Source organism: Streptomyces spinosisporus (assembly GCF_022698145.1).
GTDB lineage: Bacteria > Actinomycetota > Actinomycetes > Streptomycetales > Streptomycetaceae > Streptomyces > Streptomyces spinosisporus.
Window position 1 is genome coordinate 1 of record NZ_JALDAX010000027.1, and the last position, 57,671, is coordinate 57,671.

At 70.3% G+C, this 57,671-nt stretch carries 42 protein-coding genes, 9 tRNA genes and 1 riboswitch (1 of these 52 running past the window's edge); of the genes, 28 read left to right on the plus strand and 23 right to left on the minus strand.

The window, feature by feature from the left end:
* Nucleotides 1-260 precede the first annotated feature (260 nt).
* Nucleotides 261-809 (minus strand): MarR family winged helix-turn-helix transcriptional regulator, encoded by a 549-nt coding sequence (locus MQN93_RS40330; RefSeq protein WP_016436850.1) that lies wholly within the window; start codon nt 807-809, stop codon nt 261-263.
* A 110-nt stretch (nt 810-919) separates the two neighbouring features.
* Between MQN93_RS40330 and MQN93_RS40335 the strand changes: the two genes are divergently transcribed.
* Complete coding sequence (locus MQN93_RS40335) at nt 920-2,203, plus strand: MFS transporter (RefSeq protein WP_242713408.1); 1,284 nt, start codon at nt 920-922, stop codon at nt 2,201-2,203.
* 7 nt (nt 2,204-2,210) lie between these two features.
* Here the strand turns inward: MQN93_RS40335 and MQN93_RS40340 are convergent, their stop codons facing one another.
* The gene (locus MQN93_RS40340; RefSeq protein ID WP_242713409.1) at nt 2,211-3,863 is read right to left on the minus strand and encodes an ATP-binding SpoIIE family protein phosphatase; all 1,653 of its coding nucleotides are present in this window, start codon (nt 3,861-3,863) and stop codon (nt 2,211-2,213) included.
* Nucleotides 3,864-4,086: 223 nt separating this feature from the next.
* Complete coding sequence (locus tag MQN93_RS40345; protein WP_242713410.1) at nt 4,087-5,466, minus strand: NAD(P)/FAD-dependent oxidoreductase; 1,380 nt, start codon at nt 5,464-5,466, stop codon at nt 4,087-4,089.
* 382 nt (nt 5,467-5,848) lie between these two features.
* On the opposite strand from MQN93_RS40345, the gene MQN93_RS40350 reads away from it, so the two are divergent.
* Nucleotides 5,849-6,625, plus strand: a complete 777-nt coding sequence (locus MQN93_RS40350) for a TetR/AcrR family transcriptional regulator (RefSeq protein ID WP_242713411.1) — start codon at nt 5,849-5,851, stop codon at nt 6,623-6,625.
* A gap of 274 nt (nt 6,626-6,899) precedes the next feature.
* Nucleotides 6,900-8,894, plus strand: a complete 1,995-nt coding sequence (locus MQN93_RS40355; protein ID WP_242713412.1) for a sigma-70 family RNA polymerase sigma factor — start codon at nt 6,900-6,902, stop codon at nt 8,892-8,894.
* Between the two features lie 51 nt (nt 8,895-8,945).
* Here MQN93_RS40355 and MQN93_RS40360 read toward each other — a convergent pair whose 3' ends face one another.
* Together MQN93_RS40360 and MQN93_RS40365 are read right to left on the minus strand one after the other, a co-directional pair.
* Nucleotides 8,946-12,533, minus strand: coding sequence for an AfsR/SARP family transcriptional regulator (locus tag MQN93_RS40360; protein WP_242713413.1), 3,588 nt, complete (start codon nt 12,531-12,533; stop codon nt 8,946-8,948).
* A 118-nt stretch (nt 12,534-12,651) separates the two neighbouring features.
* A complete protein-coding gene (locus MQN93_RS40365; RefSeq protein WP_016436857.1) occupies nt 12,652-14,751 on the minus strand; it encodes an asparagine synthase-related protein in 2,100 nt (699 codons plus the stop codon).
* 683 nt (nt 14,752-15,434) lie between these two features.
* Between MQN93_RS40365 and MQN93_RS40370 the strand changes: the two genes are divergently transcribed.
* From MQN93_RS40370 to MQN93_RS40385, 4 genes are all read left to right on the plus strand, one after another.
* On the plus strand, nt 15,435-16,859 hold the full coding sequence (locus tag MQN93_RS40370) for an NsdA family TPR-like regulatory protein (RefSeq protein ID WP_016436858.1): 1,425 nt from the start codon (nt 15,435-15,437) through the stop codon (nt 16,857-16,859).
* A 97-nt stretch (nt 16,860-16,956) separates the two neighbouring features.
* The gene (gene lhgD, locus MQN93_RS40375) at nt 16,957-18,168 is read left to right on the plus strand and encodes an L-2-hydroxyglutarate dehydrogenase (RefSeq protein ID WP_372504531.1); all 1,212 of its coding nucleotides are present in this window, start codon (nt 16,957-16,959) and stop codon (nt 18,166-18,168) included.
* An 88-nt stretch (nt 18,169-18,256) separates the two neighbouring features.
* Complete coding sequence (gene trmB / locus MQN93_RS40380) at nt 18,257-19,129, plus strand: tRNA (guanosine(46)-N7)-methyltransferase TrmB (protein ID WP_372504532.1); 873 nt, start codon at nt 18,257-18,259, stop codon at nt 19,127-19,129.
* A gap of 68 nt (nt 19,130-19,197) precedes the next feature.
* Entirely contained in the window at nt 19,198-20,517 is a 1,320-nt protein-coding gene (locus MQN93_RS40385) for a PrsW family intramembrane metalloprotease (protein WP_242713415.1), read from the plus strand.
* A 44-nt stretch (nt 20,518-20,561) separates the two neighbouring features.
* Here MQN93_RS40385 and MQN93_RS40390 read toward each other — a convergent pair whose 3' ends face one another.
* The 3 genes from MQN93_RS40390 to MQN93_RS40400 form a co-directional block, all read right to left on the minus strand.
* Complete coding sequence (locus tag MQN93_RS40390) at nt 20,562-21,587, minus strand: M23 family metallopeptidase (RefSeq protein WP_016436862.1); 1,026 nt, start codon at nt 21,585-21,587, stop codon at nt 20,562-20,564.
* 11 nt (nt 21,588-21,598) lie between these two features.
* Nucleotides 21,599-21,756, minus strand: a riboswitch (cyclic di-AMP (ydaO/yuaA leader).
* A gap of 299 nt (nt 21,757-22,055) precedes the next feature.
* Nucleotides 22,056-22,129: transfer RNA gene (locus MQN93_RS40395), tRNA-Met, on the minus strand.
* A 49-nt stretch (nt 22,130-22,178) separates the two neighbouring features.
* Nucleotides 22,179-23,312, minus strand: coding sequence for a dihydrofolate reductase family protein (locus tag MQN93_RS40400; RefSeq protein WP_242713416.1), 1,134 nt, complete (start codon nt 23,310-23,312; stop codon nt 22,179-22,181).
* A 133-nt stretch (nt 23,313-23,445) separates the two neighbouring features.
* Between MQN93_RS40400 and MQN93_RS40405 the strand changes: the two genes are divergently transcribed.
* From MQN93_RS40405 to MQN93_RS40415, 3 genes are all read left to right on the plus strand, one after another.
* On the plus strand, nt 23,446-23,961 hold the full coding sequence (locus MQN93_RS40405; protein WP_242713417.1) for a MarR family winged helix-turn-helix transcriptional regulator: 516 nt from the start codon (nt 23,446-23,448) through the stop codon (nt 23,959-23,961).
* Nucleotides 23,962-24,085: 124 nt separating this feature from the next.
* Nucleotides 24,086-24,718 carry a GTP cyclohydrolase II gene (locus MQN93_RS40410; RefSeq protein ID WP_016436865.1) on the plus strand — a complete coding sequence of 211 codons (633 nt, stop codon included), beginning with the start codon at nt 24,086-24,088 and terminating at the stop codon, nt 24,716-24,718.
* Nucleotides 24,719-24,921: 203 nt separating this feature from the next.
* Nucleotides 24,922-25,440: a TSCPD domain-containing protein gene (locus MQN93_RS40415; RefSeq protein ID WP_242713418.1), complete on the plus strand. Its 519-nt coding sequence runs from the start codon at nt 24,922-24,924 to the stop codon at nt 25,438-25,440.
* Nucleotides 25,441-25,456: 16 nt separating this feature from the next.
* Here MQN93_RS40415 and MQN93_RS40420 read toward each other — a convergent pair.
* The 4 genes from MQN93_RS40420 to MQN93_RS40440 all read right to left on the minus strand — a co-directional run bounded on the left by MQN93_RS40420 (nt 25,457) and on the right by MQN93_RS40440 (nt 30,649).
* Nucleotides 25,457-25,529 (minus strand) — tRNA-Lys (locus MQN93_RS40420).
* Nucleotides 25,530-25,628: 99 nt separating this feature from the next.
* A complete protein-coding gene (locus tag MQN93_RS40425; RefSeq protein ID WP_242713419.1) occupies nt 25,629-27,164 on the minus strand; it encodes an amino acid permease in 1,536 nt (511 codons plus the stop codon).
* A 180-nt stretch (nt 27,165-27,344) separates the two neighbouring features.
* Complete coding sequence (locus tag MQN93_RS40430; protein ID WP_242713420.1) at nt 27,345-29,423, minus strand: DEAD/DEAH box helicase; 2,079 nt, start codon at nt 29,421-29,423, stop codon at nt 27,345-27,347.
* Nucleotides 29,424-30,298: 875 nt separating this feature from the next.
* A complete protein-coding gene (locus MQN93_RS40440) occupies nt 30,299-30,649 on the minus strand; it encodes a metallopeptidase family protein (RefSeq protein WP_037783196.1) in 351 nt (116 codons plus the stop codon).
* Between the two features lie 85 nt (nt 30,650-30,734).
* Here MQN93_RS40440 and MQN93_RS40445 point away from each other — a divergent pair, with 85 nt between their 5' ends.
* The 4 genes from MQN93_RS40445 to MQN93_RS40460 all read left to right on the plus strand — a co-directional run bounded on the left by MQN93_RS40445 (nt 30,735) and on the right by MQN93_RS40460 (nt 32,658).
* Complete coding sequence (locus tag MQN93_RS40445) at nt 30,735-32,294, plus strand: metallophosphoesterase family protein (protein ID WP_242713422.1); 1,560 nt, start codon at nt 30,735-30,737, stop codon at nt 32,292-32,294.
* Nucleotides 32,295-32,374: 80 nt separating this feature from the next.
* Nucleotides 32,375-32,447: transfer RNA gene (locus tag MQN93_RS40450), tRNA-Glu, on the plus strand.
* 38 nt (nt 32,448-32,485) lie between these two features.
* Nucleotides 32,486-32,560, plus strand: a tRNA-Asp gene (locus MQN93_RS40455).
* 24 nt (nt 32,561-32,584) lie between these two features.
* A tRNA-Phe gene (locus MQN93_RS40460) sits at nt 32,585-32,658 on the plus strand.
* A gap of 51 nt (nt 32,659-32,709) precedes the next feature.
* Here the strand turns inward: MQN93_RS40460 and MQN93_RS40465 are convergent.
* The gene (locus MQN93_RS40465; protein ID WP_242713423.1) at nt 32,710-33,996 is read right to left on the minus strand and encodes an RNA-guided endonuclease InsQ/TnpB family protein; all 1,287 of its coding nucleotides are present in this window, start codon (nt 33,994-33,996) and stop codon (nt 32,710-32,712) included.
* Between the two features lie 178 nt (nt 33,997-34,174).
* On the opposite strand from MQN93_RS40465, the gene hrpA reads away from it, so the two are divergent.
* The 3 genes from hrpA (at nt 34,175) to MQN93_RS40480 (ending at nt 39,014) form a co-directional block, all read left to right on the plus strand.
* Nucleotides 34,175-38,128, plus strand: a complete 3,954-nt coding sequence (hrpA, locus tag MQN93_RS40470) for an ATP-dependent RNA helicase HrpA (protein WP_242713424.1) — start codon at nt 34,175-34,177, stop codon at nt 38,126-38,128.
* 93 nt (nt 38,129-38,221) lie between these two features.
* Nucleotides 38,222-38,296: transfer RNA gene (locus MQN93_RS40475), tRNA-Asp, on the plus strand.
* Nucleotides 38,297-38,810: 514 nt separating this feature from the next.
* Entirely contained in the window at nt 38,811-39,014 is a 204-nt protein-coding gene (locus MQN93_RS40480) for a DUF6274 family protein (protein ID WP_078516715.1), read from the plus strand.
* 504 nt (nt 39,015-39,518) lie between these two features.
* On the opposite strand, the gene bldC is transcribed toward MQN93_RS40480, so the two are convergent.
* Together bldC and MQN93_RS40490 are read right to left on the minus strand one after the other, a co-directional pair.
* Nucleotides 39,519-39,725, minus strand: a complete 207-nt coding sequence (gene bldC / locus MQN93_RS40485; RefSeq protein WP_003949541.1) for a developmental transcriptional regulator BldC — start codon at nt 39,723-39,725, stop codon at nt 39,519-39,521.
* Between the two features lie 519 nt (nt 39,726-40,244).
* On the minus strand, nt 40,245-41,087 hold the full coding sequence (locus tag MQN93_RS40490) for a DUF8083 family protein (protein ID WP_016436879.1): 843 nt from the start codon (nt 41,085-41,087) through the stop codon (nt 40,245-40,247).
* A gap of 223 nt (nt 41,088-41,310) precedes the next feature.
* Between MQN93_RS40490 and MQN93_RS40495 the strand changes: the two genes are divergently transcribed.
* The gene (locus MQN93_RS40495) at nt 41,311-42,414 is read left to right on the plus strand and encodes a Leu/Phe/Val dehydrogenase (protein ID WP_242713425.1); all 1,104 of its coding nucleotides are present in this window, start codon (nt 41,311-41,313) and stop codon (nt 42,412-42,414) included.
* A gap of 290 nt (nt 42,415-42,704) precedes the next feature.
* Entirely contained in the window at nt 42,705-42,953 is a 249-nt protein-coding gene (locus MQN93_RS40500) for a DUF3073 domain-containing protein (RefSeq protein WP_016436881.1), read from the plus strand.
* Nucleotides 42,954-43,040: 87 nt separating this feature from the next.
* On the opposite strand, the gene purM is transcribed toward MQN93_RS40500, so the two are convergent.
* The 5 genes from purM to MQN93_RS40525 form a co-directional block, all read right to left on the minus strand.
* Nucleotides 43,041-44,111, minus strand: coding sequence for a phosphoribosylformylglycinamidine cyclo-ligase (purM, locus tag MQN93_RS40505; RefSeq protein ID WP_242713426.1), 1,071 nt, complete (start codon nt 44,109-44,111; stop codon nt 43,041-43,043).
* A gap of 43 nt (nt 44,112-44,154) precedes the next feature.
* The gene (purF, locus tag MQN93_RS40510) at nt 44,155-45,684 is read right to left on the minus strand and encodes an amidophosphoribosyltransferase (protein WP_016436883.1); all 1,530 of its coding nucleotides are present in this window, start codon (nt 45,682-45,684) and stop codon (nt 44,155-44,157) included.
* A gap of 61 nt (nt 45,685-45,745) precedes the next feature.
* Nucleotides 45,746-46,549: an META domain-containing protein gene (locus MQN93_RS40515; protein WP_242713427.1), complete on the minus strand. Its 804-nt coding sequence runs from the start codon at nt 46,547-46,549 to the stop codon at nt 45,746-45,748.
* A gap of 40 nt (nt 46,550-46,589) precedes the next feature.
* On the minus strand, nt 46,590-47,387 hold the full coding sequence (locus tag MQN93_RS40520) for a maleylpyruvate isomerase family mycothiol-dependent enzyme (protein WP_242713428.1): 798 nt from the start codon (nt 47,385-47,387) through the stop codon (nt 46,590-46,592).
* Between the two features lie 59 nt (nt 47,388-47,446).
* Complete coding sequence (locus tag MQN93_RS40525) at nt 47,447-48,088, minus strand: TetR/AcrR family transcriptional regulator (RefSeq protein ID WP_242713429.1); 642 nt, start codon at nt 48,086-48,088, stop codon at nt 47,447-47,449.
* A gap of 78 nt (nt 48,089-48,166) precedes the next feature.
* On the opposite strand from MQN93_RS40525, the gene MQN93_RS40530 reads away from it, so the two are divergent.
* Nucleotides 48,167-49,645: an MFS transporter gene (locus MQN93_RS40530; RefSeq protein ID WP_242713430.1), complete on the plus strand. Its 1,479-nt coding sequence runs from the start codon at nt 48,167-48,169 to the stop codon at nt 49,643-49,645.
* Between the two features lie 81 nt (nt 49,646-49,726).
* Here the strand turns inward: MQN93_RS40530 and purL are convergent, their stop codons facing one another.
* Genes purL through purS form a run of 3 tightly spaced genes read right to left on the minus strand, consistent with a single transcriptional unit; the run spans nt 49,727 to nt 52,922 of the window.
* Nucleotides 49,727-51,985 carry a phosphoribosylformylglycinamidine synthase subunit PurL gene (gene purL / locus MQN93_RS40535; protein WP_242713431.1) on the minus strand — a complete coding sequence of 753 codons (2,259 nt, stop codon included), beginning with the start codon at nt 51,983-51,985 and terminating at the stop codon, nt 49,727-49,729.
* Nucleotides 51,982-52,662, minus strand: a complete 681-nt coding sequence (gene purQ / locus MQN93_RS40540; protein ID WP_016436889.1) for a phosphoribosylformylglycinamidine synthase subunit PurQ — start codon at nt 52,660-52,662, stop codon at nt 51,982-51,984. Before purQ ends, purL begins: the two co-directional genes overlap by 4 nt.
* A complete protein-coding gene (gene purS / locus MQN93_RS40545; RefSeq protein ID WP_015659417.1) occupies nt 52,659-52,922 on the minus strand; it encodes a phosphoribosylformylglycinamidine synthase subunit PurS in 264 nt (87 codons plus the stop codon). The genes purQ and purS overlap by 4 nt, the downstream gene beginning before the upstream one ends.
* Before the next feature lie 278 nt (nt 52,923-53,200).
* Between purS and MQN93_RS40550 the strand changes: the two genes are divergently transcribed.
* The 8 genes from MQN93_RS40550 to MQN93_RS40585 form a co-directional block, all read left to right on the plus strand.
* Complete coding sequence (locus MQN93_RS40550; RefSeq protein ID WP_016436890.1) at nt 53,201-53,518, plus strand: histone-like nucleoid-structuring protein Lsr2; 318 nt, start codon at nt 53,201-53,203, stop codon at nt 53,516-53,518.
* A gap of 125 nt (nt 53,519-53,643) precedes the next feature.
* Nucleotides 53,644-53,715: transfer RNA gene (locus MQN93_RS40555), tRNA-Gly, on the plus strand.
* A gap of 81 nt (nt 53,716-53,796) precedes the next feature.
* Nucleotides 53,797-53,869 (plus strand) — tRNA-Gly (locus MQN93_RS40560).
* Between the two features lie 138 nt (nt 53,870-54,007).
* Nucleotides 54,008-54,946: an ABC transporter ATP-binding protein gene (locus MQN93_RS40565; RefSeq protein WP_242713432.1), complete on the plus strand. Its 939-nt coding sequence runs from the start codon at nt 54,008-54,010 to the stop codon at nt 54,944-54,946.
* Nucleotides 54,943-55,722 (plus strand): ABC transporter permease, encoded by a 780-nt coding sequence (locus tag MQN93_RS40570; protein WP_242713433.1) that lies wholly within the window; start codon nt 54,943-54,945, stop codon nt 55,720-55,722. The genes MQN93_RS40565 and MQN93_RS40570 overlap by 4 nt, the downstream gene beginning before the upstream one ends.
* Nucleotides 55,704-56,975: a sensor histidine kinase gene (locus MQN93_RS40575; RefSeq protein WP_242713434.1), complete on the plus strand. Its 1,272-nt coding sequence runs from the start codon at nt 55,704-55,706 to the stop codon at nt 56,973-56,975. Before MQN93_RS40570 ends, MQN93_RS40575 begins: the two co-directional genes overlap by 19 nt.
* A complete protein-coding gene (locus MQN93_RS40580) occupies nt 56,972-57,586 on the plus strand; it encodes a response regulator transcription factor (RefSeq protein ID WP_016436894.1) in 615 nt (204 codons plus the stop codon). The genes MQN93_RS40575 and MQN93_RS40580 overlap by 4 nt, the downstream gene beginning before the upstream one ends.
* A gap of 23 nt (nt 57,587-57,609) precedes the next feature.
* Nucleotides 57,610-57,671: transfer RNA gene (locus MQN93_RS40585), tRNA-Gly, on the plus strand (it continues 14 nt past the right edge of the window).

Consider the following 57,671-nt stretch of genomic DNA (forward strand, 5'->3'; position numbering starts at 1 on the left):
ACCGTTGGGCCGTTCCGACGTCTCAAACCTTAGCGGATTCGCTTGGCGATTCCCAATCGGGCCGCCCAGTCCCAAAGCGAATTGAATTCGGGCATGCCGAAATCGACCCGTTCGGGAGATCGTGCTGATGGTTTGGGTTGCCGCTGATGCGGCGAAGGTGCTGTCGCAGAACCGTTACGGCCCCGTGGCAACCCGAAGAACCTTACGGATCCGACGAAGGGCTGTCAAGCACCTCATGTCAAGATCTTTTCTTCTCCGCCTCAGTCCAGGTCGGTGAGGCGTCCTCCCGCGTCCGGCTGGGCGTGCTCCACCCTACGCAGGAGGCGGGTGAGGACGTCGCCCAGGGCGGTGCGTTCGGCCGCGGACAGGTCCTGGAGGAGGTCCTCCTCGAAGACCGTGGCCATGCGCATCGCCTCGAGCCACTTCTCGCGGCCCTCGGCGGTCAGCTCCACGATGACGCGCACGCGGTTGCTCTCGTCGCGCTCCCGGGTGACCAGACCCTCGGTGACCATGCGGTCGATCCGGTGGGTCATAGCGGCCGGCGTGAGGCCGAGGCGCTTGGCCAGGTCGCTCGGGCCCAGGCGGTAGGGGGCGCCGGAGAGGACCAGGGCCTTCAGTACTTCCCACTCGGCGCTGCTGATGCCGAGGGCGGAGGTCTGGCGTCCGTAGGCCACGTTCATACGGCGGTTCAGCCGGGAGAGTGCCGAGACGATCTGCTCGACCTGGGGATCCAGGTCGCGGAACTCTCGCTGGTACGCGGCGATCTGCTCTTCGAGCGTCGGCTCGGTGACGCCGGGGGTCTCGGCCATGGCCGCAGTATCGCACGCAGGTCCTTTGCCTTGAAGTCCTTCGCTGTGTACTCTTTAGCTTCGAACTTTAGCTTTGAAGTCTTCACTCCTAACTAGTGAGAGAGGTGAACGTGACCAGGGCGATGGGCGCAGCGATGCGCCGGATCCACGTGGGCAACGCACTCAGCGCGTTCGGGCTCGGTTTCACCGTCCCCTACCTGTACGTCTATGTGGCGCAGGTGCGGGGGCTCGGAGCCATGACGGCGGGGCTCGTCCTTGCCGTCTTCGCCGTGGCGGCACTGGTCGTGCTGCCCTTCGCCGGGCGGGCCATCGTCCGGCGCGGTCCGCTTCCGGTGCTGCTCGCCGCCCTGGTCACTGCCGCTGTCGGGGCGCTGAGCCTGGGGCTGGCGGGCAGCGCGACGACCGTGCTCCTCGCGGCGGCGGCGCTCGGCGCCGGCCAGGCCGTGATGCAGCCCGCGCTCGCGACGATGATCGTGGACTGCTCGACGACCGACACGCGCTCGCGTGCCTTTGCCATGCAGTTCTTCCTGCAGAACCTCGGGCTCGGCGTCGGTGGTCTCATCGGCGGCCATCTCGTCGACACTACGCGCGTAGACTCCTTCACTCTGCTCTTCGCGATCGAGGCGGCGATGTTCCTGCTGCTGGTGGGCGTGATGGCGACGGTGCGGATGCCGCGCTCGCCGCGCATCGACCAGGCTCCGGCGGGATCGGCGAAGGGGAGCTGGAAGCAGCTGCTCGGCAATCGGGCCATGGTGCAGCTGTGCGTGCTGGGCTTCGTGCTGTTCTTCGCCTGCTACGGCCAGTTCGAGTCGGGCTTGAGCGCCTACGGCGTCGAGGCCGCCGGGATCTCCACGTCCGCGCTGGGTACGGCGCTGGCCGCCAACACGTTGATGATCGTCGTCGCGCAGTTCGCCGTGCTGAAGTTCGTCGAGCGGCGCCGGCGGTCCCGGGTGATCGCCGCTGTCGGGCTGATCTGGGCCGTGGCATGGGTCGCGGCCGGGTACGCCGGGCTCGGGCACGGCAGCCGGGAGATGGCTACGGCGGCGTTCGTGTCGACGTACGCGCTCTTCGGGCTCGGTGAGGCGATGCTGTCGCCGACCGTCGCCCCGCTGGTCGCCGATCTCGCGCCGAGCGGTCTCGCCGGGCAGTACAACTCCGTCTTCGCCCTGGTGAAGCAGCTGGCGCTGGCCGTCGGGCCGGCGGTCGGCGGGCCGCTGGGGGCCTCGCTGCACGCGCCGTACATCGTGACCTTCCTGCTGTTCTCGCTCGCGATCAGCGTCCTTGCCGTACGGCTGGGGCGGCAGCTGACCGCCGTACAGGATCAGCCGTGGCTGGGGCGGAGCCGGGTGGTCGCTCGTGGTGGGGCTGCCGAGCCGGTGGGCGCGGAGGCGTAGCCGCCGGTCAGCCGGTGGTTTTCGGCAGGACGAACTCGCACCAGACCGACTTTCCCCCGCCGGGTGTTCGCCGTGATCCCCAGTTCGAGGCGATGGTCGCGACGATGGCGATGCCGCGGCCGGATTCGTCGGCGGGTTCCGCTCGGCGCCGGCGGGGGAGGTGGTCGTCGCCGTCGGTGACCTCGATGATCAGGCGGCGGTCGGTGCGCCGCAGGCGCAGCCGCATGGGCGGGGTGCCGTGCTGCAGGGAGTTGGCGACGAGTTCGCTGGCCGCCAGCACGCCCAGGTCGTGCAGGTCCGGCGGGAACCGCCAGCTGGTCAGGACACCGGAGGCGAAGGCACGCGCGCGTGGAGCCGCTTCGACGCCGCCGAGGAGTTCGAGGGCGGCGTTGCGGAAGAGATCGCTGTCGGGGCCGGTGCGGGCCGGGTGCTGGAGGACGAGGACGGCCACGTCGTCGTCGTGGTCGGCGGTGACGCCCGCCGAGCGGACCAGCCGGTCGCAGACGACCTGGGGCGTGCCGGTCGCACCGGACAGGGCGCGCTCCAGGGCGGCGATGCCCTCGTCCAGGTCCTCGTTCCTGCGTTCCACCAGGCCGTCCGTGTAGAGGACGGCCGTGGCGCCGGGGCCCAGCGGGACCGTGCCCGAGGCGTGCATCCAGCCGCCCGTGCCGAGCGGTGGCCCGGTGGGCTCGTCGGCGCGCAGGACGGTGCCGCTCTCGTCGCGCACCAGGATCGGCAGGTGGCCCGCGGAGGCGTACACCAGGCGGCCCTCGTTCGGGTCGTGGATGGCGTAGACGCAGGTGGCGATCTGGTTGGCGTCGATCTCGGCGGCGAGGCCGTCGAGGAGCTGCAGGACCTCGTGCGGCGGGAGGTCGAGGCGGGCGTAGGCGCGGACCGCGGTGCGGAGCTGGCCCATGACGGCCGCGGCGCGCACGCCTCTGCCCATCACGTCGCCGATGACCAGGGCGGTGCGGCCGCCGCCGAGGGTGATGACGTCGTACCAGTCGCCTCCTACGGCCGCCTCGGTGCCGCCGGGCTGGTAGGTGGCCGCGATGCGCAGGTCGTCCGGCTCCTCCAACTCCTGCGGGAGCAGCGAGCGCTGGAGCGTGACCGCCGTCTCGCGCTGGCGGCGCTCGCTGGCGCGCAGGCGTTCGGCGGCTTCGGCGTGGTCGGTGACGTCGGTGGCGAAGACCAGCACACCGGCATCGTCCCCTTCGGTGACCGGGGTGCAGGTGAAGGTGTAGTAGCGGCTGTCGGGGGCTCTGCGGGACTTCAGGGTGCGGGGCCGGCCGCTGCGCAGGACCTGGTCGAGGAGGGGCAGCAGGCCCAGTTCGTCGAGTTCCGGGAGGGCTTCGCGGACCGGCTCGCCCAGGGGGCGTACGCCGAAGGCCGCCACATAGGCGTCGTTGACGTACCCGACGCGGTGGTCGGGGCCGTGGACCAGGGCGACGAGGGCGGGGACGCGGTCGAGGACCGCCCGGACGGGGAGTTCGTCGACGGCCGGCACGGGCGCGTGCGCGTCGGTGAGCCGTTCGGCGCGGGCCGCGGGGACGGGGCTCGCGCTCTCGGCCGGCCGGTCGGGGGCGGCCGCGTGGTCGGTCCGCCCTGCGGCGCGGCGCTGCGTTCCGGGGAGCCGGGCGCTCCAGCGCGTGAAGTTCACGAATCCTTGCCTCGTGTCGTCGTCTTCGGCGTCTTGGGCCGGCTCCGGACCCGGCCGGAGGGCTGGGGGGTGACGCCCCCGGGATGCAGCACGGTGACAGAAGCCTCTTGGGTGCGGGGACGAGCGGCTGCTCGCCCTGGGAGCGGGGATCAGTCTGGCAGTGTGGCCTACCGGGGCGACATCCGTGAGACGCCCACGAGGCCGGTGGAGTTCCTGGGTCCGGTCAGGACGACCCCTTCGGGTCGCTAAAGGGGTCGGTAGGAGGCTTTCCACCGGCCGCGAGTTCGAACTCCGCACGGGGATGTTCGAGTGAACCGAGGGAGACGATCTCCCGCTTGAAGAGGCCCGACAGCGTCCATTCGGCCAGGACGCGGGCCTTGCGGTTGTAGGTGGGCACCCTGCTGAGGTGGTAGACGCGGTGCATGAACCACGCAGGGTAGCCCTTCAGCTTGCGCCCGTAGACGTGGGCGACGCCCTTGTGCAGGCCCAGGGAGGCGACCGAGCCGACGTACTTGTGGGCGTACGTCTCCAGGGGTTCGCCGCGCAGCGCGTGCGCGATGTTGTCGCCGAGGACCTTGGCCTGGCGGACCGCGTGCTGGGCGTTGGGGGCCGTCGTCGCATCGGGTTCGTCGGCGGTGACGTCGGGGACGGCGGCCGCGTCCCCTGCCGCCCACGCGTGCGTGGCGCCGTCGACGGTCAGTTGCGGGGTGCACTTCAGCCGCCCTCGGCCGTTGAGGGGGAGGTCGGTCGCGGCGACGAGCGGGTGGGGCTTCACGCCGGCCGTCCAGACGACGGTGCGGGTCGGGAAGCGGGAGCCGTCGCTGAGCTGGGCGACCCGGTCCGTGCAGGAGTCCAGGCGGGTGTGCAGCCGTACGTCGATGTTGCGCCGCCGCAGCTCGGTGACCGTGTAGCGGCCCATCTCCTCGCCGACCTCCGGCAGGATGCGGTCCGAGGCCTCCACGAGGATCCACTTCATGTCCTCGGGCTGGATGTTGTGGTAGTAGCGGGCGGCGTAGCGGGCCATGTCCTCGAGTTCGCCGAGCGCCTCGACCCCGGCGAATCCGCCGCCGACGAAGACGAAGGTGAGCGCCGCGTCGCGGATCGCGGGGTCGCGGGTGGAGGAGGCGATGTCCATCTGCTCGATGACGTGGTTGCGCAGGCCGATGGCCTCCTCGACCGACTTGAAGCCGATGCCGTGGTCGGCGAGGCCGGGGATCGGGAGGGTGCGCGAGATCGAGCCGGGCGCCAGGACGAGTTCGTCGTACGTCAGCGGTTCCGGGCCCGCTCCCTCCTCCTCGGTGGCGAGGGTGCTGAGGGTGGCGGTGCGCTTGGCGTGGTCGATCGAGCGGACCTCGCCGATGACGATCTGGCACCCGTCCAGGACCCGGCGCAGCGGCACGACGACATGGCGCGGGGAAATGGCACCGGCGGCCGCTTCGGGAAGGAATGGCTGATACGTCATGTACGGGTCGGGAGTGACGACCGTGATCTCGGCTTCGCCCCGCTTCAGTTCCTGTTTCAGCTTCCGCTGCAGGCGCAGGGCCGTGTACATCCCGACGTAGCCGCCGCCGACAACGAGAATGCGCGCACGTTCCTTCACCATCCCATGACGCACCCGGCGCTTGAGTTTGTCCACAGCCTCGACAATTTGTGTGACCGCAGGCCCAGGACGCCCAGGGTTGGCCGAATTGCCCGAGTGCTTGGAAGGACTGCAGGTCAGCGGGTGTGCGCCCGGTGACCTTGAGGGGCGCAATCGGGACGTATGCGGCCCGTGGTCCGATCGGGGGGCGCTCCGTGCGGAACCTGCCCCTTCTGAATTGACCCCCGCTCAACTATGTTCGTGTGTCGACGGGGTGTAGGGGGATGCGCCCAGTGCTCATCGGGCCCGCGACGGGCGGACCGGTGAACCGGGCCAGTTTCCGCGCTCCGGCTACCGATGGCGGGGAGAGTCTCCGGGGGGAGACGTCATTACCGGGGGATCACTTATGCATGTTCAGGACTCTCATTGGTCGTCCGCGTCCGCGCTGACAACGGGCGGCATGGTGAACGCGGCGGCGAGCAACGGACGCGGGGACGGCCCGCGTACGACGCCGCTGCGTGTGGACGCACAGCGCAATCTGGAGCACGTCCTGCGCGCGGCGCGGGAGGTCTTCGGCGAGCTGGGGTACGGCGCGCCGATGGAGGACGTGGCGCGGCGGGCACGCGTGGGCGTGGGGACCGTGTACCGCCGGTTCCCGAGCAAGGACGTCCTGGTGCGGCGGATAGCCGAGGAGGAGACCTCCCGGCTGACCGACCAGGCCCGGGCGGCACTCGGCCAGGAGGACGAGCCGTGGTCGGCGCTGTCGCGCTTCCTGCGGACGTCGGTGGCCTCCGGCGCGGGGCGGCTGCTGCCGCCGCAGGTGCTGAGGGTCTCGGTCACCGACGACGGCGCCGAGCGGTCCGACGGCGCGGTGTTCGACGAGGCGCGGGTGCCGCAGCAGCGCACCCAGCCGGGCTCCGGGGAACTGCGGCTGGTGTCCGAGGGCGCCGCGGCGGTCGCGGCGGACGACGACACGGGCGCCGCGGCGCTGCTCGACGTCGTGGGCCAGCTCGTGGAGCGGGCACGCGCGGCCGGTGAACTGCGGGCCGACGTGTCGGTGTCGGACGTACTCCTGGTCATCGCCACGGCAGCACCCTCGCTGCCCGACGCGGCCCAGCAGGCGGCGGCTTCCGCGCGGCTGCTGGACATCCTGCTGGAGGGGTTGCGCTCTCGGCCGGTGTGAGGCGGTGAGGGAGTCGGATTCGGCGTGGGGTGAGGGTGACGCGGCGGCGGGGTGGGCGTGACGCGGCGGCGGTATTTCTGATTTGTCGCGCAACTCCCGTCACGTGAGCGTCAATCGAGCCTTCCCCGAATGGGGGACGCCCAGTACTACGGCACGACAAGTCCCCACGGACGAGTGGATGGTCCGCCCCAAGGGGTCCTGAACAAAAGCCAATATGGCACTCTGACCCGGTGTTCGGGACTGGTTGGTCAAGCGGCGGCAGGGGCTTTCCGCGATGAGCTTCGACGGGCGGGACGGGTCGCTGGGCGACGGTGACGCGGAGGCCGGCGGTCCGCCGCAGGTGCCGAGTCAGGGCGGCAGGGCAGGCGCACCGCGGGGCGGCGACCCCGCGGAGACCGTCATTCCCCCGCAGGGCGGCGAACCCGTCGGGCCCGTCGAATCCGCGGGGTCTGCCGACTCCGCGAGGCCCGTCGAATCCGCGGGACCCGTCGACCCCGCCGAAGGCGTCGTCCCGGCGCAGCGCGACCGGCACGAGGACGGTGTGCTGCCCCCGCCGAGGGACATGCCGCCGTCCGACGCCGATCTGATCGTGCGGATGCGCTCGGGCGACGACACCGCGTACGAGGAGCTGTACCGGCGCCATGCGGACGCCGTGCGCCGGTACGCCCGCACCTGCTGCCGTGACGCCCACACCGCGGACGACCTCACGGCCGAGGTCTTCGCCCGCATGCTTCAGGCGGTGCGCGGCGGGCACGGCCCCGAGCACGCGGTGCGCGCCTATCTGCTCACCAGCATCCGGCGGGTGGCCGCGAGCTGGACGAAGTCCGCCCGGCGGGAGCAGCTGGTCGACGACTTCGCGCTGTTCGCCGCGCAGTCCGCACGCTCCTCCGAGATCGCCGACGACGACACCCTCGACCTCGGCGCCGATGTGCGCGCGATGCACGAGGCCGAGCAGTCCATGGCCATGCAGGCCTTCCGGTCGCTGCCGGAACGCTGGCAGGCCGTGCTGTGGCACACCGAGGTCGAGGACGAGTCGCCGAGCGAGGTCGCCACGCTCTTCGGGCTCGACGCCAACGGCACGCGCGTGCTCGCCAGCCGCGCCCGCGAGGGCCTCAAGCAGGCCTATCTGCAGGCCCATGTCAGCGCCTCGCTCGCCAACGACGAGGAGTGCGCCCGCTATGCCGACCGGCTCGGCGCCTACGCCCGCGGCGGCCTGCGCACACGGGCCGAGCGGGGGCTGCGCAAGCACCTGGAGGAGTGCGCCAAGTGCCGGCTGGCCGCGGGCCAGATCAAGGAAGTCGCCGGCGGTATCCCCGCGGTCGTGCCGGTCGCGGTCATCGGCTGGTTCGGCGCCGCCGGGTACGCCAAGGTCGCCGCGCTCGTCGCGGGCGGCACCGGAGCCGGTGCGGCGGGCGCCGCGGGAGCGGCCGCGGCGGCGAGCGGCGGCTCGTCCGGCAGTGCGGGCGCCGGCGGCGCGGTGGCCTCCGAGGGGCTCGGTGCGCCCGTCAAGGTCGGCCTCGCCGCCACCGCTGTCGCCGTCGCGGCGGGTGTGGCCCTGGCCCTAGCACTGTCCGGCGGTGACGCCCCCGCCAAGAAGGAGGACGCCAAGCCGCCCGCTGCCGTGCCGTCCGTGCAGCCCGAGCCGCCGAAGCCGGCGCCCGAGAAGAGCAGGCCCGAGCCGAAGCCGCCCGTCGTACCGGCGAAGGCGCCCACACCGACCCCGCCCCCCACGCCGACTCCCAGGCCCAAGCCCACCCCCACTGCGACGCCCGCTCCCGAGCCGAAGCCGACCCCGAAGCCCACCCCCACGCCGACCCCGACTCCCCCGCCGCCTCCGGCCGTCTACCAGTGGAGCGAGCTGGCGTACGACGTCAGCGGCGACGGCACCCGGCCCGAGATGCGGCTCGGTGAGAGCAGTTGGGTGTGGCAGCGGTACGGCATGTCGATCGGCGGCAGGCAGTACGCGCACGGCGTGACCGTGCACGGCCAGTCCTCCGTGACCATCGACCTCAACCGCACCTGCACCGCCTACGACGCCGTGGTCGGTGTCGACGACATGACGCTCGGGCTCGGCAAGGTCTCCTTCGCCGTCTACGCCGACGGCGTCCCGCTGTGGCAGTCCGGGCCGGTCCGCGGTGGCGGGCAGGCAGTCCCGGTGCACGTCAACCTGGCCGGCCACGACACCGTACGGCTGGTCGTCCGGCCGGACACCGGCTTCGACACTCTGACGCTCGCGGACTGGGCCGAGTCGAAGTTCACCTGCTCGTAGGCTGGTTCACCGGTTCACCTGAACACGAATCAGGGTGTGGCCGGTGTCCGTTCACGGAAGCTGCCCGGCCGGGTGTCTGCGCATGGCCTCGTCGAGTTCGGTGAGGACGTCCGCGACGGTGAAGAGGGCGCCCCGGGCGGACTCGGCGGCGCACTCGTCGGTGCTCAGAGCGGCGCGGGCCGCGCTCTTGGCGCGCTCGGCCTCGGCCCCCTCCGGCATGGGGCGTGGTGCGCCGCCGCGCAGTTGTTCCGCGGCGGCGAGCATGCGGAGCGCGCGCGGATGCTCCCCGAGGTCGGAGAGCAGGACCGCGGCGCCGTCCACGAGGGCCGCCGTGATGACGTCGGCGCACCGGCGGTCCACCGCCTCGCGGATGGTGCGCACCAGCTTCGGCAGGCCGTGCTCCGGGCCGGTCTCGGCGACCGTCACCATGGCGTCGATGGCGTTCAGCATCACCGTGAACTGGGGTGGCGGCGTGCCGCGCCCGGTCTCCGCGCGGGCCGCGTCGAACATCTCCCGCGCGCGGGGGATGTCCTTCACGTCCAGTGCCATCTGGGCGCGCATCAGCAGGAGGAACGCCCTGGTGTCCGGCACCCCGTAGCGATCGGCGGCCGTGGCGGCGTCGTCGAGCCCGCGCAGGGCGGTCGCACGGTCGCCCGCGCGGTAGGCGATCTCGCCCAGGCGGGCCAGCAGGAACGGCGTCTCCGCGTACGCCCCCACCTCGTAGGCCAGCCGCAGCGCCTCCTCGTACTCGCCCTTGGCCTCGTCCAGGCGGCTGCGGGCCATCGCCGCCTCGCCGGCCGCGCTGCACACCTGGGCGCGCATCCAGCGGTCGCCGACGCGACGGCTCAGCACCCTGAGCTCCGCCAGGTCCTCGTCGATGCCCTTCATGCCGCCCGCCGAGTCGACGGCCATGTGCGTGCGGAACATCAGGGCCACGCCGATCGTCCACTCGTCGCCGTACTCACGGCAGTTGACGACGGTCGCGTCCAGGGCGGCACGGGCGTCCGCCGGGCTGCCCAGTACGAACGTGGCCAGCGGCCAGGCGATGCCCGGGAGTTGGGCCGCCTGCGGACCGCCCTGCCCGAAGTGGTCCCGCAGCCGGGTGACGTACTCCCGCGGCCGGTCCGTCAGCGTCCCGTCCATGCGCTCGGTGTCCGATCGCAGGAAGAGGTGCAGCATCCGGAGGTTCATCCGGAGGGTGTGCTGAGGGTGATCCATCTCGCCGTTCGGGGCGGCCAGGAAGGCCTCCATGGGATCAATGAGAGCCATGCGTTCCGCGGGATCCGCAGAGTGTGCGGGTTCTACGGGTTCTACGGCGCCCTCGGCGTCCAGGGCTGCGCCCAGGCGCAGGACCCGGACCAGCCAGTCGATGGCCTCCTGGCGGTAGTTGCGCAGCCAGCAGAACCAGCCCATGTCCAGGGCGAGAGCGCCGGCCTCCTCCTCGGCACCGTCGGCGAGGGCACGGTGGAGGGCCGCGCGGATGTTGTCCAGCTCGGTCTCCAGGCGGGAGATCCAGGGGAGTTGGTCCGCGGAACGCAGCAGCGGCTCGGCCTTCTCCACCAGGGCGCGCACCCACGCGCGGTGGCGCCGCTCGGCCTCGGCGCGCAGTTCGGGGACCTCTGCGGCGCGCTCCGTGGCGTACTCGTGGATGGTCTCCAGCATGCGGTACCGCATGCCGCCGCCGGAGTGTTCGTCCGGGGTGGCCACGATCAGGGACTTGTCCACGAGCGCACCGATGAGGTCGGCCGCGGGAGCCGTGCACACGGCTTCCGCCGCCGTGAGGTCCCAGCCGCCGGCGAAGACGGAGACCTCGCGCAGCACGGTGCGCTCGCGCTCGTCGAGCAGGTCCCAGGACCAGTCGACGACCGCACGCAGGGTCTGCTGGCGGGGCAGGACCGTACGGCTGCCGGAGGTGAGCAGCCGGAAGCGGTCGTCGAGCCGGTCGGCGATCTGACGGGGGGTGAGCAGCCTCAGCCGGGCCGCGGCCAGCTCGATGGCGAGCGGCAGCCCGTCCAGGCGGCGGCAGATCTCGTCCACCGCCTCCCTGTCGCGGAGCACCGCGGCCGCGTCGGGACGGACGGTCGAGGCACGCTCCTCGAAGAGGCGGTGCGCCTGGTCGGGGACGAGGGGCTCGACCGGGCGCACCGATTCGCCGGGGACGCCCAGGGGTTCACGGCTGGTGGCGAGGATCGTGAGTCCCGGGCAATGGGTGAGCAGCGTCTCGGCGAGGGTGGCCGCTGCTTCGATGACATGTTCGCAGTTGTCAAGGATCAGGAGCTCGCTGCGCGCGGCGCAGTGCTCGACGAGCAGGGCGACCGGGTCGTCCTGCGGGGTCGTCAGCTCGGTGGTCATCAGCACGGTCTCGCGCAGACCGAGCGCACTGACCACCGCGCCGGGCACCGCTTCCGGCCGGTCGAGCGGCGCCAGCTCGACCAGCCACGCCTGCGGAAGCCCGGCGGCGGCTTCCTCGGCGAGGCGGGTCTTTCCGGAGCCGCCGGGGCCGGTGAGAGTGACGAGTCGTGCCCTGTGCAATTCGGAACGGATGGCGTCGAGCTCGGGTTCCCGGCCCACGAAAGAAGTAAGACGCGGACGGAGGTTGCCGGTGCGGGTGGGGGGTTCGTGAGGCGGGGTGGGGGATTCGGCGGGCGAGGAGGGGTTCTCGGGCTGCGCGGAGGGGGATGCGGGCCGCGCGGAGAGCTTCTCGGGTCGCGCGGAGAGGGACTCGGGCCGCGCGGAGGGAGATTCGGGAAGCGCGGAGGGAGATTGGCCCCGCGCGGAAAGGAACTCGGGCCGCGCGTAAGGAGATTCGGCCCGCGCGGCGGGGGATTCGGCCCGCGCGGCGGGCCATTCGCCCCGTCCGGCGAGGCGGGAGTGATCAGCGGGTCGGGAGTGGCTGAGCTGCCGATCGACGGCTGAGGCGTCCGGTGGTGCGAGCAGTTCCGTGTGCAGGGCGCGCAGTTGGGGGCCCGGGTCGGCGCCCAGGCCGTCGGCGAGGGCGCGGCGGGCCGTCTCGTACGCGGCGAGGGCGTCGGCCGTGCGGCCCGTGTCGCGCAGGGCACGGATGAGGAGGGCGTGCAGCGGTTCGTCGTAGGGGTGCGCCTCGGTGAGTTCCTTAAGGTGCGGTACGACGGCCTGGGCGCGGCCGAGACGCAGGTCCGCGTCGATGCGGGCGCGGGTCGCCTCCAGGTGCAGGGCGGCCGGGCGGGTGGCGGCGGCGGGGTCGGGCAGGTCCGCGAGGGCGGGGCCGCGGTACAGGGCGAGCGCCTCGGACAGGGTGCGGGCGGCGGTGTGCGCGTCGCCCTGGTCCAGCGCGGTCGTGCCCTGCCGGACCAGTCGCTCGAAGACGAACAGGTCCACGTCGTCCTCGGCCGCTTCGAGGCGGTAGCCGCCGGGGGCGGAGGTGATCGTGTCCTTGCCCAGGGTGCGGCGCAGCCGGCCGATCAGGGCCTGGAGGGCGGCGGGGGCGTCGTGCGGCGGGGTGTCCGACCAGACCTCGTCGATGAGGGTGTCGGGAGTGGTGACGCGGCCGGGGCGCAGGGCCAGGGCGGTCAGGAGGGTGCGGAGCCGGGGGCCGGTGACGGGTACGGCTGTGCCGTGGTCGTCCTCGGCCTGGGTGACGCCCAGGATTTTGTACCGCACCGGGTCATTGTCGCCGGGGCGTCTGTGCGGGGCACGGGGTTTTGGTGCGGTGGGCGTTTCCGTCCCTGCCGTACCCCGAACTGACCGGGGCTGTCACGACCAGGCGACCTCCCCGCGGCTAGGCCACCCCCGCTCCCCCTCCGGAAGCCAGCGCCCCCCTCTGGGGATTGATCCCGGCTGGTACGGCCCGCTGGCGGGCCGGGGTGCCGGTCCAGCAGGTTCCGCGGCGGGCCAGGAGGCGCCGTAGCCATACTTCCAGGGAGACCAGGTCGGCGAGGCCGTCCAGGGGGAGGGGTTCGCCCGCTGCGGCGGCACGGAGCGCCTTGCGGACGACGCGGGCCTCCACCAGGCCCGCCTCCGCGAGCAGCGGGGTGCCGAACAGGTTCATCAGGGAGTCGGCGGCCACGCGCAGTCCGGTGCGGGCCGCCACTGCCGCCGATGCGTGGGAGGGGGCGCCCCAGCCGGGCGGGAGGTCGCTGACGCCGGCGCCCTCCAGGACGGTGCGCAGGATGGTGGCGCGGGCGCCGGGCTGGACCCGCAGGGCCTCGGGAAGGGCCCGGCACGCGCGTACCACCTGGTTGTCGAGGAAGGGGGCGTGCAGGCGCTGGGAGCGGACCTCGGCCGCCTGCTCCAGGATGCGCAGCTCCGCCGCCTGGCGGGTCAGGGCCGCACGCGCGCGGTGGTCACCGGGACGCTGGCCGGGGCCCACGCCCGAACGGCCCGTCGACGCCTGCAGGCGAACCGATACTTCAGCAAGCGCCTCGCCGGTCAGCCAGCGTGCCGCCGGGCCGGGTCTGGCCCAGGCGAGGGCGGCGAGGGACGCCCCCACGGCGCCTCCGGGCTCGTCGAAGCGGCGCTGCAGCAGCCGGTCGGCGAGCGCCTCCAGGCCCGCGCGGTACGGGGTGCGGGACAGCCGCCGCGCCGCGCCGTACACGCGCGCGGGGACCATCACCGAGCCGTCCGCCCTGGCGAGTGCGGCCACGGGGCGGACGAGATGGCGGCGTTTGCGGTCCATGAGGAGGTCGGCGAGCCGCGCCGGATGCGCGTCCAGCACCTGGCGGGCGCCGTAGCCGGTGAAGTGGTCGGCGCTGCCCGACGCCAGCCGTGCCCGGTGTCTGGCGGCCGTCACCAGGCACTGGCCCGGCTCGTCCGTCAGCGGGCCCTCCAGCTCGGCGTACGGCAGTGCCTCCTCGCCGCCGGTGACCACCACGTGGTGCAGGCGCGGGTTGGCCGCCAGGGTTCCCGCCCGCTGCAGTTCTGCTTCCCTGCCGCCGACCGCCAGGTCGTTGAAGGTGACCGCCAGCAGGCGCTCCCCCGCGCCCGTGCCGTGGCCCAGGACCGTGCCCGGCATGCCCGGCAGACCGGCGGCGAGCAGGGCGAGGGTGCCGGAGGCCGGGCCGCCGGAGAGGTCCGCGCCGATGCCCGCGACCGGCATCCCGCGCGCGGCGCGCCGCTCGGCGGGGCCCATGCCGGGTACGGGACCGGGGTCTATGTCGGTGCCGGGGACGTGCCGGGGCGCCGACAGACGCGCGCGTACCGCCTCCACCAGGGCGTCGCGCACCGCGTCGACCGCACTGTCCGGGTCGGCGGTGGGCGCCGCCACCGCGAGGGAGGCGACCGGCTCGTAGCCGGCGATCTCGCGCGCTCCGGCGCGCAGGATCAGTGCATGCCCGGGCGGGATGCGCCGCACGCCGTCGTACGGGGTGGAGTCGTGCAGCGCGGCCGGCACATCGGGGGCGGCCAGAAGCGCGGCGAGGTGACCGAAGTCGAGGTTGGCCTCGATGAGGTCGGCGAGAGGGAGGGCGGCGGTCGCGTACGCGGTGCCGCCGGCCCAGGGGGTGTAGAAGACGGGGCGTGCGCCCGCGAGGTCGCCGCAGACGGTGACCCTGCGGCCGACCTGGACGACGGCCGTGTAGCTGCCGGGCCACGCCGTCAGATGCCGAAGTGCCCCTCCGCGCGCGGCGAACAGTCCGACCCGCAGCTGCTCGTCGGAGGCCGCGCAGGTGCCCAGGACGGCGATCCGGGTCTGGGCGTCGGCCTTGACGACCCGCACCTCGTCGGGACGCCAGTCGCCGACGGCCCAGAGCGGATCGGGGTCGCCCCACAGGAGTTGGGAGCCCACCGGGTGCACTGTCTCGCCGTCCTGTCCGGTGGCCCCTGCGGACCCGAACCCGGACGCCCCCACTGCGGTGCTGCTCCACCCCACCAACCACCGCATCGACGCCTCCACAGGCTGTGGACAACCAGTGCACCGTACGAACTGGTTCCCCATGCTGCCATGAAGGGCGCACGCCGGAGGGGCTGTGGGTCTGCTTGCGATTCCTCGAATGCGCCGTGGCGCTCACCCGTGCGGGGAGACGAACACCCGTACTCGACAAGGATGCTGCGACGCGAATGCGCCCCCGAAACGCTCCCCGAAAACGCCTTACGCGCCCTCAAGTGCAAAGGTAGGAGCCGTATTTGCGCGCAGAATGCGGGGTCGATTTTCGGCCAAATCCCTGACGGAAGGACAGGCGTGACCACGCTCCGTACAGGCTCTGCGCAGCGCATCGTGCGCGCGCAGCCCGGGAGACAGAGTTCGCCCCCCGGGCCCGTCCGCCGCCCGCGGGGATTGTGGCGGCGGTGTCCCCCAGCCCACTGGATCCAGTACAGCGGGCCGACCCACGCACCATCCATGGAAGCGCTCCCGGGGTGGCCGGAGAAGAGCGCACGGACGGGCGCACGGCCACACAACAGGAGCACGCTGCAACTGCGCGTATCGGCCCCGTACTTCCGTACGGAATACAATCCCGCCATCCGGAAGTATGCCCCTTAACGCTTGGGATGCGGCGAACTACGCTGGGTTTACGAATGCCGCGTGGTTATGCCAGCGCGGCAGCCGTCTGTGTCGAGGGGTGGCGCATGTCCAGGGAGCAACGCGGGCCGAACGAAAAGCTCGGCGCCGTTCTCGCCCTCGCGGGAATCAGCAACGCAGGCCTCGCGCGACGCGTCAACGATCTTGGCGCTCAACGCGGGTTGACACTTCGCTACGACAAGACCTCAGTGGCGCGCTGGGTGTCGAAGGGCATGGTGCCCCAGGGCGCCGCGCCGCACCTCATCGCCGCCGCGATAGGGCAGAAGCTCGGCCGCCCGGTGCCGCTCCACGAGATCGGCCTGGCGGACGCGGATCCCGCACCCGAAGTCGGCCTCGCCTTCCCCAGGGACGTGGGACAGGCGGTCCGGTCGGCGACGGAGTTGTACCGCCTCGACCTCGCCGGGCGCCGGGCCGGCTCCGGCGGCATCTGGCAGTCACTGGCCGGATCGTTCGCAGTAAGCGCATACGCAACGCCCGCCTCACGGTGGCTGATAACACCGGCCGACAGCTCGGTGGCGCGCGAGGCGAACCACGCCGAGGGCTCGGGCTCACCGCTCAAAGTCGGCCACAGCGATGTGCAGAAGCTGCGGGAGGCCGCCGAGGACGCCAGGCGCTGGGACTCCAAGTACGGAGGCGGCGACTGGCGTTCGTCGATGGTGCCCGAGTGCTTACGGGTGGAGGCGGCACCGCTGCTGCTGGGCTCGTACTCCGACGAGGTCGGCCGCGCCCTGTTCGGGGCGAGCGCCGAACTGACCCGGCTGGCCGGCTGGATGGCCTTCGACACCGGGCAGCAGGAGGCCGCGCAGCGGTACTACATCCAGGCGCTCCGCCTCGCGCGCGCGGCAGCCGACGTGCCCCTCGGGGGGTACGTGCTGGCGTCCATGTCGCTGCAGGCGACCTACCGCGGCTTCGGCGACGAGGGCGTCGACCTCGCGCAGGCCGCCCTGGAGCGCAACCGGGGCCTTGCGACCGCCCGCACCATGAGCTTCTTCCGCCTCGTCGAGGCACGCGCCCACGCGCGCGCGAGCGACGCGCAGGCGGCGGGCGCCGCTTTGAAGGCGGCGGAGGGCTGGCTGGAGCGCTCCCGGGAGGGCGACAACGACCCCTCCTGGCTCGGCTTCTACTCCTACGACCGGTTCGCCGCGGACGCGGCCGAGTGCTACCGCGACCTCAAGGCGCCGCGCCAGGTGCGGCGCTTCACCGAACAGGCCCTGTCGAGGCCGACGGAGGAGTTCGTGCGCTCGCACGGGCTGCGGCTGGTCGTCTCGGCGGTCGCGGAGCTGGAGTCCGGCAATCTCGATGCCGCCTGTGAGCAGGGTGTGCGGGCGGTGGAGGTCGCGGGGCGCATCTCCTCGGCGCGCACCACCGAATACGTGAAGGATCTTCTGCACCGCCTTGAGCCGTACGGCGACGAGCCCCGGGTCGTGGAGCTGCGGGAGCGGGCCCGCCCGCTGCTGATGGCGCCGGCGTGACCGGGCGAGGACGTGACGGGGCGAAGGCCGCCGTTTTCCCGCGTTTGAAGTGACTGTCAGTGGCGCAGTGCACTATCGGTGGCGGGAGGTGGTGCAGGTGCGGCCGGAGATCGCGTACGACTGCGACGTGCTGGTGATCGGGGGCGGGATCGTCGGGCTGTCGACGGCGTATGCGATCACGCGCGCCGCGCCGGGCACGCGGGTCACGGTGCTGGAGAAGGAGCCGGGCCCGGCCCGGCACCAGACGGGGCGCAACAGCGGCGTGATCCACAGCGGGATCTACTACCGCCCCGGCTCGCTCAAGGCGCGGTTCGCGGTGCGGGGCGCCGCCGAGATGGTGAAGTTCTGCGCGGAGTACGGCATCGCGCACGCCGTCACCGGCAAGCTCATCGTCGCCACCGAGCGCGAGGAGCTGCCCCGGCTGCACGCCCTGGTCCAGCGCGGCCGGGAGAACGGCATTCCGGTGCGCGAGCTCGGCATTCCCCAGATCCAGGAGTACGAGCCGCAGGTGCGGGGGCTCGCGGCGATACACGTCGGCACGACGGGCGTGTGCGACTTCGTGGGCGTGGCTCGGCAGCTGGCGCATGCCTCGGGCGCCGACATCCGCTACGGCGCCCAGGTCGAGCGCATCGACCGTCGACCCGACCTCGGGGTCGCCGTGCGGACGCGTGCGGGGGAGGTCGTACGGGCGCGCGTGCTGGTGAACTGCGCCGGGCTGTACTGCGACGAGGTGGCCCGTCTGACGGGCGACGACCCGGAGATGCGGATCGTGCCGTTCCGCGGTGAGTACTACGAACTGGCGCGGCCCGATCTGGTGCGGGGGCTGGTGTATCCGGTGCCGGATCCGGCGTTCCCCTTCCTCGGGGTGCACCTCACGCGCGGGATCGACGGCGGCGTCCACATCGGCCCCAACGCGGTGCCGGCGCTGGCCCGCGAGGGCTACGGCTGGGGGGTCGTCCGACCGCGGGAGGTCGCCGGGACGCTGGCATGGCCCGGCTCCTGGCAGATGGCCCGGCAGCACTGGCGCTACGGCGCGGGAGAGCTGCGGCGCTCGGTGTCCAAGCGCGCCTTCACGACAGCGGTGCGCAGACTGCTGCCGGCGGTGACACAGGACGACCTGGTGCCCACATCCGCCGGCGTACGGGCGCAGGCCGTCCTACGAGACGGTTCACTGGTCGACGACTTCCTGATCAAGGAGGGCCCACGCACCGTCCACGTACTGAACGCCCCCTCCCCCGCCGCAACCGCCTCACTCCCGATCGGACGGGAGGTGGCGAAGAGGGCGCTGGGGATGCTGGGGACGGCGTGAGGAGCGGGGAGCGGCACAGGTCACCGCACCCGCCGCCGTAACCCATCGCACCCTCGGCACCCCCCGTCCCCGTAAAATCAACCGCACTGTGTCTGATTCGCTCAACGCCTCCGAAGTCCCCCAGCCCGCCGACCACCCCCAGGGTCAGCCGGGGGGTCGCCCCTCGCACGTGCCCGGTGTGTCTGTCAGGCATACCCGGGCGAAGGGGGAGCCGCGGTTTCCCGATGGGCCGAAGGCGGATCCGGCGGGGGCGCATTTCGAGCGGCGGATCCGTAGTTTTCAGCCGCGGCGCAGCCGGGTGACCGCGGGGCAGGCGGATGCGCTGCAGCGGCTGTGGTCGAAGTGGGGGCTGGACATCGACGGGCGCGAGACGATCGACCTCGCGGCGATGTTCGGCAACACCCACCCGGTCGTGCTCGAGATCGGCTTCGGGATGGGCGAGGCGACCGTACAGATGGCCGCGGCGGACCCGGGGACGAACATCCTGGCCGTGGACGTGCACACCCCCGGGCAGGGGAACCTGCTGAACCTCGCCGACCAGGAAGGGCTGTCCAACGTCCGCGTGGCCAACGGCGACGCCATCATCCTGCTGCGCGAGATGCTCCGGCCCGACTCGCTGGACGGGCTGCGCGTGTTCTTCCCCGACCCCTGGCCCAAGAAGCGCCACCACAAGCGGCGGCTGATCCAGCCGGAGTTCCTCGACCTGGCCGCCACCCGCATCAGACCGGGCGGCATCGTGCACTGCGCGACCGACTGGGAGCCGTACGCCGAGCAGATGCTCGAGGTGCTGAGCGCGCACCCGGAGTTCGAGAACACACAGCCCGGGGGCGGTTTCGCGCCTCGTCCCGACTTCCGGCCGCTGACCCGTTTCGAGGGCCAGGGTCTGGAGAAGGGTCATGTCGTGAACGACCTGCTCTTCCGTCGCGTACAGCACCACAACCAGCCCCTCACCGGCGCCTGAAGCCCCCGGCCCGCGGGCGATCGGAACTTCCGTCGCAGGCGGCGCCCTCCCTCGTTAGGGTCAATGCCGTGGCCACGCATCCCCCGTACCCGACGCATCCGCCGCAGCCCGGTGGCCCGGTCGGCGGTGCGCTCAGGCATGCGCACTGGTGGCAGCGCACATGGGTGCTCTACGGCGCACTCAGCACCCTGCTCGCGCTCTCCGGCCTGGTCATCCTGGCGCTGGTGCGTGAGCAGACCGGCACCGAGGGGTTCCTGGTCGGGCTCGGGCTCGCGGTCCTGCCCGTGCCCCTGCTGATCACCGCCTTCCGCTGGCTGGACCGGGTGGCCCCGGGGCCCTGGCGGAATCTGCTGTTCGCCTTCGCCTGGGGGGCGTGTGCGGCGGCGCTGATAGCGATCGTCGCCAACAGCTTCGCCACCAAGTGGATAGCGACGGCGACCGCGGATCCCTCCAGCGCCGACACCCTGGGCGCGACCGTCATAGCGCCCGTCGTGGAGGAGTCCGCGAAAGCGGCCGCCGTGCTGCTCGTCTTCCTGTTCCGCAGACGGGACTTCACCGGGATCGTCGACGGAGTCGTCATAGCCGGCGTCACCGCCACCGGCTTCGCGTTCACCGAGAACATCCTCTATCTGGGCACCGCCTTCGGCACCGACCAGCTCACCGGCGAGCGCGGCATCGCCTCCGTCACGGCCGCGACGTTCTTCGTCCGCATCGTCATGTCCCCCTTCGCGCACCCGCTGTTCACCGTGCTGACCGGCATCGGCTTCGGCGTGGCCGCGATCTCGGCGGAGCACCAGCATCTGCGGCGCGCCCTCGTCCCGCTCTCCGGGCTGCTGCTCGCGATGGGCATGCACGCGATCTGGAACGGCTCGTCCACGTTCGGCGAGTACGGCTTCTTCGCCGTCTACGCCGCCTTCATGGTCCCCGCGTTCGGCCTGCTGACCTGGCTGGTGATCTGGACGCGCCAGCGCGAGCTGCGCACCGTGCGCGAGGAACTGCCCGCCTACGCCGTCGCCGGCTGGCTCACCCCCGCCGAGCCCTACGCCCTCGGCTCGATGCGGGCACGCCGCCTGGCCCGCGACTACGCCGCCCACTACGGGGGCAGGCCCGCGGCCCGCCAGGTCGCGCAGTACGAGGCGTACGCGACCTGTCTGGCGTTCCTGCGGCACCGGGGCCGCCGTGGCCGCGCGGGCGCCGACTTCGTCGTAAGGGAACGGGAGTTGCTGTACGAGCTGTGGCGGCGGCGTGACGTGGCCCGCCCGGCGCTGGACCACGCGGCGCGGTCGACGGCGCCCCCGGTGCCCGTGCTGATGCCGCCCTGGCCGGTGTACGGGGCGTACGGCTACCAGGGAATGCCGGATCCCGCGTACAACCCGTACCAGACGTAGGGCGCCGCGGGATCAGCGAGCTGCGGGGCCGTCGGCCCCGGGTGTCAGGGGGTGAGGCCCTTGCCGCGCAGCCAGGCCATCGGGTCGATGCCGTCGGCCTGGCCGCCCGGGTGGACCTCGAGGTGCAGGTGCGGCCCGGTCACGTTGCCGGTGGCGCCGACGCGTCCGATCACATCACCGGTGCTGACCTTCTGGCCGACGCTCACGCTGATCGACGACTGGTGGCAGAACCACAGTTCCGTACCGTCGTCGAGGGTGAGGATCGTGCGGTAGCCGTACGATCCGGCCCAGCCGGCCTCCGTGACGGTGCCGCTGTGGATGGCCTTGATGAGCGTGCCGGTGGGGGCGGCGAAGTCCAGGCCCGTGTGGTAGCCGGAGGACCACATGGAGCCGGCCTGTCCGAAGGTGCCGGTGATCGTGTACGACGCGACCGGCAGCTTGAACTGCTTGGCGAGCTCGGCCAGGCGCGCGGCCTCGGCCTTCTTCTTGGCCTCCGCCTCGGCCTTCTCCTTCGCGGCCTTGGCCTTGGCCGCGGCCTCCTTCTCCGCCTTGGCGGCGGCCTCGTCGACCTGCTTGGCGAGGGCCGTCTCGGTGGCGGACTGGGCCTTGCTGTCGATCTGGACCTGCTGGCTCTCGGCCTGCGCCATGATGCGGTCGCGCAGCGCCTCGCCCGCGTCCCTGGCGCCCTGCTCGGTGTCCTCGGTGGTCACGCCGATGCTGCTGAGCGCGGTCGCGGAACCCTTGGGGGCCTCGGAGGAGCCGCCGAAGACATGGCCCACGGAGCCGAGGTCGGGCATGGAGATCGCCACCGGCGGCTTGCCGGTGTTGGCGCTGGCCATGCCGCCCGCGCCGACGGCGGCTATGACGCCGACGCCGAGAACCGTGGAGCTGCGGGCGAGTCCGCCGCCGCGCTGCTTGGCGACACGATGCCGGCCGCGTACTGGGGCGACGGAGTCCTCGGTGGGGTTCCACTCTTCCCAGGGGCCCTCGTCGGAGCGGGGTCCTGCGAAGCCGAAGGGCTCGGTGCTCGGCACGAACGGGGCTGCCGGGGCAGGCGGGTTGGACGCCACGTGGGCGCGCTCCTTTCCTTCCTTCTCGCCTACCGGGTTAGCTGACGGGTTCGGAGCAGGAAGGTCTCCTACGCGCGTATACGAGCCGTGTCTCCACGGCGGTATCCACGCGATTCACCCCTGGGTGGTGGTTCCCCGGTTCCCTTGCGGGATTCGGCGCGTGCGCACGGAGCCGCCTCTTGTGACGGCTGGGACGACCGCGCTGCGTTATCGAACGTTAATAGACACGGGGTGCCGATTCCAAGCTGTTCCGCTTGATCATTAACGCTTTTTGGCCTGGACGTACGGACCAAGAGAGGCGAAAAACGGGCGAGTTGACCTCACCTCGTCATCCACACCCGTTCTGACGGTGTGTCAGTTGTTATGCGGAAAGCGGTCGCCCGATCACCGCATGTGACAACGGCCGAGACTGTGGGAGAAACACTCAGGGCCGGAACCCGTTTCCGGATTCCGGCCCTGAGCCTTCAGTAGCGGGGACAGGATTTGAACCTGCGACCTCTGGGTTATGAGCCCAGCGAGCTACCGAGCTGCTCCACCCCGCGTCGTTGTGTCACCAGCATACGCCATCCGCGGGACACCTCGCGCCACGGTTCACGACGCCGTCAGATGGCGGTTGGGCGCCTTGGCCTGCTCCTCGTGCTCCGGCAGCACGATCACGTCCACGCCCTGCGACGCCAGCAGGCCGCTGCCGTCTGCGTCCGCCACGAAGGTGTCGGGCTCCCGCCAGGCCGTGACCACCCGCCCCACGCCCGCGTCGAGGATCAGCCGCGCGCACGGCTTCGGCCGGGACGCACGGCGGACACAGGGCTCCAGGCTGCTGTAGACCGTGGCCGACCGCAGCCGCTCATCGGCCGGGTCGAGCTTGGCCAGCGCCGCCTCCTCGGCGTGCACGACGGGGTCCTCGCCCTCGCGCGAGTGGCCGCGGGCGAGCTCCGTACCGTCGGCGGCGACGATCACCGCGCCCACGCTGAACGCCGTGCGGGAGGGCGGGCACCGGTCCGCCAGCTCGCAGGCCAGGGCCAGCCAGTGGTGGTCGGCCGCGGTGGGCTGCGTGCCGGTGCCGGGGGCGGTGGGCTCGTAGCGCATGAGGACGACGTCCTCGATCCGCCGCGTCTCCACCAGGCGCAGCCGGCCGTCCTGGTAGGCGCCGGGGCCGAAGAGGCGGGGCGCGTCCGGGTCGCCGACGAAGAGCGGGGCCAGGACGAGCTGCAGTTCGTCGGCGAGGCCCTGCTGCAGCAGCTGGGTGTGGACGGTGCCGCCGCCCTCGACCATCAGACGCCGTACGCCGCGCTCGTCGTGCAGATGCTCGAGGAGCCGTCGCCAGTCGAGGTCGGGGCCGAGCGGGACGACGTCGGCGGCGAGGCCGAGAGCGCGGGCCCGTTCGGCGCCCTTGTCGGTGGTGGCGAGGAGCTTGTCGCCGCCCGTGTGCCAGAACCTGGCGGCCGGGTCCAGGTCGCCGGAGCCGCTGACGGTGACCTTGAGGGGGTACTCGGCCCTGCCCTGCGCGACCCGGGCGGCCCGGCGCTCGGGCGAGTTGACCAGCAGCCGCGGGTTGTCGGCGCGGATGGTGCCGGCGCCGATCAGGATGGCGTCCACGGACGCGCGCACCTCGTCCACCCGGTCGAAGTCGGCCGGGCTGGAGAGCAGCAGACGTTCGGGGCCGGTGTCGTCGAGGCAGCCGTCCAGGGAGACGGCGGCGGACAGCAGGACGTAGGGGTACGGCATCGGACGCGCTCACTCTCGGCGACGGGCGGGGCGGGCTGGCGCAGGCGGGTGGTGCGGGTGCGGGTGGTGCGGGTGCGGGCGGTGCGGATCGGCGGGGCTTGGTTCAAGTTTGAAACAAACCTACACTGGGCGTATGACGACTCGCTGGCTCACCTCCGAGGAGCAGCGCGCCTGGCGCGCGTACATCGCCGCGACGCACCTCCTGGAGGACGCGATCGACCGGCAGCTCCAGCAGGACGCCGGCATGCCTCATCTGTACTACTCCATCCTGGCCAACCTCTCCGAGGCACCCGACCGGCAGCTGCGGATGACCGATCTCGCGGAGAAGTCGAAGATCACCCGGAGCCGGCTGACGTATGCCGTCTCCCGGCTGGAGAAGGACGGGCTGGTGCGGCGCGAGAACTGCAAGTGGGACGGGCGGGGGAGCATCGCCGCGCTCACCGACGAGGGTATGGCGGTGCTGGAGCGCACGGCGCCCGGGCATGTCGAGACGGTGCGCGCCTCCCTCTTCGACCACCTCAGCAAGGAGCAGGTCGGGCAGCTGGAGGAGATCTTCGCGCAGGTCGCGGGTGCGCTCGCCGAGGGGGGCAGCCGCCCCACGCCCGACGAGGTGCCGTGGCGCCGCAGGTCGACGCCGCCCTGTTCGTGATCCGGCCCTGCCCGTGACGTAGCCCATAAATCTGTTGCTTCAAATTTAAAGCACGGGTACTGTCCTGCTCCGTAGATCTGCTTCAAATCTGAAGCAGGTGCCGACCGGACCCGGGAGACCCCGTATGCCCGACTTCCCCGCCGCCACGGAGCGCGCCCGCGTCCGAGTTCCGCTGCGCTTCCAGGACGGCTACAGCGTCGACGCCGAACTGGTCACCTTCCACGGCCTGACCGACGGCCGGGAACACGTGGCCGTCGTCCTCGGCGACCCCGCCCCCGGTACAACGCCTCTGGTCCGGCTGCATTCCGAGTGCCTGACCGGGGACGTGTTCGGCTCGGCCCGCTGCGACTGCGGACCCCAGCTGCGCGAGGCGGTCGAACGGATCGCGAACCGCGGCGGCGTGCTGCTCTACCTCCGCCAGGAGGGCCGCGGCATCGGCCTCTACAACAAGCTCGACGCCTACGCCCTCCAGGACCAGGGCCTCGACACGTACGAGGCGAACGCCGCCCTGGGCCTGCCCGAGGACGACCGCGACTACACCGCGGCCGCACAGATGCTGCGGGCCCTCGGCATCGACACCCTCGACCTGCTGTCCAACAACCCCGACAAGGCCGACCAGCTCCGCGACCTGGGCATCACCGTCCACGACCGGGTCCCCACGGGCGTGTTCACCACCGCGCACAACGTCCGCTACCTCCGCGCGAAGGTCCTGCAGACCCAGCACACGCTGCCGCTGGCGGAACTGAACGCGGGCTGACCGGACGGGGGCCGACCGGACCCGCCCCTTCCAGCACCGCTCAAGGACCTCCCGGGGCCCCCTCGACCCGCCCACGGTAAAAGGATGTTCAGACCCGTTCGAGGCGGCGTGCCGCGGTTGGCGGCACGCCGCCCCATGCCTATCGTCGACCCCAACATCCTGAGCCCACAGGCAAGTTGAGTACCCACACATGGTGCACAGGCATGTGCATCACGGAGGTGACGGCGTTCATGACGGATCGGTTCGCGGATCGTACGGCGCCGGTGTCCGTGCCCCGCCCCGCGCGGCGCATGCTGTCGACGACCCGGTCGTTCACCGTGGGCCAGGGAAAGGGCTATCTCACCGTCGCCCGCACCCCCGACGGCCGCGTGGCCGGAGTGACCGTCCGCATGGCCAAGCAGGGCTCCACCCTCGCGGGCATGCTGGACGCCTTCTCCACCACCGTCACCCGCGGCCTCCAGCACGGCGTCCCGCTGGAGACCCTGGTGGCCGACTACGTCGGCACCCGCTTCGAGCCCGCGGGCCCCACCGACGACCCCGACATCAGGCAGGCCTGCTCCGTCATGGACTACGTCGGCCGCCGCCTCGCCCTCGACCACCTGCCCTACGCCACCCGGGCCGGCCTCGGCGTCCTCACCACCCAGGAACGCACCGCCCAGCAGACCCACGGAAACACGAAAACCCCGGCCGGGACCTGGGTCCCGGCCGGGGTCACCCCGTGACGAGGGGCACGTGCGGTAGGCCCTGTGGGACTCGAACCCACAACCAATGGATTAAAAGTCCACTGCTCTGCCAATTGAGCTAAGGGCCCCTGGCGATGTTGCCTCCCCGAGCATAGCCGGACACGGCCGCGACTCCGATCGGGTATCGGGGACACGGCCGTGGCGGGGGTGAAGATCGGGCCGGAGTGTCAGGGATCCACCTTTTCCGGAGTCGTTTCGCGGGCGGCCGCGCGGGCGAGGTTGCGGCGGTGCTCCGGATTGAGGAACCAGTGCCGGGCCGACGCCAGCCACCAGGCCGTCGCGAAGCCGAGGACGACCAGGACGGCGACCGGGGCGTAGTTGAAGCTCTCCCCGGTGACCGGCGAGACCTGCGGCAGCATGAACAGGATCGTGATGATGCCCACCCAGGTCACCGCGACGATGCCGATCGGCCGGGACCAGCGGCCCAGATGCCACGGCCCGCGCTCGAAGTCGTCGCCCTTGAGCAGCCGCAGCAGCGTCGGGACGACGTAGGCGATGTAGAGGCCGATCACCGCGACCGAGGTCACGGCCGCGTAGGCGGTGTAGTTGATCAGATACGGCAGGCCCAGGACCAGCGCGCCCACCGCCGCCAGCCACACCGCCGCCACCGGCGTACGGGTACGCGGGCTCACCGAGTGCCAGACACGGGAGAACGGCAGGGCGCCGTCACGCGAAAAGGCGTAGATCATGCGGCTGTTGGCCGTCACCGACGCCATCCCGCAGAACAACTGCGCCCCGATCACGACCAGCAGGAGCAGCTTCCCGGCCGTCGCCCCCAGCGCGTCCAGCAGGATCTGCGCGGGCGGCGCACCCGTCGGCGACGCCAACTCCCTGTCGTAGGACTGGATGGCGAAGGTGAAACCGAGCAGCAGGACGAAGCCCGCTATCCACGACGTCCAGATGGACCGCACGATGCCCTTCGGGCCGGCCGTCGACGCGTCGTGCGTCTCCTCCGTCATATGGGCCGAGGCGTCGTAGCCGGTGAAGGTGTACTGCGCCATCAGCAGACCGAGCAGCACGACGTACACCCCGCTGCCCCAGCCCGTGTTGTTGACGAACTTCGTGAACACGAACGACGCCGACTGGTGACGGTCGGGCACGAACGCCAGCGCCCCGACGATGACCCCCACACCCAGCACGTGCCACCACACGCTCACGCTGTTGAGCAGCGCCACGATCCGCACACCGAACGTGTTCAGCAGCCCGTGCAGCAACAGGATCCCGGCGAAGAGCAGGATCGTGCGGCCCGGCGTCACCTCGAAGTCGAACTGCAGATTCAGGTACGCCCCCAGGAAGGACGCCGCCCCGAAGTCGATGCCCGCCGTCACCGCCACCTGGCCCAGCACGTTGAACCAGCCCGTGAACCACGCCCACGCGGCCGCCGACCGCGGCGGCGCCAACCGGTGCGCCCAGAAGTACAGACCCGCCGACGTCGGATACGCGGAACAGATCTCGGCCATGGACAGACCGACGAACAGCGTCATCAGGCCTACGGCGACCCAGCCCCAGGTGATCACCGCCGGGCCACCGGTGTTCATGCCGAACAGATACAGCGTCAGACAGCCCGAGAGGACCGAGATGATCGTGAACGAGACCGCGTAGTTGGAGAACGCCGACATGCGGCGGGCGAGAACCTGGGTGTAACCGAGCTGGGCCAGCCGCTCTTCGTCAGACAGCCCACTCACCTTGGCGTCATCTGTCATGCCCCCAGCGATTCCCTCGCCGTCGTCGTGACATGCGCCACACAGGAGGGGCGTTGGCCAAAAGTTATCGCCGACATCTGAACGACACAGGCGCCCTGACGCCACAGACCGCCGAACGACACAGGGCCCGTACGGCCGAAGCCGTACGGGCCCTGCTTCACGTCAACCCGACGTCAGCCGTCAGCCGTTGCGCTTCCAGCGCGGCTTGTCGTCACGGCGCCCGAACGAACCGGCACCGCGGTGGTCGTCACGACGGCCGTACGGCCGGTCGTGGCCACCCGAGCGGAAACCCGGACGGTCGTCACGGCGGTCACGGTTGAAGGGACGGTCACTGCCACGGTGGCCGCCACGCTCGTCACGACGCTCGAACGAACGCCCGGAAGGACGGTCGTCACGGCGGAAGCCGCCACGGTCGTTGTCCCGACGGTCGCGGTTGAAGCCACCGCGGTCGTCACGGCGGTCGAAGGAACGGCCACCGCGGTCGTTGTCGCGACGGTCGTCCCGACGGAACCCGCCGCGGTCGTTGTCACGACGCTCGAACCCACGGTCACGGTCACGGTCGCGGTTGAAGCCACCGCGGTCGTCACGACGGTCGAAGGAACGGCCACCGCGGTCGTTGTCCCGGCGGAAGCCACCACGATCGTTGTCGCGACGGTCAAAGGAACGGCCGCCCCGGTCGTTGTCCCGACGGTCATCCCGACGGAACCCGCCACGATCCCCGTCCCGGCGCTCACGACGCTCGTACGACGGACGCTCGTACGACGACGGAGCCGGCGCCCTGTCGACGTCCTGCGCCGCCGCCTGCTCCGGCACCGACACCTCGGCCGCCTCCGCGACCGCGGCCTGCGCCTCGGCCACCGCGACCTGCGGGTCCTCCCCGCGCTCACGCGCCACCTGCGCGACCAGACGGTCGGCCTCACCGCGCAGCTCGGCCGCACGCCGCTGCGCCCGCTCCAGCTGCTTGGTCAGGTGCGAGACCTCACGCTCGGCCTGCTGCGCCGCATTGCCCGCGGACTCCGCCTGGACCTCGGTCATCGAACGCGCACCGGTGATCTCGGCGACCTCCGGATCGAAGGCCGTACCCGAGTTGATGATGTGCCGCCCGGCATCGACGCCCGCGTCCTCCATCAACCGGAAGATCTGGCGGCGCTGATGCGGCAGCGACAGCGAGACGACCGTGCCGGTACGGCCCGCACGAGCGGTACGGCCGGCCCGGTGCAGATAGTCCTTGTGGTCACCCGCCGGGTCGACGTTCAGCACCAGGTCGATACCGTCGACGTGGATACCGCGAGCCGCCACGTCCGTCGCCACCAGGCAGTTGACGTACCCGTCCTTGAAGTCCGCCAGCGTCCGCGTACGCGCGCCCTGCGTCATACCGCCGTGCAGCGCGTCCGCCTTCACACCCGCGTCACGCAACTGCTCGGCAACCCGGTCGGCACCCAGCTGCGTACGGACGAAAATGATCGTGCGGCCCTTGCGGGACGCGATGGCCGCGGTGACCGGCGCCTTGTCCTTCGGCTTCACGATCAGGATGTGGTGCGACATGGTCGTCACCGCACCCTGAGCCGCATCCACCTCATGACTGACCGGGTCCTTCAGGTAGCGGTCGACGAGCGTCTTGATCTCGTTCTCCATCGTGGCGGAGAACAGCATCCGCTGACCACCGGCCGGCACCTGGTCGAGCAGCTCCGTCACCTCGGGCAGGAAGCCCAGGTCGGACATCTGGTCGGCCTCGTCGAGGACGGCGATCTGCACGTTCTCGAGGGAGCAGGCGCCACGGTTGATGATGTCGCGCAGCCGGCCCGGAGTCGCGACGAGGATGTCGACGCCACGCTCCAGGGCGTAGATCTGGTTGCCCATCGACGTACCGCCGCAGACGACCTTCATCTTCAGGCCCAGGACGTCGCCGTACGGCTGCAGGGCGTCCGCCACCTGCATGGCGAGCTCACGCGTCGGCGTGAGGATCACGGCGCGCGGCTTGTGCTTCTCGGTGCGACCCCCGGCGAGCGTCGCCAGCGTAGGCAGACCGAAGGAAAGAGTCTTGCCGGAGCCCGTACGGCCACGGCCCAGGATGTCCTTGCCGGCCAGGGCGTCCGGGATGGTCGCGGCCTGGATCGGGAAGGGGGTGGTCACGCCGTTCTGGGCGAGCTTGCGCACCACGCCCTCGGGGAGACCGAGGTCCGCGAACGTGACCTCGACAGCGTCCTCGGTGCCCTCGTTCTCGGGCACGACGACGTGATCAGTACTGGAAATGGACATGCGTAAGCGAAACCTTCCGGAGTCTCGTCGGCACGCGCCCGTCAACTCCGTGATTCGCTCACAACCGCCTCAATGCGGTCCGCCACGGCAAGGGAGAGTACGCGCCACACGGCGCGCTCTGCAGTGGCGCCGGGCAAATGGGATCAAACGATCTACCACCATACGCACCCCCCACCCCCGAAGGCAAACCGAGCCCTGTAGACGTACATCACACCTCACAGGGCGTACGACACCCACCCGCACCCCTACGCAGGCGCCCCCGCCGCAGGCGCCGGCTCCCGCTCCGCCAACTGCGGCACCGTCTCCTGATGCGCCGACGACGACGGCTCGGCCACCGTCGGCTCCGGCGACGCCGACGCCGGCGGCTCACTCGGCGTCGCCGGCGGATCCACCGGACGCGACGGAGTCGACGTCACCCTGCTCGACGCGGACGCCCCCGGCTTCCCCGGCCTGCCCGGCCCACCCGTCGCCGGAGCCGACCGGTCCGCCCCCGCCGACGGCGACACCGAAGGCGACGCGGACTCCCCGCCCTTCCCCCTCCCCTCACCGCCACCATGCTTGCCGTCCAGGGCCACCTCGCCCCCCGCACCCCGGCCGGACACCCCCGACCCACCATCCGGCGCCTCACCACCATGCCGCTCAGCCGACCGCGACGGCCGGGCACTCCCCCCGCCCCCGTCCTCACCCACACTCATACAGCCGGCAGCAGCAGCGACGGCCATGACCGTGGCGGCCAGACGAACAGATACGTACATGGGGCGCACGGAAAGCCACCTCCGAGGTGGGAACAGGAGTCGACGTGCCCAACTCCCGCCGCCCACAAGAAGACACGCGCCCCGCACATCCGCGACCGGAGCGCGCAACCACCCGCCCGGTCACCCATAACCAAGAGCATGCAGACGCGCATCGTCGATACCGAAGTGATGCGCGATCTCATGCACCACGGTCACCTCCGTCTCCGCGACCACGTCCTCCCGCGACGTGCACATCCTCAACGTCGGACCCCGATAGACCGTGATCCGATCCGGCAGCACACCCGCATACCACTCACCCCGGTCCGTCAACGGAGTGCCCTCGTACAACCCGAGCAGCTCAGGATCGTCAGCAGGCGGCTCGTCCTCCACGAACACCGCCACGTTGTCCATCAACCGCGTCAACTCCGGCGGAATCCGGTCCAACGCCTCGGCGACCAGCTCCTCGAACTCCTCGCGCGTCATCTCCAGCACACGCCCATTGTCAGCCACCGACAGCCCGCACGAGAGTCATGGGCCCACCCGCATATCCACACCCGCACCTGGGCATACGGGATCAATGGCCCGCGTCCCCGCCGCCGTGACCGCACTCAACCGGATCCGAAGGACACCCCGCGCCCTCATCCGGCACCGCCGCAACCGCAACCGCCCCCAGCCGGCCCTCGAACTCACCCCGCAACAGCCACCCTGGCTCCGCGCCCTGAGCCTCATCACCGTAGTCCTCCTCGGCGCCTGGCTCGGCCTGCTGATCGTCGGCAACGTCCGCGTACCCGTCGGCCCCGTCAACACCACCATGACCCTGCGGCCCTCCCTCACCGGCGGCACAAAGATCAACGTCTCACCACTCGGCGCCCTCAAACTCAACAGCCACCACGCACCCGTACGCCTCGACGTCAACGTCGACCAACTCGACCCCGCGCGCGCCCAAGCCCTCGTCGACCACCCCGAACGCCTCACCGGACTCCAGGACGAAGTCGCACACGACGTCGAACACGGCACCCTCGACCTCGCCGTACGCTCCTGCATCGCCGTCGTCTCCGGCGCCACAGCCCTCAGCCTCGCCATCCACCGCCGACCCCGCCGCGCCCTCGCCGCCGGCGGCACCGCCCTCGCCCTCCTCATCGCCTCCGGCGCCACCGCCTGGGCCACCTGGAACCCCGAATCCGTCCTCGAACCCAAATACTCCGGACTGCTCTCCTCCGCACCCTCCCTCGTCGGCAACGCCCGCAGCATCGTCACCGAATTCGACGTCTACCAAAAGGAACTGGCACGCCTGGTCACCAACGTGACCAAGCTCTACGACGTCACCTCCACCCTCCCCGCCTACCAGCCCGACCCCTCCACCGTGCGCGTCCTGCACGTCTCCGACATCCACCTCAACCCCGCAAGCTGGAAGATCATCGCGTCGCTCGTTGACCAGTACAAAGTGAACGTGATCGTCGACACCGGCGACACCATGGACCACGGCACAGCCGCCGAGAACGGCTTCCTGGACCCCATCAAGGACCTCGGAGCGCCCTACGTCTGGGTCCGCGGCAACCACGACTCCCGGGTCACCCAGAAATACCTGCAAAACATGAAGAACGTGCACGTCCTCGACGACGGACGCGCCGAAACCGTCGCCGGACTGCGCTTCGCCGGCATCGGCGACCCACAGTTCACCCCCGACCGCTCCAACGCACCAGGAGCCGACCAGTCCGAACAACTGGCGGGCGACCGGCTCGCCTCGGCCCTGCGCGACCAGACGAACGCCGGCACACCCGTCGACGTCGCCATGGTCCACGAACCCTCCGCCGCCCGCGAGGTCGACGGCGACGTACCCCTGGTCCTCTGCGGCCACCTGCACCACGAAGGGGACGAGATCCTCAAGTACGGAACCCGGCTGCGCATGGAGGGATCCACCGGCGGCAGCGGACTGCGCGCACTGGAGCACAAGTACCCGGCACCGATCGAGGCCTCGATCCTCTACTTCGACCGCGACACCCGGCTCCTCCAGGCCTGGGACGCGATCAAGCTCGGCGGCCTGGGCGAGACGACGGCCGAGGTCACCCGCCACCTGCCGAAGGAGAACCAACCGGGCGCCACACCCGCCGCCTCCACCTCCCCCTCGACCCCGTAAACCGTTTTGGCGATACCTCCCGCCATCCCATATGCTTCTCACGTCCCCGACGCGCTGAGAGGCGCCCAGGCGGGCCGATAGCCCTCATCGTCTAGCGGCCTAGGACGCCGCCCTTTCAAGGCGGTAGCACGGGTTCGAATCCCGTTGGGGGCACGCAACACCGTGTGCGACACTGTCGTACGCAACAGCTTGGTCCTGTGGAGCAGTTTGGAGTGCTCGCCACCCTGTCAAGGTGGAGGCCGCGGGTTCAAATCCCGTCAGGACCGCAGAGATCTTCTCGAAGATCTCATGGCTGGGTAGCTCAGTTGGTACGAGCGATCGCCTGAAAAGCGATAGGTCGCCGGTTCGACCCCGGCCCCAGCCACAGCAAAGGCCCCGATCCCCGGATCGGGGCCTTGTTGTATCTACGTTGTATCTACGCCCTGCGCATCATCGCTCCATGTACGAGCGTCCGCGTCCGCTGCCGGTCAGACACCCCGGCTTGCAGCTCGCCCTCGCCGATGGCTTCGGCGGAACGGCGCATCCAGCCCTGGACGACGAGCGTCAGGGCAGGGACCTGTGACTCGGCCCCGCAGACCCACACCCACCAGCCGCGGCGGCCGATGACGTGGGACGCATTCAGGTCGGCGTGCTCAACGAAGCCGCAGGACCTGCACGCGAACACGGCCTGGGAGGGCCGGTTCCGCCTGTCGATGTGGTGGCACTGGGAGCATTCCTGGCTGGTGTACGCCGGGCTGACGTGCACCAGGGGGACGCCGGCCTTGCGTGCCTTGTAGGCGATGAAGGAGCCGAGCTGCCCGAAGGCCCAGGAGTTCATCGTGACGCGTTGGGGCTTCTTCAGCCGGGCCCGTTCGCGGATGCCGCTCAGGTCTTCGAGGGCGATTCCGCGACCGGTGCGTTGTGCCTCCGTCACGATGTGCTTGCTGATCTTGTGGTTGATGTCGCGGGTGCGCCGGGCCTGCTTGCCTGCGTGGCGTTTGGCTCGTCGTTTGGCGGAGCGGGTCTTCTTCTTGGCGAGGCGGCGGTACAGGCGGCGGTCGTTTTCGCGGGTGCGGTTGATTTTTCGGCCGCTGTGGCGCCTGCCGGTCGAGGTGGTGGCGATGTTCTCGATGCCGAGGTCGACGCCGATGAAGTCGTGTGGGGCCAGGTTCTGTGGGGGTTCGGGGACGTCGATGGTGGCGAGCAGGTACCACTGGCCGTTGTGGTGGAGCAGGTCGGATTGGCCCTGGCGTCGGTGGGCGAGGAGGAGCAGTTGGTCTTCCTGGCCGGTGTAGGGGATGCGTTTCATGCGGCCGTGGATGGTCCAGATGGATACGGTTCGCTGCTCGGTCTGCCAGGAGAACATGCGGTCGTCGTAGGGCTGGGCGGCGTCCGGGCGGAAGGTGATGGGTTTGCTGGTGGCTCGAGTGTGGCGTTTGGTGCCGGGTCGGCCGAGGTGGCCGGCTTTGAGGCTGCCGCGTAGTGAGGCGTATGCGTTGCAGGCCTTCTTGATGGCGAGTTGGGCGGCTTGGGCGCCGAGGCTGAAGCGTTCCTTGATCTGGGTGTAGATCTGTGTGCGGAGTTCGCGGTTCTGTTTGATGCCGGTGGTGAAGGCGTGTCGGGATGCGTGGTTGGCGGCTTCGTTGCAGGTGTGCAGGGTCGCCTGGAGGGCCGATGCCTGGTGGGGTGTCGGCAGGAGTTTCACGCGGATGACGAGCTTCACGTACGAAAATCTAGATCTTGGGGTGGGTTCGGTCTGGCGATCGGCTTTCGATCACCTCTTCGAGTGATCATTCGTACGTACGGTCGAGGTGTGCTCGTGTCTGCGGTGGCGCTGTCCGGGGCGGGCCGTGGGAAATCGTTCGCCAGGGATTTCCTGGAGGTGAGATCCTGGATCGCGTATGTCTACGCACCCTGCTCCCGCCGCCCCGGCCTTCGGGACTCTTGCCCCTCGTCTGACCGAGCTGTCGCTGCGTGATGCGCACCGGCTCGGGCGCAGGCTTGAGGGTGCGCGCAAGATCCGTAAGCCGGAGGCTCGCGCTGCTGTTCTGGCCGAGATCGACGCGGAGGTCGCGAAGGCCGAGCGGCGGATGAGTGAGCGGCGCGGTCGGGTGCCGGCTGTCTCGTATCCGGAGCAGTTGCCGGTCAGCCAGAAGAAGGACGAGATCGCCGACGCCATCCGCGATCATCAGGTCGTGATCGTCGCCGGTGAGACGGGGTCCGGCAAGACGACGCAGATCCCGAAGATCTGTCTGGAGCTGGGCCGGGGTGTGCGCGGCATGATCGGGCATACGCAGCCTCGCCGTATCGCTGCTCGCACGGTCGCCGAGCGGGTGGCGGAGGAGATGGACACTCCGCTCGGTGAGGCCGTCGGCTGGAAGGTGCGTTTCACCGATCAGGTGAACCAGGACTCCACGTTCATCAAGCTGATGACGGACGGCATTCTGCTGGCCGAGATCCAGACCGACCGTGAGTTGCGCGCCTACGACACGATCATCATCGACGAGGCCCATGAGCGGTCTCTGAACATCGATTTCCTGTTGGGTTATCTCGCGCAGCTGCTGCCCAGGCGTCCTGATCTGAAGGTCGTGATCACGTCCGCGACCATCGATCCGGAGCGTTTCTCCCGGCATTTCGGTGATGCGCCGATCGTCGAGGTCAGCGGGCGGACGTATCCGGTGGAGGTGCGTTATCGCCCTCTTCTGGAGGAGGACGGCGATGACGCCGACCGTGATCAGATCACCGCGATCACGGATGCGTGCGAGGAGCTGATGGCGGAGGGGAAGGGTGACATCCTCGTCTTTCTCTCCGGGGAGCGGGAGATCCGGGACACGGCGGATGCGCTGACGAGGAAGCAGTACCGCTTCACGGAGATCCTGCCTCTGTACGCCCGTCTTTCGCACGCCGAGCAGCATCGCGTCTTCCAGCCGCACACGGGGCGCAGGATCGTTCTGGCAACGAACGTCGCGGAGACGTCTTTGACGGTTCCGGGTATCAAGTACGTCATCGACCCGGGCTTCGCCCGTATCTCCCGTTACAGCCACCGCACGAAGGTGCAGCGGCTGCCGATCGAGCCGATCTCGCAGGCGAGTGCCAATCAGCGCAAGGGCCGCTGCGGCCGTACGAGCGACGGCGTGTGCATCCGGCTGTACTCCGAGGACGACTTCCTGGCCCGCCCGGAGTTCACGGACGCGGAGATCCTGCGTACCAACCTCGCCTCCGTCATCCTGCAGATGACCGCGGCGGGTCTCGGTGACATCGAGAAGTTCCCGTTCATCGATCCGCCGGACCATCGCAACATCCGTGACGGTGTGCAGTTGCTGCAGGAGCTGGGTGCGCTGGATCCGGCGGAGAAGGATGTGCGCAAGCGGCTGACGCAGACGGGTCGTAAGCTCGCGCAGCTGCCGGTCGATCCGCGTCTGGCGCGGATGGTTCTGGAGGCGGACAGGAACGGCTGTGTCCGTGAGGTCATGGTCGTGGCGGCTGCCTTGTCCATTCAGGATCCGCGTGAGCGGCCGGCCGACAAGCAGGCGCAGGCGGATCAGCAGCATGCTCGTTTCAAGGACGAGACGAGTGACTTCCTGGCGTATCTGAATCTGTGGCGGTACATCAGGGAGCAGCAGAAGGAGCGGGGTTCCAGTTCGTTTAGGCGGATGTGCAAGCAGGAGTTCCTCAACTTCCTGCGTATCCGCGAGTGGCAGGACATCTATTCGCAACTGCGTACGGTCGCCAAGCAGATGGGCATCCACCTCAATGAGGAGGACGCTCCGGGTGACCGTATCCATGTGTCGTTGCTCGCCGGTCTGTTGTCGCACGTCGGCATGAAGGATGTGAAGGACGGCGCGAAGAACGAGTATCTGGGCGCCCGGAACGCCAAGTTCGCGATCTTCCCGGGTTCGGCGCTGTTCAAGAAGCCGCCGCGCTTCGTGATGTCCGCGGAGCTGGTGGAGACCTCCCGTCTCTGGGCGCGGGTCAACGCGAGGATCGAGCCCGAGTGGGTGGAGCCGCTCGCGGGGCATCTGCTGAAGCGCACGTACAGCGAGCCGCACTGGGAGAAGGATCAGGCGGCGGTGATGGCGTACGAGAAGGTGACGCTGTACGGCGTTCCGATCATCGCGCAGCGGAAGGTCAACTACGGCCGTGTCGACGCGGAGGTCAGCCGTGAGCTGTTCATCCGCAATGCGCTGGTCGAGGGGGACTGGCGTACGCATCACAAGTTCTTCGCGGACAATCGCAGGCTGCTCAGCGAGGTCGAGGAGCTGGAGCACCGGGCGCGGCGCCGGGACATCGTGGTCGACGACGAGACGCTCTTCGACTTCTACGACCAGAGGGTGCCGGAGGATGTGGTCTCCGGGGCGCATTTCGACTCGTGGTGGAAGCGGAAGCGGCATGAGGAGCCGGAGTTCCTGGACTTCGAGCGGGAGATGCTCATCCGGGAGTCGGCGGAGGCGGTCACGAAGGCCGACTATCCGGACTCGTGGCGGCAGGGGCAGTTGAAGTTCCGGGTGACGTACCAGTTCGAGCCGGGTGCGGATGCGGACGGTGTGACCGTGCACATTCCGCTGCAGGTGTTGAACCAGGTGACGGACGAGGGCTTCGACTGGCAGATCCCGGGTCTGCGGGAGGAGTTGGTGACGGAGCTCATCCGGTCACTGCCGAAGCCGATCCGCCGCAACTACGTCCCGGCGCCGAACTTCGCGAAGCGTTTCCTTCAGACGGCGTCGCCGCTTCAGGAGCCGTTGACGGTGACGATGGCGCGGGAGCTCAGGCGGATGGTCGGTGTGCCGTTCGAGGCGGACGACTTCGACTGGGCGAAGGTTCCGGAGCATCTGCGGATCACGTTCCGCATCGTTGACGAGCGGCGTCGGAAGCTGGCGGAGGACAAGGATCTCGAGGCGCTGAAGCTGAGTCTGAAGCCGAAGGCGCGCAAGGCTCTGTCTCAGGCTGCGGCGGCCTCGGCCTCGCGTCAGGGTGGTGAGTCGCTGGAGCGTCGGGGTCTGACGGACTGGACGATCGGTTCGCTCAGCCGGGTCTTCGAGACGCGTCGGGCCGGGCAGCCGGTGAAGGCGTATCCGGCGTTGGTGGATGACGGCGACACGGTGTCCGTGCGTCTCTTCGATACGGAGGCGGAGCAGGCCGAGGCGATGTGGAAGGGCACGCGTCGGCTGATTCTGCGCAACATCCCGGTGAATCCTGCGAAGTTCGCGTCCGAGAAGCTGACGAACGCGCAGAAGCTCGCGTTGTCGGCCAATCCGCACGGTTCGATCCAGGCTCTGTTCGACGACTGCGCGATGGCGGCGGCGGATCGGTTGATCGGGGAGTTCGGGGGGCCGGTGTGGGACGAGGAGTCGTTCCGGAAGCTGTTCGACAAGGTGCGTGCGGAGATCGTGGACACGACGGTGCGGGCGGTTGGTCAGGTGCAGCAGGTGCTGGCTGCCTGGCAGGCCTGTGAGCGCCGTTTGAAGTCCGTGCGCAGTCCTGTGCTGCTGGCGAACGTGCAGGATGTGCGGGGGCAGTTGGACGCTCTTGTGAGGCCGGGTTTTGTGACGGCTTCGGGGTTGGGTCGGCTGGGGGACCTGATGCGGTATCTGGTCGCGGCGGACCGGCGGTTGCAGCAGATGCCGACGAATGTGCAGCGGGACACCACGCGTATGGAGAAGGTCCATGAGATGCAGGACGAGTACGCGTGGCTGCTGGAGCAGTTGCCGAAGGGGCGGCCGGTGCCGGCCGCGGTGCTGGACATCCGGTGGATGATCGAGGAGCTCCGGGTGAGCTATTTCGCGCACGCGCTCGGTACGGCGTATCCGGTCTCCGACAAGCGGATCGTGAAGGCGATCGACGCGGCCGCTCCGTAACCACCCGTGCACACGGGGTGAGTTCGACCAGGCGCTCCCCCTCCTGTACAGTCTCTTCTCGCAGCGCAACGCACCATTGGCCCTGCGAAACCTGGTCCTGTGGAGCAGTTTGGAGTGCTCGCCACCCTGTCAAGGTGGAGGCCGCGGGTTCAAATCCCGTCAGGACCGCAACAAGAAGGGCCCGCATCCGCAAAGGGTGCGGGCCCTTTGTCACGCCCCGCGCCCGCGCTCACCGCCCCGCAGAGCAGAGGCCGCGCCCGCGGCGGAGCCGCTATCAGATACTGCAAATCCCGTCAGGACCGCCGCAACGCGAAGGACCCGCACCTCACACGAGTGCAGGCGTTTACCCACACCCCGCGCCCGCGCCCGCGGAGGAGCCCCCATCAGACACAGCACATCCCGCCAAGACCGCCGCAACCCGCAAGGACCCGCACCCGGCAAGACCGCGACCACCTTCCCACGCCCCGCCCCCGCGCTCCCCGCGGCGCAGCCGCAGTCACCCCGCACGTCGCCCTCGCTCGCCCCCCGCGAGAGACGCCGCCCCTTCTTCGTGTCTCCCGGCGCTGCAGCCCCCCACACCCCGTCAGCGTCCTCGCGGTGCCCGTGCCGTCTTGACGGCGTCAAGTTCCGTAGGTACCCAGAAGACAGGGCCTCTTCCCCGGGTGGCCCGTGGAGGTGGGGCATGGCGGCGACGGTCAGGCATGAGACTCGGGCCCTGCTCCGTGCACATCTGTCGGCTGCTTCGTCGTACGGCCATCTGACTCGTCACTGCCCGATATGCCATCACCTGCTGCGGCTGGCGATGGACACGGCACAGAGGGCTTCTGAGGCCCGTGAAGGGGCCGTGGAGGGTGCTGTGGAGGACGAAAGTCCTGCCGGCGCATGACCATCGGCTGCTCCCAACGCCCGCGCCTCCGTGGGACTGTGGAACGCATCGCTCCTCTAGCGCACGTGCGGCTGGAGGGACAAGGACTCTGTCATGTGACGGGAGTCACCGCATGAGTTTCTGAAGGCGCGGTACTTACACCCTGCCTACAACTGGTCAATTTAATATGTGCAATTGCACCCTGCGGGAGGTGCCTCGCGGCCCCCGCTCACAGGCCTCCCGGGGGAGATCCGACAGCGCTCTGACAGGAGATCCGACAGCCCTCCCCAGAGTCCGACAAGCCCGCTCACAGGACCGCGGTTCCAGCACGTCGGGCGCACAAAAAAGATCGCGCCGGACTCGGCGGAGTCCAGCGCGATCGACGACGCACCCTGTCATGTGCTCAAAAGCTCTGAGGATGTGGGCGTGGAGCCTGTTGGGGCAGACTCCGCGTCGCTTGGAGCTAGGGTTCCGGGCGCCTCGGCACGTTGGGGGACCTACCGTTTTGCCCGGTTATGGAGTTGTTCAGGCTTCGCTGCGCTGCTGCGGGATGCCCGCCAGCAAGGCGCGCACCTCCGCTTCGCGGTAGCGGCGATGCCCGCCGAGCGTACGGATCGACGTGAGCTTGCCGGCCTTCGCCCACCGCGTGACCGTCTTGGGGTCGACGCGGAACATCGTGGCGACCTCAGCCGGGGTCAGCAGCGGCTCGGCATCAGGGGTGCGAGCGGTCATGAGCGGCCTCCTCGGGAGAACCGAACCTTCTCGGTTCTTTCCTCTAAATTCTGCACCTTGACCCGCGTTGCCCGAAATGGTGGACGCGAGTCGAGTCGGTTATAGGACGAACGGCTTGTCCTCGGCACTACAACTACACCATCTGTCCAGCCGCGTCGGCCAAACCGATGGAATTGCCCCTCCAGTTGTTCATCAGCGACGGAAGCCGATGGACCATGCCATAGCGGACAGTCACGCCACTGTGACGATCAGTCACAGGACGATCAGGAGTCACGAGACCCCCCAAAGCGAGCAATGCGGACGGAGCCCTCCCCGGACTCCTTGTCCTATTTTGGCATGAGGAGGGGCAAGAGACGCAAGAGCCTTGTACGTGCGGTCCATCACGCTTGGCAGTGATTGAGCGGCACTTGAGTCGAACGCCCGGATCGTGACCTACGTCCCATGCTGGGAAGACCTCAGCGGGCGCAGAGCACACTTCGGTGCCAGGACAAAACCCCAAAACGCGCGAAACGTCAAACGTCAGTTCGCGGAGCGCCGGTCCCTGACGGAGCGCCAGCGCTCCACCAGCCGCGCGTACGCCGCCCCCGCGGCCGACCCGTCGCCCAGCCTGAGCGCCTCGACGCCCTCGGCCACGTCCGCCGCCGAGTGGTCGTCCTCCAGTTCGCCGGCCGGCAGCGTGTGCACCAGGCCGCCGTAGTCCAGCTCCACCAGCGAGCGCGGATGGAACTCCTCCAGCCAGCGCCCCACGTCCACCAGGCCGTCGATGAGCGGCCCCTCGTCGATGCCGTCCTTCAGGGCCCGCAGGGCCCGCGCCACGCGCCGCCGTGCCTGCACCATCGGGGTGCGGTAGCGCAGCATCGGGGGGATCTCGCCGGACCCCTTGTCGAAGCGCCGCTCCTCGTCGGAGACCAGCACGAACCAGTGCAGCGGCACCTGCCAGGTCGAGGTGCGGATCCAGGGGCGGGCGTCGGGGTTGCGGGTCAGCCAGCGCTCGTAGTCCTGGGTGGCCTGGCGCCGTACGACCTCCGGCAGGACGGCCTCCAGGACCGGCTTCGGCAGCTCCTCGGGCAGGTCCTTGAGGGCCTGCCAGCCGCGCAGCCGGGTGCGCCAGGGGCACACGCACACCACGCCGTCCACCTCGACGACGAAGGCGTCGCTGCTCTCGTGCACGGGCACCGGGATCGGCGGTGTGGGCAGCAAGTCGGCCAGGGAGCGGCGCAGTTCGTCCTGGTACGAGGGCCGGTCGGGCCGCCGGGCGTAGCGCGCCCAGTGGCCGCGCTCCGGTTCGGGGAAGGCGGCCAGTGGTTCGTACACGCGCAAGTACGTCGTATACGGGACGATCACCGAGGACACCTTGGGCACGCCTGCTCCCTCCCCCGCCCACCACCGGGAAAACCTTCGGAACCCGCTCACAAACCAGCGGGAAATCTATGCAAATCGTCGCACGGCCGTACGCCGCCGGTAGGTGATCCTGAGCACTGCGCGGATGGCGGGGCTCACAGGCTCTAATCTCGTCCTCACAGCCCCCGCCATCCTCACGGGAGCTGCTCGTCAACCCGCCGCTATGTACTCAGGAGTCACCACAGTGACCGACGTAACCGGCGCGCCTGCTGATGTACTGCACACCCTGTTCCACTCGGACCAGGGCGGACATGAGCAAGTCGTGCTCTGCCAGGACCGCGCCAGTGGCCTCAAGGCCGTCATCGCCATCCACAACACCGCCCTGGGCCCCGCCCTCGGCGGTACGCGCTTCTACCCGTACGCGAGCGAGGCCGACGCGGTCGCCGACGCCCTCAACCTCGCGCGCGGGATGTCGTACAAGAACGCCATGGCCGGGCTCGACCACGGCGGCGGCAAGGCCGTGATCATCGGTGATCCGGAGCGGGACAAGACCGAGGAACTGCTCCTCGCCTACGGCCGCTTCGTCGCCTCGCTCGGCGGCCGCTACGTCACCGCGTGCGACGTCGGCACGTATGTCGCCGACATGGACGTCGTGGCCCGCGAGTGCCGCTGGACCACCGGCCGCTCGCCCGAGAACGGCGGCGCCGGCGACTCCTCCGTCCTGACCGCGTTCGGCGTCTACCAGGGCATGCGGGCCAGCGCCCAGCATCTGTGGGGCGACCCGTCGCTGCGCGGCCGCAAGGTCGGTGTCGCGGGCGTCGGCAAGGTCGGCCGCCATCTGGTCGAGCACCTGCGCTCCGAGGGCGCGGAGGTCGTCGTCACGGACGTGCGCGAGGAGGCCGTGGGCCGGATCGTGGCCGCCCACCCGACGGGTGTGACGGCCGTCGCCGACACCGCGACCCTGATCCGCGTCGAGGGCCTCGACATCTACGCCCCCTGCGCGCTCGGCGGGGCCCTGAACGACGACACCGTGCCGGCGCTCACCGCCCAGGTGGTCTGCGGCGCCGCCAACAACCAGCTCGCCCACCCGGGCGTCGAGAAGGACCTCGCCGACCGCGGGATCCTCTACGCGCCGGACTACGTGGTGAACGCCGGCGGTGTCATCCAGGTCGCCGACGAGCTCCACGGCTTCGACTTCGACCGGTGCAAGGCCAAGGCGGCGAAGATCTTCGACACCACGCTGGCCATATTCGCACGTGCGAAGGAAGACGGGATTCCGCCGGCCGCCGCGGCCGACCGGATCGCCGAGCAGCGGATGCACGAGGCGGCCGCCGGGCGCGGTCGCTGACCTCCCGGAGGTTTGGCCGGTACCCGTCGGCGCACACTTAGAGAGAACTCTCACGTTCGTCGGCGGGTCGCCCGCTCAGAAGTGGTTAAAATCGCGGTTGACCAGCGGGGACAGGGCGCCCCGAGGGTCCTGGGGCCGGGCCCGTCCTGCGGGCGACGTACCGTATGGGCGTGGGCTCAGGTACCGTGGAAGCCCTACGGACCGGTCTCTCCTTTGAGAGTCCGTTCCAGATCATGAACGCGTGTCAAGACTCTGGGGCCGTCGAGCCCCGTCACCGAGGGGGTCGAGCCATGGGGCGCGGCCGGGCCAAGGCCAAGCAGACGAAGGTCGCCCGCCAGCTGAAGTACAACAGCGGCGGGACTGACCTGTCGCGTCTGGCCAGTGAGCTGGGCGCTTCGACTTCGAGTCAGCCGCCGAACGGCGAGCCGTTCGAGGACGACGAGGACGAAGACCCGTACGCCCAGTACGCGGATCTTTACAACGACGACGAGGACGAGGACGACGAGTCCGGTCCCGCGTCGCAACGCCGCGGCGCTTGACGATCCAGCTGCGCTAGACCCGGTCCCTGGTGGTGCACACCGTCGGACCGGGTTTTGCGCTGCTCTCGCAACCGCCGGCCCGCGGCGCTACTGGTCTGCGTACGTGCCGACCAGGGCCGCGCCGGTGGTGTGGTCTGCGCGCTCGGTGATCTCTCCGGCGACCCATGCCTCGACCCCGCGGTCGGCCAGTGTCGTCAGGGCGACGTCCGTGGACTCCTGCGGCACGATCGCGATCATGCCGACGCCCATGTTGAGGGTCTTCTCCAGCTCCAGGCCCTCGACCTGACCGGTCCTGCCGACGAGGTCGAAGACCGGCGCGGGGGTCCAGGTGGAGCGGTCGACGATCGCGTGCAGTCCGTCGGGGATCACGCGCGCCAGGTTGGCGGCCAGGCCGCCGCCCGTGATGTGCGAGAAGGCGTGCACCTCGGTGGTGCCGGTCAGGGCCAGGCAGTCCAGCGAGTAGATCTTGGTGGGCTCCAGCAGTTCCTCACCGAGGGTGCGGCCGAACTCCTCGATCCGCGCGTCCAGCGACAGGCCGCCCTGGTTCAGCAGGACGTGCCGGACGAGGGAGTACCCGTTCGAGTGAAGCCCGGACGCGGCCATGGCGATCACCGTGTCACCCGTACGAATGCGATCCGGGCCGAGCAGCCGGTCGGCCTCCACGACGCCCGTACCGGCGCCGGCGACGTCGAAGTCGTCCTCGCCCAGCAGACCCGGGTGCTCGGCCGTCTCGCCGCCCACGAGGGCGCAGCCGGCCAGTACGCAGCCTTCGGCGATGCCCTTGACGATGGCGGCGACCCGCTCAGGGTGGACCTTGCCGACGCAGATGTAGTCGGTCATGAACAGCGGCTCGGCACCGCACACCACGATGTCGTCCATGACCATGGCGACCAGGTCGTGGCCGATGGTGTCGTAGACGCCCAGCTGCCGTGCGATGTCCACCTTGGTGCCGACGCCGTCGGTGGCGGAGGCGAGCAGGGGGCGCTCGTAGCGCTTGAGGGCGGAGGCGTCGAAGAGGCCGGCGAAGCCGCCGAGGCCGCCGAGGACCTCGGGGCGCCGCGTCTTCTTCACCCACTCCTTCATGAGTTCCACGGCGCGGTCGCCCGCTTCGATGTCGACGCCCGCGGCTGCGTAGCTGGCACCAGTTGTCTCAGACATGGCTAGTGAGAACTTTCGTGTCGTACTGCAGGTGGGACGGGCTTTACGGGCGACGGATCGCGTCGGCCGCGGCCGTGGCCGCCGGGCCGGCCGCCAGTTCGGTCTCCAGGAGCTGCTTGCCGAGCAGCTCGGGGTCCGGGAGGTCCATCGGGTACTCGCCGTCGAAGCAGGCGCGGCACAGGTTCGGCTTGGCGATCGTGGTCGCCTCGATCATGCCGTCGATGGAGATGTAGGCCAGGGAGTCGGCGCCGAGCGAGGTGCCGATCTCGTCGATCGTCATGCCGTTGGCGATCAGCTCGGCGCGGGTGGCGAAGTCGATGCCGAAGAAGCAGGGCCACTTCACGGGCGGGGACGAGATCCGGATGTGGACCTCGGCGGCGCCAGCCTCGCGGAGCATGCGGACCAGGGCGCGCTGGGTGTTGCCGCGGACGATGGAATCGTCGACGACGACCAGCCGCTTGCCCTTGATGACTTCCTTCAGCGGGTTCAGCTTCAGCCGGATGCCGAGTTGGCGGATGGTCTGTGAAGGCTGGATGAAGGTTCGCCCGACGTAGGCGTTCTTGACCAGGCCGTTGCCGAAGGGGATGCCGGAGGCCTCCGCGTAGCCGACGGCCGCGGGGGTGCCGGACTCCGGGGTCGCTATGACCAGGTCGGCCTCGACGGGGGCTTCCTTGGCGAGCTTGCGGCCCATCTCCACGCGGGAGAGGTAGACGTTCCGGCCGGCGATGTCGGTGTCGGGGCGGGCCAGGTACACGTACTCGAAGACACAGCCCTTGGGCTTCGCTTCTGCGAATCGTGAGGTGCGCAGACCGTTCTCGTCGATGGCGACGAACTCGCCCGGTTCGATCTCGCGGACGAAGGAGGCGCCGCAGATGTCGAGGGCGGCGGTCTCGGAGGCGACGACCCAGCCGCGCTCCAGGCGGCCGAGGACCAGCGGGCGGATGCCCTGCGGGTCGCGGGCGGCGTAGAGGGTGTGCTCGTCCATGAAGACGAGGCTGAAGGCGCCCTTGACCTTCGGCAGGACCGTGTGGGCGGCCTCCTCGATGGTCAGCGGGTTGCCGTCCTCGTCCTCCTGGGCGGCGAGCAGGGCCGTCAGGAGGTCGGTGTCGTTGGTGGCCGCGACGCGCGGGGTGCGGCCGCCCTCCTTCTTCGGGAGGTCGGCGACCATCTCGGCGAGCTGGGCGGTGTTGACCAGGTTGCCGTTGTGGCCGAGCGCGATGGAGCCGTGCCCGGTGGCACGGAACGTGGGCTGCGCGTTCTCCCACACGGAGGCGCCGGTGGTCGAGTAGCGGGCGTGACCGACCGCGATATGACCCTGGAGCGAACCGAGGGAGGTCTCGTCGAAGACCTGGGAGACCAGGCCCATGTCCTTGAAGACGAGGATCTGCGAGCCGTTGCTGACCGCGATTCCCGCGGATTCCTGGCCTCGATGCTGGAGGGCGTAGAGCCCGAAGTAAGTGAGCTTGGCGACCTCTTCGCCCGGAGCCCAGACTCCGAAGACGCCGCAGGCGTCCTGGGGGCCTTTCTCACCGGGGAGCAGATCATGATTGAGTCGACCGTCACCACGTGGCACGGCACCGAGTGTAGGCGAGATCGACCACTGGTCCGAATTGGGGATGCGGGCCGTCAGTGGATCACCGTGCGGCGACCGCTTCGGCGCTTTCTCCGTTTTCGCTGGTCAGCGTGAGGGTCCGGTGATCCAACTCGTAGGTTGCCGTGCCGTCGAAGAGGCGCAGGAGGCTCTTCTCGGTGTGCATGAGTGAGGCGTCGCACATCATTCGGGTGGTGGACGCCGGCCCCAGCGCGATACGGCCGTCGCGGACCGTGGCCTTCGCGGTGACGTGATTGCATCCGAGGCGGCCTGTCACCTTGCCCGATTTCTTGTCGAAGGTGAGGTATGCGGTCCCCTTGGACTGCTGCGGCAGGTTCGCTGTGGTGCCGTTCTCGCCGAGCGAGGTGATCGTCCACTTCGTCCCGTGAAGCGGGGCGTCCTGTTCCTTGGTCAGCTGCACGCGGTCGCCGTCGTGGGTGGTGAGCGTCAGCCGGTCGCCCTTGGTCTCGACCGTCAGGGAGTCGTCGGTGAGGGTGGCGGCGAGGGCCCGCTCGAAGGCCATGCGGTTCGGCTCGCAGGCCATCAGTGTCTGGCGGGCGTGGGTGAGCTCGACGTGGTGGTCGGTGAAGGCGGCCTTCGCGCTGAACTGGTTGCAGGCGTAGTGGCCCTCGGCGGTGCCGTCCTTGCCGATACGGAGGTCTGCGTCGGCCTCGGCGGGAACGTGCCGGGTGGTGCCGTCCACGGTGACGCTGTCGACCTTCCAGTGGACGCCCGGCACCCCGGAGGCCGCGGAGACGCCGCCTGTGTCGCCGCCCGTGTCGCTGCCGCACGCCATGACGAGCGGCAGGACGGCCAGGACGGCGAGGGTGAATCGCTGTTTGTCCATACCGGTGGGACGGGAGGGACCAGAGGCCGGTTCCCCCGGCTCACCCCATCAGGGGCAGCAGCCCGCTGAGGTCGGCGCGCTCGCCGCTCGCGCCGACCCAGGCCCGGTCGATGGCTTCCGCCCAGGTCACGCGGCCGGTGGCGAGCCGGACCCAGGTCAGCGGGTCGGTCTCGACGACGTTCGGCGGGGTGCCGCGGGTGTGCCGGGGCCCCTCGATGCACTGCACCACGGCGTACGGCGGGATCCTGACCTCGGTGGAACCGCCGGGCGCCTTGGCGGCCAGGGCGTCGGCGAGCAGCCGGGTGCAGGCGGCGAGGGCCTGGCGCTCGTACGGCACTTCCAGGCCGGGGACGGCGTCGTTGAGGTCGTCGGTGTGGACGATCAGTTCGACGGTGCGGGTGACGAGGTAGTCGGAGAGCGGCATCGGGCCGGTGCCGGTGGCGAGCAGGCGGGTGCCGGGGTGTTCGGCCAGGTCGGCGGTGTAGCGGCGCTCGACGGCTGCGAGGTGGGCGTCCAGGTCGGGGTTGTCCTCGGCGATCCGGCGGCTCGCGTCCTCGATGCCGGCCGCGTCGGCGGCGGTCGCGAACGGCCAGTCGAGAACCGTGACCTGCTGCCGGGGCGGCTCCGGCCGCTCCAGGAACCGGCTGACGGCACCGAGTGCCATACCGGTGTGCGCAACCAGATCCCGCACACGCCACTCACCCAACCGCGTGGGCCCGTCCAACTGCTCGGGGCTCAGAGTGCGCACGGCATCACGCAGATACCCGAACTGCGCGACCACAGCGGCACGAATCTTGACGGAGTCATACGTACGAGCACGTTTCTTGGCCGGGGGCATGGCGGTGAGCCTAGAGGGTGCGCCGGGGAGCGGTCCGGCGCCCTGGGTGGCGGCCCCGGTCAGGTCCTGCGTGCGTAGTTCTCGAGGCCCCGTTCGACCAGCGCGAAAGCCTGTTCGGCGCGGGTCGCTGCGTCGGCGGCCACCCTGTCGACGGGTTCGCCTGCGGCGATGCGGGTGTGGTGTTCCTCGACGAGGGCGTTGCGGGCGGCGCTGAGCATGGCGGCGGCCACCGTTGCGAGCATCAGGTCGCCGGTTTCCTCGGCGAGGAGGGCGGCCAGGTCGCGGGTGCCCTGTTGGGAGGAGAGGAAGGCCCGCTCCATCAGCACGGGTGTGTCGACGACGAGTTGGCGCACCTGGCGGGCGAAGGGCTCGCTGTGCAGGCCGACCGAGGGGTCGCGGGCCTCGACCATGGCGAGGAACTGCCGGCGTACGGCCTGCACCGCGCTCTCCCCCGGCTCCCGCTCGCGCACCGCGCGGGCCGCGTCCCCGAAGTGCTCCTCCATGGGCCGGAAGACCAGGTCCTCCTTGGTGCCGAAGTAGTTGAAGACGGTCATCTTCGAGACCTCGGCGGCGTCGGCGACCTCCTGCACGGAGACGTTGTCGAAGCCGCGCTCGGAGAACAGCCGGACCGCGACCTGCCAGATCCGCATCGCCGTCTGCCGCTTCTTGCGCTCACGCAGTCCCATCGCCTCGGCCGTCATGCCAGCACTGTACCAAGGCGAAATTTAATCCGAGATGAAAGATTGACTCGGTACACGAACAACGGGCATGGTGGTGCCATGACCGAGACCCAGCGCAAAGTCGGCCTGTTCGTCTGCCTGCTCACGATCGTCCTGGCGGTCCTGGACCTGCAGATCGTCTCCGCGGCCACCGTCCCGATCGCCCACGACCTCGATCCCGCCCACGGCATCGACAAGATCCCCTGGCTGGTCAGCGCCTACGCCCTGGCCTCGGCCGCCCTGCTGCCGCTGTACGGCAAGCTGTGCGACGTCGTCGGCCCCAAGCGGATCTTCACCGGCGCGATCGCCACCTTCCTGCTCGGCTCCGCGCTGTGCGGCGCCGCCCAGTCGATGACCGCCCTGATCGCGGCCCGCGCCCTGCAGGGCCTGGGCGGCGGCGGCCTGATGAGCGTCACGATGGTCGTCATCGCCCACCTGAGGACCGCGGACGAGAAGAGCACCGGCACCAACGCCGGCGGGCTCGTCGCCGGCGGAGCCATGGCCGTCGGCCCCTGGCTCGGCGGCGTCCTCGCCGACCACGCGAGCTGGCGCTGGATCTTCTACGTCAACCTGCCCGTCGGCCTCGTGGTCCTCATCGCCTCCGCGCTCGCCCTGAAGCTCCCCGAGCAGCACGAGCGGCGCCCGCTCGACTACAGCGGCGCCGTGCTCGCCGCCGCGTTCTCCAGCGCACTGCTCCTGGTCACCGACTGGGGCGGCAAGAAGTACGCCTGGACGTCACCGGTCGTCCTCGGCCTCGCCGCCACGACCGTCGTCACGCTCGCCCTGTTCGTGTGGCGCCAGCTCAGGGCCGCCGAACCGGTCCTGCCGCTCGGCCTGTTCCGCATCCGCGAGCTGCGGCTCGGCTTCGCCGTCCAGGCGATCATGGGCGCCGCGATGACGGGCGCCATCTACTACGTGCTCGTCTATCTGCAGCTGGTCCGCGGCCTCAGCAGCTCCTCGGCAGGCCTGTATCTGATCCCGATGGCCGTGGGCCTGTCGGCGACCGGGCTGCTGTCCGGCCCGCTGGGCGCCCGCGGCTGGACGGCACGGACCTTCACGATCAGCGGCACCGTCACGGCCGCCCTCGCGTTCGTCCTGCTCGCCGCGACGACCGGCCCGGACACCTCGCTCTGGCTGATCCGGGGTGAACTCCTGCTGATCGGGGCCGGGTTCGGACAGCTCCTCGGCCAGCTGATCCTGCTCGTCCAGGACTCCGCGCCGCGCCCGCAACTGGGCGTCGCCACCACCTCCGTCCGCTACTTCCAGGCCCTCGGCAACGCCCTGGGCACCGCCCTCTTCGGCACCGTCCTGACCCGCCTGTACGCGGCCGACGGCCCCGGCGGCGACGTGAGCGCGCTCGCCCGGCTGACCGGCGACGCGCACACGGAGGGCGTGCACGCCTACACCGACGCGACGAGCGTGGTGTTCTGGATCGGCGCCGCGGTCATGGCCGTGGCCACGCTGATGGCGCTCAGGCTGCCCAAGTCCCGCCCCGGAGCGGCCGCTTCGGAGCCGGCGAAGCAGCCGGTGGCCGCGTGAGGAGACACCGAAGGCCCTGGAGAAAACCCGAAGGCCCCGCCCGTTCGAAGCGGGCGGAGCCTTCGTCGTGGTACATCCGGCCTACGCGAGCAGCGCCTCGATGGTGCCCTCGTGCGCCGCACGCAGCTCCTGCAGCGACACCTCGAACTCGCCCTGGACCTCGACCGTGTCACCGTCCACGACACCGATACGGGTGACCGGCAGGCCCCGCGCACCGCACATGTCGTTGAAGCGGACCTCCTCGGAGCGCGGCACGGCCACGACAGCGCGCCCCGCCGACTCGGAGAACAGGAGGGTGAACGCGTCGAGCCCGTCCGGTACGACCAGTCGCGCGCCCTTCCCGCCGAGCAGCGCCGACTCCACGACCGCCTGGATCAGACCGCCGTTGGACAGGTCGTGCGCCGAGTCGATCATGCCGTCGCGGGAGGCGGAGATCAGGATCTCGCCGAGCAGCCGCTCCCGCTCCAGGTCGACCTTGGGCGGCAGACCGCCGAGGTGGTCGTGGACGACCTGCGACCAGGCCGAGCCGCCGAACTCCTCGCGGGTGTCGCCGAGGAGGTAGAGCAGCTGGCCCTCCTCCTGGAAGGCGACCGGCGTACGCCGCGCGACGTCGTCGATGACGCCCAGGACCGCGACCACGGGGGTCGGGTGGATGGCGGCCTCGCCCGTCTGGTTGTACAGCGAGACATTGCCGCCGGTCACCGGCGTGCCCAACTGCAGGCAGCCGTCGGCGAGTCCGCGGATGGCCTCCGCGAACTGCCACATCACCGCCGGGTCCTCGGGCGAGCCGAAGTTCAGGCAGTCGGAGACCGCGAGGGGCGTGGCACCGGTCGTCGCCACGTTCCGGTACGCCTCCGCGAGCGCCAGCTGCGCGCCCGCGTACGGGTCGAGCTTGGCGTAGCGCCCGTTGCCGTCGGTCGCGATGGCGACGCCGAGCCCGGACTCCTCGTCGATGCGGATCATGCCGGAGTCCTCGGGCATGGCGAGGACGGTGTTGCCCTGCACGAAGTGGTCGTACTGCGAGGTGATCCACTTCTTGGAGGCCTGGTTGGGCGAGCCCACCAGCTTCAGGACCTGCTCCCGCAGCTCCGCGGAGGAGGCGGGCCGCGCCAGCTTGTTCGCGTCGTCGGCCTGCAGCTCGTCCTGCCAGGACGGGCGGGCGTACGGGCGCTCGTAGACCGGGCCCTCGTGGGCGACCGTGCGCGGGTCGACGTCGACGATCTTGCCGCCGTGCCAGTAGATCTCCAGGCGGTCGCCGTCGGTCACCTCGCCGATGACGGTGGCGATGACGTCCCACTTCTCGCAGATCTGAAGGAACCGGTCGACCTTCTCCGGCTCGACGACCGCGCACATGCGCTCCTGCGACTCGCTCATGAGGATCTCCTCGGGCGAGAGCGTGGAGTCGCGCAGCGGGACGTCGTCCAGGGTGACGCGCATGCCGCCGGAGCCGTTGGAGGCCAGCTCGCTGGTGGCGCAGGACAGGCCGGCCGCGCCCAGGTCCTGGATGCCGACGACCAGCTTCTCGGCGAACGCCTCCAGGGTGCACTCGATGAGGAGCTTCTCCTGGAAGGGGTCGCCGACCTGGACGGCCGGGCGCTTGGAGGGCTTGGCGTCGTCGAAGGTCTCACTCGCCAGGATCGACGCGCCGCCGATGCCGTCGCCGCCGGTCCGGGCGCCGTAGAGGATGACCTTGTTGCCGGCGCCGGACGCCTTCGCGAGGTGGATGTCCTCGTGCCGCATGACGCCGATGGCTCCGGCGTTGACCAGCGGGTTGCCCTGGTAGCAGGCGTCGAAGACGACCTCGCCGCCGATGTTGGGCAGGCCCAGGCAGTTGCCGTAGCCGCCGATGCCGGCGACGACGCCGGGCAGGACGCGCTTGGTGTCGGGGTGGTCGGCCGCGCCGAAGCGCAGCGGGTCGACGACCGCGACCGGGCGCGCGCCCATCGCGATGATGTCGCGGACGATGCCGCCGACGCCCGTGGCCGCGCCCTGGTAGGGCTCCACGTACGAGGGGTGGTTGTGCGACTCGACCTTGAAGGTGACCGCGTAGCCCTGGCCGACGTCGACGACACCGGCGTTCTCGCCGATGCCGACGAGCATCGCGTCGGACTGCGGGGCCTTCTCGCCGAACTGGCGAAGATGGACCTTCGAGGACTTGTACGAGCAGTGCTCGGACCACATCACGGAGTACATGGCGAGCTCGGCGCCGGTGGGCCGGCGGCCGAGGATCTCCAGGATCCGCTCGTACTCGTCCTTCTTCAGGCCGAGTTCGGCCCAGGGCAGCTCGACGTCGGGGGTCGCGGCCGCGTGCTCGACCGTGTCCAGAGGCGTCCTGCTCATGCGGTGACCAGCTTCTTGAGGATCGAGGTGAAGAACGGCAGGCCGTCGGTGCGGCCGGAGCCGATGAGCGGCTCGACGGCGTGCTCCGGGTGCGGCATGAGGCCTACGACGTTGCCGGCCTCGTTGGTGATGCCGGCGATGTCGCGGAGCGAGCCGTTGGGGTTGAAGTCGAGGTACCGGAACGCGACGCGGCCCTCGGCCTCCAGCTTGTCGAGGGTGTACTCGTCGGCGACGTACCGGCCGTCCATGTTCTTCAGCGGGATGTGGATCTCCTGGCCCGCCTCGTAGTCCACGGTCCAGGCCGTCTGCGCGTTCTCCACCCGCAGCTTCTGGTCGCGGCAGATGAAGTGCAGGTGGTCGTTGCCGAGCATGCCTCCGGGCAGGAGGTGGGCCTCGGTCAGGACCTGGAAGCCGTTGCAGATGCCGAGGACCGGCAGTCCGGCCTTCGCCTGCTCGATGACCGTCTCCATCACCGGCGAGAAGCGGGAGATGGCGCCGGCCCGCAGATAGTCGCCGTAGGAGAAACCGCCGGGGAGGACGACCGCGTCGACCTGGTGGAGGTTCTTGTCCTTGTGCCAGAGAGCGACCGGTTCGGCGCCCGCGAGACGGATCGCGCGCTGTGTGTCCCGGTCGTCGAGGCTTCCGGGGAAAGTGACGACGCCAATACGAGCGGTCACTTCGCGGCCTCCGCGACTTCCTCGACCTTGACGGTGAAGTCCTCGATCACTGTGTTGGCGAGGAAGGATTCCGCAAGATCATGGATGCGGGCGAGGGCGGCCTCGTCGACCGGCCCGTCAACTTCGAGTTCGAATCGCTTTCCCTGACGTACGTCGGAGATGCCTTCGAAACCCAGACGCGGCAGTGCGCGCTGCACCGCCTGGCCCTGGGGGTCGAGGATCTCCGGCTTGAGCATGACGTCGACTACGACGCGTGCCACTGGCACTCCCGGTGTGTGGTGCTGAGCAGGTTCCTACTGGCGACTTCAGACTACCTGCACAAAATTTCTACGCGCGTCACCTTGTAGGAATCTACGTGATGCCTGTCACGGGACGGCGGCCGGGTGACCACCGGCGAAAAGTTACGGGAAAAATCTGAGATCGACACCCGATACCTATTGCGCTCGGACACGCGGGCAGATTTAGTCGGGCTTCACATTGCATTGTCGGGCACGGTACAAATGAATTGTCAACGTGCCGTACGAAGGGACCGATATTCGTGGCGCAGAAGGTCGTGGTCACGCTCTTTGACGACATCGACGGCTCGGAAGCGGCGGAAACGATCGCCTTCGGACTCGACGGCAAGTCGTACGAGATCGACCTGAATCAAGCCAATGCCAAGAAACTGCGTAAGGCGCTCGCGCCGTACGTGGAGGCCGGCCGCAAGCGGTCGAAGTCCGGCAAGGCCTACCGTCAGACGGAGGTCGCTCCCGACCCCGCCGCCGTGCGCGCCTGGGCCCAGGCCAACAAGATGGACGTCCCGGCCCGCGGCCGCATCCCCAAGAAGGTCTACGAGGCGTTCAGCGCGGCCCAGTGAGCCCGGTCCGACGCCCGGTCACCGGCCCCTCGGCAGAACCGACTTGCGCTGCACCCCTCCTGGTCAGTTAGAGTCTGGAGCACGCCGAGGGGCGAGGCCGAAAGGCCCCGGCTCACGGAGTACTTGCGGGTGTAGTTCAGTAGTAGAACATCCCCCTTCCAGGGGGAAGGCGCAGTGTGCAATTCCTGTCACCCGCTCTGCACCGCCGGTCAGAACCACTGTTGTGGATCGGGTAGGCTGGTGCTCGCGCCGATCGGTGGGAGCCGGTCGGAGGCAATGCGGACGTAGCTCAGTTGGTAGAGCGCAACCTTGCCAAGGTTGAGGTCGCGAGTTCGAGCCTCGTCGTCCGCTCGGGAGTAAGACCCCGGTCCTCAGGGACCGGGGTCTTTTTCGTGTCCGCGCGTTCGTGCGCGCGCTTCTGACATTTGTCATGCCGAGCGATGACACCGCGCACTGCTGCCGGCCGCGGATCGCCGGGACGCTGAAGTCATGAACACGAACGAACACGAACACGTGATAGAGGTCACCGACCTGCGGCGTGACTACGGGGGCGGGTTCGAGGCGGTGCGCGGCATCTCGTTCACCGTGGGCCGCGGCGAGGTCTTCGCGCTGCTGGGCACCAACGGCGCCGGCAAGACATCCACGGTCGAACTGCTGGAGGGCCTCGCCCGCCCCGCCGGGGGCCGGGTGCGGGTGCTCGGCCACGACCCCTACGAGGAGCGGGCCGCCGTACGCCCGAGGACCGGCGTGATGCTCCAGGAGGGCGGCTTCCCCTCGGAGCTGACCGTCGCGGAGACCACCAGGATGTGGGCCGGGTGCGTGAGCGGGGCACGCCCCGAGGACGAGGCGCTGGCGCTCGTCGGGCTGACGGGGAGGTCCGGCGTACGGGTCAAGCAGCTGTCCGGGGGCGAACGCCGGCGCCTGGACCTGGCGCTCGCGCTGCTCGGCAGGCCCGAGGTGCTGTTCCTGGACGAGCCCACCACCGGCCTGGACGCCGAAGGGCGCCGGGACACCTGGGAGTTGGTGCGGGCCCTGCGCGACGGCGGCACGACCGTGCTGCTGACCACGCACTATCTGGAGGAGGCCGAGGGCCTCGCCGACCGGCTGGCGATCCTGCACGAGGGGAGCGTCGCGGCCACCGGCACCCCGCTGGAGGTGACCGCACGCCAGCCCTCGCGGATCTCCTTCCGGCTGCCCGAGGGCTACTTCCTCGGCGATCTGCCGCCGCTCGCCGAACTGGGCGTGTGCGAGCACGAGGTGGACGGCGGCCTCGTACGGCTGCGGACCCGGGAGCTGCAGCGGGCCGCGACCGGGCTGCTGGTGTGGGCCGAGCGGGCACGGGTCGAGCTGCACGGGCTCGATGTGCGCTCCGCCTCGCTGGAGGAGGCGTTCCTCGGGATCGCGCGCGAGCGGGAGGTGGCGGCATGAGCGCCCTCGTTCCCGCTCCCACCGGGCGGCGGCTCAAGGCGCTGGCACGGGCCGAGCTCACCCTGCTCGGCCGCAACCGGGGCGCGCTCGTCACGGCGCTGCTCGTGCCGCTCGCGCTGCCGTTCAGCGTGCGGCCCGCCGTCGACCGGATCGACCTCAAGGCCGAGGGACTGAGCATCGGCACGGTGATGCTGACGGCCGCGATCGGCTTCTCCTTCCTCTTCGCCGTCTACACCTCCCTGGTCAGCGCCTACGTCGCCCGCCGCGAGGAGCTCGTCCTCAAGCGGCTGCGCACCGGCGAGCTCGGCGACGCGGAGATCCTCACCGGCACCGCGCTGCCCGCCGTCAGCGTCGGCTTCGCCCAGGCCCTCGTACTCGGCGTGGGCTGTGCGGTGCTGCTCGACGCGGGGGCTCCCCGGGCGGCGTATCTCACCGTCCTCGGCGTGGTGGCGGGCCTGGTGCTGTGTGCCGCGCTCGCCGCGGTCACCGCCACCCTCACCAGGACCGTGGAGAGCGCCCAGGTCACCGCGCTGCCGCTGGTGCTCGTGTCCATGGTGGGCTCCGGCATCGCGGTCCCCACGGAGGTCATGCCGGACAAGCTGGCCCGGGTCTGCGACCTCCTGCCGCTCTCCCCGGCCATCCGGCTGGTGCGCGGCGGCTGGACCGGACAGCTCAGCGGCTACGAGGTGCTGGGCGCCGTCGCGACCGCGGTGGCCTGGAGCCTGCTCGCGGTGTTTGCTGTACGGCGGTGGTTCCGGTGGGAACCGCGGCGCTGACGGACGGGGAGAGCGTGGTGTTCGGGCGGATCAGCGGCTGGAAGCGGCGGCACTGGGTCGAGCGCAGCAAGGCCGAACGGGTCGAGTTCCAGACCGTGCTGACCTGGTACAGCACCACCTGGTTCTTCGCCCTGTGCTGGCTGGCGCTGCCGCTGGTGGGCGGGGTCGAGCGGCGGCCCGCGCCCCTGGCCGTCGGCGGGCTGCTCCTGCTGGTGGGCGCGCTGCAGTGCGCGGAGTCCACCCGGCTCACCCGGCCCGCCCTCGACCACTACCTGGGCCGCGCCGAAGTCCCGCGCGGGGCCCTGCGCCCCGCCGCCGTACTGCTGGGGCTCGCGCTGGCGCTGGCCCTGGTGCTCGCCGTGCTCGACGGCGCCGAACCGGTCGCCGTCCGGCTCGCCGTGGGCGCCTCGCTGCTGCCCTTCGGGGTGCTGTACGGCCTGGTCACGCCCGTACGGGTGTTCCTGCGGCAGTCGGCCGTGCTCGCCCTGGTGCTCATGGTCGCCTTCGGCTGGACCGACCCCGAACCGGCCCCGATCCTCATGCTCGGTGGCCTGACCGTGTTCGGGGCGCTCTTCTCGCTGCTGGCCTGCCGGTGCGGCGCCTGGACGCTGTCGGTGCTGTGGGAGGCGGAGCGGTCCCGCGAGGTCGAGGCCCGGCTCGCCGTCGCCGAGGAGCGGCTGCGGTTCGGGCGCGACCTGCACGATGTGATGGGCCGCAACCTTGCCGTCATCGCGCTCAAGAGCGAACTCGCGGTGCAGCTGGCGCGACGCGGGCGGCCCGAGGCCGTGGACCAGATGATCGAGGTGCAGCGGATCGCGCAGGAGTCCCAGCGGGAGGTACGGGCCGTCGTACGGGGCTATCGGGAGATCGACCTCGGGGTCGAACTCACCGGCGCACAAGGAGTGTTGAGCGCGGCCGGGATCGAGTGCGCGGTGCGCGGGCAGAGCGACGGGCTGGGCACCGAGGTGCAGTCGGCGCTGGGGTGGGTGGTGCGGGAGGCCACGACGAACGTGCTGCGCCACGGGGAGGCCGTGCAATGTGACATTGCACTGACCCGCGACGAGCGGCGCGTCACCCTGACCGTCGAGAACGACGGCGCCCGCGCCCCCGCTACCGGCGGCGGGTCCGGACTGGCCGGGCTGCGCGAGCGGCTGTCGGCGGTGGGCGGCACGCTGGAGGCGGGGCCGGCCGGCGGGGATGTGTTCCGAGTGGTGGCCGAAGTGCCGCTGAGTGTGAGAGAGGTCACGGCATGACCGCCGTCGTACGACTGCTGCTCGCCGACGACGAGCACCTCATCCGGGGTGCGCTCGCCGCGCTGCTCGCGCTGGAGGACGACCTCGTGATCGTCGCGGAGGCGGCGAGCGGGCCGGAGGCGCTGGCGATGGCACGGGCGCACCGGCCGGACGTGGCCGTGCTCGATCTGCAGATGCCGGGCGCCGACGGTGTGAAGGTGGCCACATCCCTGCGGGCCGAACTGCCCGACTGCCAGGTACTGATCGTCACCAGTCACGGCCGGCCCGGACATCTGAAGCGGGCGCTCGCGGCGGGAGTGCGCGGGTTCGTCCCGAAGACGGTGAGCGCGCAGCGGCTCGCGGAGATCATCCGCACGGTGCACGCCGGAAACCGTTACGTCGACCCCGAGTTGGCCGCAGACGCCATCGCCTCCGGGGACTCCCCGCTGACCGCGCGGGAGGCCGAGGTGCTGGAACTGGCCGCGGACGGTGCGCCGGTCGCGGAGATCGCCGAGCGGGCCGCGCTCTCGCAGGGGACCGTACGCAACTATCTGTCGTCGGCCGCCACCAAGCTCGGGGCGGAGAACCGGCATGCGGCGGTGCGGCTCGCCCGCGAGCGGGGTTGGGTATAGTTGCTCTCGCGCCACGGCGCACTGCGGACGTAGCTCAGTTGGTAGAGCGCAACCTTGCCAAGGTTGAGGTCGCGAGTTCGAGCCT

Excerpts from the sequence above, each read along its gene's own strand:
- purL (WP_242713431.1), bottom strand. The coding sequence starts at position 51,985 with ATGAGCAGGACGCCTCTGGACACGGTCGAGCACGCGGCCGCGACCCCC.
- MQN93_RS40425 (WP_242713419.1), bottom strand. The coding sequence starts at position 27,164 with ATGACAGATGACGCCAAGGTGAGTGGGCTGTCTGACGAAGAGCGGCTG.
- purM (WP_242713426.1), bottom strand. The coding sequence starts at position 44,111 with ATGTCTGAGACAACTGGTGCCAGCTACGCAGCCGCGGGCGTCGACATC.
- MQN93_RS40515 (WP_242713427.1), bottom strand. The coding sequence starts at position 46,549 with ATGGACAAACAGCGATTCACCCTCGCCGTCCTGGCCGTCCTGCCGCTC.
- MQN93_RS40350 (WP_242713411.1), top strand. The coding sequence starts at position 5,849 with ATGCATGTTCAGGACTCTCATTGGTCGTCCGCGTCCGCGCTGACAACG.
- MQN93_RS40525 (WP_242713429.1), bottom strand. The coding sequence starts at position 48,088 with ATGACGGCCGAGGCGATGGGACTGCGTGAGCGCAAGAAGCGGCAGACG.
- MQN93_RS40410 (WP_016436865.1), top strand. The coding sequence starts at position 24,086 with ATGCCCGACTTCCCCGCCGCCACGGAGCGCGCCCGCGTCCGAGTTCCG.
- hrpA (WP_242713424.1), top strand. The coding sequence starts at position 34,175 with ATGTCTACGCACCCTGCTCCCGCCGCCCCGGCCTTCGGGACTCTTGCC.
- MQN93_RS40415 (WP_242713418.1), top strand. The coding sequence starts at position 24,922 with ATGTGCATCACGGAGGTGACGGCGTTCATGACGGATCGGTTCGCGGAT.
- MQN93_RS40520 (WP_242713428.1), bottom strand. The coding sequence starts at position 47,387 with ATGCCCCCGGCCAAGAAACGTGCTCGTACGTATGACTCCGTCAAGATT.
- MQN93_RS40365 (WP_016436857.1), bottom strand. The coding sequence starts at position 14,751 with ATGCGGTGGTTGGTGGGGTGGAGCAGCACCGCAGTGGGGGCGTCCGGG.
- MQN93_RS40400 (WP_242713416.1), bottom strand. The coding sequence starts at position 23,312 with ATGCCGTACCCCTACGTCCTGCTGTCCGCCGCCGTCTCCCTGGACGGC.
- MQN93_RS40500 (WP_016436881.1), top strand. The coding sequence starts at position 42,705 with ATGGGGCGCGGCCGGGCCAAGGCCAAGCAGACGAAGGTCGCCCGCCAG.
- MQN93_RS40565 (WP_242713432.1), top strand. The coding sequence starts at position 54,008 with ATGAACACGAACGAACACGAACACGTGATAGAGGTCACCGACCTGCGG.
- MQN93_RS40370 (WP_016436858.1), top strand. The coding sequence starts at position 15,435 with ATGTCCAGGGAGCAACGCGGGCCGAACGAAAAGCTCGGCGCCGTTCTC.
- MQN93_RS40570 (WP_242713433.1), top strand. The coding sequence starts at position 54,943 with ATGAGCGCCCTCGTTCCCGCTCCCACCGGGCGGCGGCTCAAGGCGCTG.
- MQN93_RS40530 (WP_242713430.1), top strand. The coding sequence starts at position 48,167 with ATGACCGAGACCCAGCGCAAAGTCGGCCTGTTCGTCTGCCTGCTCACG.
- MQN93_RS40580 (WP_016436894.1), top strand. The coding sequence starts at position 56,972 with ATGACCGCCGTCGTACGACTGCTGCTCGCCGACGACGAGCACCTCATC.
- MQN93_RS40445 (WP_242713422.1), top strand. The coding sequence starts at position 30,735 with ATGGCCCGCGTCCCCGCCGCCGTGACCGCACTCAACCGGATCCGAAGG.
- MQN93_RS40330 (WP_016436850.1), bottom strand. The coding sequence starts at position 809 with ATGGCCGAGACCCCCGGCGTCACCGAGCCGACGCTCGAAGAGCAGATC.
- MQN93_RS40480 (WP_078516715.1), top strand. The coding sequence starts at position 38,811 with ATGGCGGCGACGGTCAGGCATGAGACTCGGGCCCTGCTCCGTGCACAT.
- MQN93_RS40405 (WP_242713417.1), top strand. The coding sequence starts at position 23,446 with ATGACGACTCGCTGGCTCACCTCCGAGGAGCAGCGCGCCTGGCGCGCG.
- MQN93_RS40355 (WP_242713412.1), top strand. The coding sequence starts at position 6,900 with ATGAGCTTCGACGGGCGGGACGGGTCGCTGGGCGACGGTGACGCGGAG.
- bldC (WP_003949541.1), bottom strand. The coding sequence starts at position 39,725 with ATGACCGCTCGCACCCCTGATGCCGAGCCGCTGCTGACCCCGGCTGAG.
- MQN93_RS40430 (WP_242713420.1), bottom strand. The coding sequence starts at position 29,423 with ATGTCCATTTCCAGTACTGATCACGTCGTCGTGCCCGAGAACGAGGGC.
- MQN93_RS40345 (WP_242713410.1), bottom strand. The coding sequence starts at position 5,466 with ATGGTGAAGGAACGTGCGCGCATTCTCGTTGTCGGCGGCGGCTACGTC.